We start from the raw sequence: 56275 nt of genomic DNA, 5'->3' as shown, positions 1-56275 counted from the left end.
GCGATTTCGTCGATTATCTCGCCTCGCTCGCCGAGCGCGCCGAACCGGTGACGGCGGAAGCGCCGGCGCCCGGCGAACATGCGGCGACCGTGTCGCTCGCCGCGATCGATTTTTCCGCGGAGCTCTCCACCGTCACCGTGCTGAAGCCGGTGCTCTATGTGCCGCCTTCCATGCCAGCGCTCGATCTCCTCGTGAAGATGCAGGCGACGCGCACGCATCTCGCGCTCGTCATCGACGAATATGGCGGAACGCATGGCCTCGTGACGATGGAGGACATCGTCGAGATGATCGTCGGCGACATAGAAGACGAGCATGACGTCGACGAGGAGCCGCGCATAGAGGCTGTCTCCGATGGAGTCTATCTCATCGACGCCAAGGCCGATCTCGAGGAAGTGTCGCAACGGCTCGGCGTCGATTTCGCGCCGGAGGACGACGGCGCCGAGGTGACGACGCTCGGCGGGCTCGTCGCCTCGCTCGCCGGCCATGTGCCGATGCGCGGCGAGATCGTGCCCGCGCCGGTGGAAGGCTGGGAGTTCGAGATCGTCGAGGCCGATCCGCGCCGCGTCGCGCGGCTGCGGGTTCATGCGCCGAAATAGGCGCCTGTGTCATCGGAAGCTGAACGGCTTTAAAGAGCGAGCCTAAAGGCTCGCTTCTCGACACACATGAATTCAACTGACGCGGACCCTACGACTGACGCTCGCGCGTCATTCTCCCCATGGAGAGAATGACGCGCCAATCACATGTTTCAAACGCGCAGCGACGCGACCTGCCGCCACCCCGCGCCAATGGCCATGCAGACGAGGCCAAAGGCCCAGAGGCCGAAGAAGGCGCAGACGTTGATGGCGAAGATACGCGCGACGCTGGCGAGCGCATAATGCGAGACATCGCCGCCGATGGCGCGAGTGATGGCGAAGAGCGCCCCCTCATAGACGAGAAAGCTCGCTGCGAGCGCGGCGAAAGGCGCGCCGGCGCCGATAGACATGCGCGCGGCGAAACGCGCCGTCTCGCAGCAGACGAGCGCGATGATTCCGAGCGCGCCGCCCCAGGTGAGCGTCTCGAAATCCAATGGATAATGCTGCATGGTGAAGCCGACGAGCTGATTGGCGAGCCAGACCGCCGCCGTCAGCGCCAGCGCATTGCGCCGCGTGCTCGTCAGCGCCGCAATGGCGGCGAAGCCCGCGAGCGGCGCCGCACAAGCGAAAGCCCGCGAGAAGAAGGCGCCGACGACAATGAGCGCGCCGCTCCAGAGTAGATTGCACTCTTCGATGATGGGAAGTGAAAGCCTTGTCATGCGATGCTCCTTATTTATGAGCGGGCCGGACGCCCTGCTCTGCCGAAGATCAATGCGCTGCCCGATCGAGCGGATCGGGCTCGACGAGCCCGAGCCAGCGCGCCCGCAGCGCATCCCACAATGTGAGCCGCGACCAATCGGGCTCACGCAGGATTTTCTCCGTCTCTGGATGCAGAAACGGATTGGGCAAGAGCACGGCGAGTTGCTGCTCATCCGCGCCATTGAACAATTGCAGGCTCCAGGACATTGGAACGCATGTCCCCGAGAAGCGCCGATGCAGCTCCGCGCGCGCCGTGCGCCTGTGCTGCGCGAGAACGGGCGGCGTCGGCCGGCTGCGCGGTCCTTTCGTCTCGCCGATGCAGACGTGAAAATGCGTCTGCCCGAAAGCGATGGTGAGATAGCCATCGAGGAGACCTATGCGCGTCGGCGCATGATCGACATGTATCTCGAAGGCCGCGCCTTGAATGATCGGCCCGAACACGATCTCGCGCCAATGATTTTCGAAGAGATCGCGCAAGAGCGCTTCGAGGCTCTGCGCGTCGGTCGGCAGAGCGAAGACATCGACCGGCGTTCCATCCGGCTCCAGGCGCCGTTGCGGCGTCGCATTCGTCATTGGTTCATTCTCCCTGAAACCTCGTCACCAGCTGAATTTCACGCCGCCATAGAGGGAGCGGCCCGCCGTTCCATAATTGAAGACTTCCTCATAGCGCGCATCATTGACGTTCTCGATCCGCGCGAACACCGACATGCGCTCGTCGATCTTGTAATCGGCGAAGAGATCGAGCTTTGCGTAAGGCGCGAGCGTCACACGCTGCGAGAAAATATAGTCGTAATCGGGGTTCGGCCCGACGAAGGTAAGGCGCGCCTCGAGCTCCAGCCCTGCGATTCCCGTGTAGATGAGGGAGCCCGTCGCCTTGTCGCGCGGCCGCCGGAACAGACTGCGATGCGTCGTCAGATTTTCCGCGGCGAGATGCGTGTAGCTCGCGCGCAAACGCCATTCGCCGGGAACGACAATCGCCTCGCCGGAAAATTCGACGCCTTTCGTGCGCGCGCGGCCGACATTGTAATAGCAACCGAAGGCCTGTGTCGCAGCGCAGCTCGACGCGCGGCCGAATTCGATGAGATCACGAAAGCGGTTTTCGAACAGCGACAGCGATGCGTAGAGACGCTCGCCGAACAAGGATTGATCGACGCCGATATCGTATCCGACGCTCGTCTCCGGCGCGAGAGCCGGATCGCCATATTGGCTGAAGCGCTGATAGAGCGAGGCGACGCGCGCGCCCGTGCCGGCGCTCCCGCGCAATTTGGTTCCTGTCTCCTCGAGACGATAAGCGGCGGTGGCGCGCCATGTCGCGAATGTGCGGTTCTGATCGACAGCGTCGATACGTCCGCCATAGGAGAGATCGACGCGCTCGAACATTGTGAGCTTATGCTGCGCGAAGCCCGAATGCGTCGTCTGCACGGCGTCGATCGGCGTGAATGTGGTCGGCGGAACCGGGTCCTGCGATGTGCGGACGGACTCCGTCTCATTGCGCGCGCCGAAGGTCAGAAGGCCGAGGGCGCCGAGCGAAAGATCGCCTTGATATTCGAAGCCGCGCCGCGCGCCGCGATAGCCACGCCGGCAATTGTAGGAATTATAGCTGGCGTCATAGCAGGAGCGCGCCTGCCACACGTCTCTGCTCGTCGCATTGGCAAAGAGGGTGAAGCGATTGTGCAATGCGCGGTCGAACATGTCGGCGTCGACGCGCGCATACCCTTGCGCGAATGTCGCGTGCTGATGGTTCTGCGGATCGTAGACGTCGATCGCCGAGAAGGAATAGGGATTGTCGAAGCGGATGGCGCTGTCATAGCCGAAGAATGCGGCTTCGACCGCGATATCCTCGTTCACGCGATAGCCGAGGCGCGCGCTGGCGCCGCCTTTTTTGGTCGGGTCATTGGGCGGCAGAGGCGGCAGAAGCGTCTTGCCGTCGCCGATCGTCAGCGGCCGCGTGATGCGATAGCCATAGCGCGGATGACCGTCGATCGTCAGCGCATCGATCGCGAATGCGTACCACAAGCGATCCTCGCTTCCCGAGACGCGCGCGCGCAAATGTCCGGTTCCATAGGAGCCGCCTTCCAGGGAGAGAGACGCGCGCGGCCGCCCCTCGCCTTTGCGCGTGACGATGTGAATGACGCCGCCCATCGCGTCGGAGCCATAGAGCGCCGATTGCGGGCCGCGCAGCACCTCTATGCGTTCTATGTCCGTAGCGACGAGGCCGCCGAGATCGACGGAGCCGTCGGTGGAGGACGGATCGCCGATGCGCACGCCATCGACGAGGACGAGCGTCTGGCCTGGCGTCGCGCCACGCAGAAAGACGGAGGTCTGGGCGCCGGGACCGCCGGTCTCGTAGAGATCGAGGCCCGGTGCGCCGCGCAGCGCCTCGGTGAGGCCGCTCGCGCCGCGCTTCTCGATCTGCGCGGAAGGGATCACGGTGACAGCGGAGGAGGATTTGTCGACGCGCTCTTCGACGCGATCGGCGGAGACGATGGTCGCCGCGCCGATTTCGACCGTGGGCAGCGCCTCTTGCCCAGCGGCGGAAGCGGGCAGGAGAAGCGAGACGAAAACGAGCGCAATATGAGAAACGGCGCCCGCGAGGGCGGCCCGATGGGACAGGGAAGACATTGCTGAGCGACTCGCAGCAGACGTGGGCCGTCACTGCGAAAGGTCGCGGCCCTCTCGCGCTATGCGAAAAGGGTCTCGGCCGCCTCGGTGCACCCCGCCCGACGCTATCGCGCGTGACCACGACTGATGGCAGGTCTCCTGGCTCGCGGGTCAGCGCCTTCGGATCGCCTTCCCGGAGCGCATGGCTCCAGTGGCTCGTTTGATCCTCGGCTCACCGCTCACAGTTGCGGGGGCAGCCGCGGCTTCGCCCCGTCGCCGGCGCTCACCGCATTCCCTTTTGATCCCTCGAGAGGGAACCATCCCTTTCAATAGAGCCGCGCCGCGCCGCCGTGTCAAGCGCCCGCGCGCATGTTCGGAACGAAGCCGCGCGCGGCGCGTTTGGACGACGGTGGGCATCGCCCTCGGGTCTCGCCCCACGGAAAATTCGATTAGAATTTCGGAGAAAACAGATGAGCGCCATTCACCTCGTCGCCACCAATGACCTCCCGCGCGCCAAAGTCGGCGGCGTGGACGATCCGAGCGTGCGCTGGGCGGGCGCCTTCGCCTCCTGCGGCGAGCATGGAGCGACGCAGTCCTCGACCATCGTCTATGAGATCGAGCCCGGCGGACGGCTCGGCTGGCACACCGACGCCACTGAGGAGACGCAATATATCCTCGGCGGCTCCGGCGAATTGCGCGCCGAGGGCGGCGTCACCCATCATGTGCGGCCGGGCGACGTCTTCGTCATTCCGACGCCGCTGCGGCATGATCTCGTCAACACGGGCGAGGAAACGCTACGCGCCGTCGCCTTCTTCGCGGCGCCGATGTTCACGCAGCGTTTCGACAATGTGATGATCGCGCCCGACGTGCATGTGCTGGGCACGCCGAACCGCGCAGGCTGAGCGCCTCACATATTGCCGAGACAGACATATTTGATCTCGAGATAGCTCTCTATGCCGTATTTGGAGCCCTCGCGTCCCATGCCCGACTGCTTCACGCCGCCGAATGGCGCCGCCTCGCTCGACATCAGCGATTCGTTGACGCCGACCATGCCGAATTCGAGCGACTCTGCGACGCGGAACACGCGCGCTATGTCGCGGCTGTAGAAATAAGCGGCGAGGCCGTAATGCGTCGAATTGGCGAGGCGGATCGCCTCCGCTTCATCCTCGAAGGGGGTGACGGCGGCGACAGGGCCGAAAATCTCCTCCTGGAATATTTGCATGTCCTGCCTCGCGTCGACGAGCACGGTCGGCGCATAGAAATTGCCGCCGAGCTCATGGCGTCCGCCGCCGGTCAGCACTTTCGCGCCGCGCGCGCGGGCGTCGGCGACAAGACGCTCGACTTTCTCGACAGCCGCCTCCTCGATCAGCGGACCAATGACGACGCCGGGCTCGACGCCGCGCCCGACCTTCAGCCTGGAGGCCGCCTCGGCGAGCTTGGCGGCGAAGGTCTCGGCGACATCCCTATGCACGAGGAAGCGATTGGCGCAGACGCAGGTCTGGCCGCTGTTGCGATATTTGGTCGCCAGCGCGCCCTTCACCGCGAGATCGACATCGGCGTCGGCGAAGACGATGAAAGGCGCGTTGCCGCCCAGCTCCATCGAGCATTTCTGCACATTCTCCGCCGCCTGGCGCAGAAGAATCTTCCCCACTTCGGTCGAGCCGGTGAAGCTGATCTTGCGCACGGTCGGGTTGGAGGTGAGTTCGGCGCCGACGCTGGCGGGGTCGTTGGTCGTCACCACATTGAGCACGCCGTCCGGCACGCCGGCGCGCTGCGCGATCTCGGCGAGCGCTATGGCCGAAAGCGGCGTCAGCTCGGCCGGCTTCACCACCATCGTGCAGCCGGCGGCGAGCGCCGCGCCGGCCTTGCGCGCGATCATGGCGGAAGGGAAGTTCCAGGGCGTGATCGCGGCGGTGACGCCGATCGCCTGCTTGAACACGAGAATGCGCTTCTCGCGCGCCTGCTGCGGAATTACGTCGCCATAGACGCGGCGACCCTCCTCCGCGAACCAGTCGAAATAGGCCGCGGCATAGGCGATCTCGCCGCGCGCCTCGGCGATCGGCTTGCCCTGCTCTGCGGTGATGATCTGCGCGAGGCGCTCCTGATCGGCGAGCAGCAGATCATGCAGGCGTCGCAATATTTGCGCCCGCTCCTTGGCGAGCTTGCCGCGCCAGCCGGGCAAAGCGCGCTCGGCGGCCTCGATCGCGCGGCGCGTCTCGGCCGCGCCCAGGTCCGGGACCTCGGCCAATACCGCGCCCGTAGCCGGATCGCGAACGGCGAAGGTCGCGCCATTGTCAGCGGCGACGAAGGCGCCGTCGATGAAGGCCTGATGGCGGAACGGGCGGGGCTCTCTGGTCATCTCGGCTGCGCTCCCGACGCGATACGAAAGGGGCCATCGAATACGGCGCCTTGGCCAGCGGACACAACATTTAGCTTCCGCAAATCGCTCGGGGAGAGGCCCGCCCGCGGTTCCGCTGCCCGAAAAGCGGCGCTTTCCGGGCCTATCCGGCGCTCTCCCGCGGAAGGCGGAACCGCTGCCCCGGCTCGCGCGTCATATGGGAGGCGACCGCAATCTCATATGGCTTCATCCTGAAAATCCGACATAATCGCGGGATTCGCGTAAGCTGCCGCGCTCGCGCCAGTCATGACGCCCCGAAAGCGAGATCACCTTGGCTGAAACACGCAATTTTCTTCCCGTGACGCGCCGCCGGGCGCTCGCCGCCATCTCGAGCCTCGCGGGGCTGGCCCTGCCGGGATGGGCTATGCGCCCCGCCCTCGCCGAAGCAGCCCCGGGCGAGACCGAGAGCCATGGGCTCTCCATTTTCGGCGAGCTCGCCGAGCCCGCCGATTTTCCGCATTTCGCCTATGTGAACCCCAATGCGCCCAAGGGCGGAACGCTGGTGATGGAGCCGCCGCCGCCCGAGACGAGCAGCTACGATTCGCTCAACCCCTATATTTTGCGCGGCAATCCGGCTGCGGGCATCGGACTCGTCTACGATACATTGATGGCAGGCAGCCTCGACGAGCGCGACGCGCTCTACGGCCTCGTCGCCAAGCAGGTCCGCATTTCCGCCGATAAGCTCACCTACACTTTTATGCTACGCAGAGAAGCGCGCTTTCATGACGGCTCGCCGCTCACTGCCCATGACGTCGCCTTCTCTCTCGATATTTTGAAGAATGAGGGCCATCCGTCGATCTCGCAATCGCTGCGCGACCTCGTGAGCGCGACGGCGATCGCAGACGACATTCTCGTCGTGAAGCTCGCGCCGAGTCGCACGCGCGACCTGCCGATCGTGGTCGCCAGTCAGCCGATTTTCTCCAAAGCATTTTATACGAAACACAAGTTCAACGAGACGACGATGGAGCCGCCTCTCGGCTCTTCGGCCTATAAGGTCGGGCCCTTCAACCCGGGCCGTTTCATATCCTTCGAGCGCGTGCCGGACTATTGGGCGAAAGACTTGCCGGTCAATGTCGGCCAAGCCAATTTCGACGTGATCCGCTTCGACTATTACGCTGATCGCAACGTCGCCTTCGAGGCGTTCAAAGCCGGCTCCTTCACCGCGCACGAGGAGTTCACTTCCGCGATTTGGGCGACAGGCTACGACTTCCCCGCCTTTCGCGAGGGGCGCGTCAAGCGCGAGGAAATCCCCGACTACAACAATTCCAACTCTCAAGGCTGGTTTTTGAACATTCGCCGGCCGGTTTTTTCCGATCCGCGCGTGCGCAAGGCGCTCGGCTACGCTTTCGACTTCGAGTGGACCAATCACAACCTTATGTATGATTCCTACAAGCGGACGAGCTCCTATTTCGAGAATTCGGACCTCGAGGCGGTAGGTCCGCCGACGCCCGCCGAGCTCGCGTTGCTGGAGCCGTTTCGCGATCAGTTGCCGAAAGAAGTCTTCGATGCGCCCTTCCAGCCGCCCGTGTCCGATGGATCTGGTCAAGACCGCAATCTGCTTCGCAAGGCCATCGATCTGCTGACCGAGGCCGGGTGCACGCGCAGGGACGGCGTGACGCGCCTGCCGAGCGGCAAACCGATCGAAGTCGAATTTCTCTATAATTCGAGCTTCTTCGAACGTCTCACTCAGCCCTTCGTCAAAAATCTGAAGCTTATCGGCGTCAATGCGCGCATCCGGATCGTCGACTCCGCGCAATACAAGGCGCGGCTCGACGATTTCGACTACGACATCATCATGGAGCGCCCGCGCATGGGCTATTCGCCGGGCGAGGAACTGCGCGTCATGTTCGGCTCCCGAGCGGCGGGAACCAAAGGCGAGCGCAATGTGATCGGCGTCGCCGATCCGGTCGTCGACGCCCTCATCGAAAAGGCGCTGCTCGCAAACTCGCGCGCCGAGCTCGTCGCAATCTGCCGCGCTCTCGATCGTGTGCTGATCGCGGGCTATTATTGGATTCCGCATTATTACAAGCCGACGCATTGGATCGCCCATTGGGATGTGTTCGGCCGCCCGGAGCGCTACCCACGCTTCGACCCGGGCATAGCCGCGACATGGTGGTGGGACGACGCCAAAGCGCGCAAGATCAACTACACGGGGCGTTGAACGAATATGGCCGCCTATATTCTGCGACGCCTTTTGCTGATGATCCCGACGATCCTCGGCATCATGCTCATCTCCTTCGCCATTGTGCAATTCGCGCCGGGCGGCCCTGTCGAGCGCGTCATCGCGCAGCTGCAGGGCTATGACATGGGCGCGACCTCGCGCTTTTCCGGCGGCGGCGGCGATGTCGGCCGCGGCGGCGCGGCGACGCCGGGCGCCGGCGCGGAAGGCGCCTCCAAATATCGCGGCGCGCAGGGGCTCGATCCCAAATTCATCGCCGAGCTGGAAAAGCAGTTCGGCTTCGACAAGCCGGCCTGGGAACGCTTCCTGCTGATGGTGAAGAATTACGCCGTCTTCGACTTCGGCCGCAGCTATTTCCGTGACGAGAGCGTGCTGAAGCTCATCGGCGAGAAGCTGCCCGTTTCAATGTCGCTCGGCTTATGGATGACGCTCATCTCCTATTCCGTCTCCATTCCGCTCGGCATCGCCAAGGCGGTGCGCGACGGCGAGCGCTTCGACGCCTGGACCTCCAATCTCGTCATCATCGGCTATGCGATACCGAGCTTTCTCTTCGCAATGCTGCTCATCGTGCTCTTCGCCGGCGGCTCCTTTTGGCAGATTTTCCCATTGCGCGGCCTCGTCTCGGAGAATTTCTCGGAGCTGTCGCTCATCGGCAAGGTGGGCGATTATCTGTGGCACATCTGCCTGCCCGTGCTCGCCATGACGCTCGGCGCCTTCGCGACGCAGACCTTTTTGACGAAGAACTCCTTCCTCGACGAGATCCGCAAGCAATATGTGCAGACGGCGCGGATGAAGGGCCTGACCGAAAACCGCGTGCTCTATGGCCATGTGTTCCGCAACGCCATGCTCATCGTCGTCTCCGGCTTTCCGGGCGCCTTCGTGCATGCCTTTCTCACTGGCTCCGTGCTGATCGAGACCATCTTCTCGCTCGACGGGCTCGGCTATCTCTCCTACGAATCCATCGTCAATCGCGATTATCCGGTGGTGTTCGCCAATCTCTATATTTTCGCGCTGCTGGGCCTCGTGGTGAATCTCCTCTCGGACCTCACCTACACATGGATCGATCCGCGCATCGATTTCGAGACGCGCGAGGTCTGACCGATGAACGAGACCAGCATCCCTGCCCCGACGATGAAACTCGCGCCGGAAATTCCGGGCGGCGGGCTGTTTCACCTGCGGCCGATCGACCGCCGCCGGCTGCAGAATTTCAAGGCCAATTCCAGAGGCTATTGGTCTTTCTTTGTCTTCATGGCGCTCTTTCTGCTGTCGCTGGCGTCCAACTTCCTCGCCAATGACAAGCCCGTGCTCGCCTATTACAAGGGCGAGCTGCTCTTCCCCATCTTCAAGGATTATCCGGAAGAGAAATTCGGCGGCTTTCTCGCGCGCACCGATTACCGCGACCCGACCATCGAGAAAGAGATCGAAGCGAACGGCTGGATGATCTGGCCGCCGATTCACTATTCCTACGACACGCATAATCTCGATCTGCCGACGCCCGCGCCCTCGCCACCGACATGGCTGCTCACCAAGTCGCAATGCGAGTCCGCCGCGGCCAAGAAGCTCGGACCGGAGAAAGCGCATCTCGGCTGCTCGGCGATCGAATGGAACTGGCTCGGCACGGATGACCAAGGCCGCGATGTCGTCGCGCGTCTGCTCTATGGTTTCCGACTATCGGTGCTGTTCGGCCTCATTCTGGCGAGCATCTCCTCCATCGTCGGCGTCGCCGCAGGCGCGGTGCAGGGCTTTTTCGGCGGGTGGATCGATCTCGTCTTCCAGCGCTTCATCGAAGTATGGTCGTCGCTGCCTCAGCTCTATCTGCTGATCATCGTCTCCTCCTTCCTCGCGCCGGGCTTTTTCGTGCTGCTCGGCATATTGCTGCTGTTCTCCTGGGTGTCGCTGGTGCATGTGGTGCGCGCGGAATTTCTGCGCGCGCGCAATTTCGAATATGTGAACGCCGCGCGCGCGCTCGGCCTCTCCAATTTCCGCATCATCACGCGCCATCTCCTGCCCAACGCCACGGTCGCGACCTTGACCTTTCTGCCCTTCGTTCTCAATTCCTCGATCACGACGCTGACCTCGCTGGACTTCTTAGGCTTCGGCCTGCCGCCGGGCTCGCCGTCGCTCGGCGAATTGCTGCTGCAAGGCAAATCCAACCTCCAGGCGCCCTGGCTCGGCCTCACCGGCTTCGTCATCATCGCGCTGATGCTCTCGCTTCTGGTGTTCATCGGCGAAGCGGTGCGCGACGCCTTCGACCCGCGAAAGACCTTCCGGTGAACGATCGCATGGGCTCTTCTCCCCTCCTCGACGTCCGCGATCTCTCCATCGCCTTCTCGCAAGGCGGCAAGGAGACGCTCGCGGTCGATAAAGTCTCCTTCTCGGTCGAACGTGGGCGCACGCTGGCGCTCGTCGGCGAATCCGGCTCCGGGAAATCCATCACCGCGCTCTCCATCGTGCGGCTGCTGCCGCCGGCGGCGATCCACACATCGGGACGCATCGACTTTTCCGGCGAGGATATTCTGAAGGCATCGGACGCCGAGCTGCGCGCCATTCGCGGCGCGAAGATCACAATGGTCTTCCAGGAGCCGATGACCTCGCTCAATCCGCTGCAGACGATCGAGCAGCAGATCGGCGAAATCCTCGAGCTGCATGGCGCGCGCGGCGCGGAAAAAATCCGCGCGCGCGTCGTGGAGCTGCTCGGCGAGGTCGGCATTCCGAATCCCTCCGAACGCCTCACCGCTTTTCCGCATCAATTGTCGGGCGGCCAGCGCCAGCGCGTGATGATCGCCATGGCGCTCGCCAATCGGCCGGACCTGCTCATCGCCGACGAGCCGACCACGGCGCTCGACGTGACCGTGCAGGCGCAGATTCTCGCTCTGCTGGAGCGCGTGCAGAAGACCTATGGCATGGCCATGCTCTTCATCACCCATGATCTCGGCCTGGTGCGGCGCTTCGCCGATGATGTCTGCGTGATGCAGCATGGCCGCATCGTCGAGAAGGGCGATGTCGAGAAAGTCTTCTCCGCGCCGGAGCATCCCTACACCAAGGCGCTGCTCGCGGCGGAGCCCAAGGGCGCGCCGCCGGTGGAGGACGAGAACGAGCCCGTTCTCGTCGCCGCCGATGATCTCAAGGTCTGGTTTCCGATCAAGCGCGGCTTCCTGCGCCGCACGGTCGGCCATATCAAGGCGGTGGACGGCGTCACTCTCGCCGTGCGCCGCGGCTCGACGGTCGGCGTCGTCGGCGAATCGGGCTCCGGCAAGACGACGCTCGGCCTCGCGCTTCTGCGCCTCATCCGCTCCGAGGGGCCGATCCTCTATCTCGGCGAACGCATAGACGCGAAGACCGTGAAAGAAATGCGCCCGTTGCGCCGCGACATGCAGATCGTCTTCCAGGACCCTTACGGCTCGCTGTCGCCGCGCATGTCGGTCGCGGAAATCGTCGCCGAGGGCCTCGGCGTGCAGATGCGCGGCCTCTCCTTCGAGGAGACGCGCGAGATCGTCGCCAAGGCGCTGGCCGAGACGGGGCTCGATCCCGCCATGATGGATCGCTATCCGCATGAATTCTCGGGCGGTCAGCGCCAGCGCATCGCCATCGCCCGCGCCATTGTGCTGAAGCCGAAATTCATCGTGCTCGACGAGCCGACCTCGGCGCTCGACATGTCCGTGCAAGCGCAGATCGTCGATCTGCTGCGCGAGCTGCAGGCCAAGCACAGCCTCGCCTATCTCTTCATCAGCCACGATCTCAAGGTGGTGAAGTCGCTGGCGGCGCATCTCATCGTCATGCGCCACGGCAAGGTGGTGGAGGAAGGCCCGGCGACGGAGGTCTTCGCCGCGCCCAAGAGTGATTATACGCGCGCACTCTTCGCCGCGGCCTTCCGCATAGAGGCCGAGCCGCACCCGGGCGACAAGGCCTGATCGCGGCGAGAGCCGCGCGGGCAAAAATCACGCGCGCCCTTGCGGCGAAGTCTTGGCTTCGTCACACTCGGCGGCGACGATTCGAATTCTTTCGAGGCTATTCATGAGCACGCGCGCAAGGGACGCCGCCGATATCATCGGCGCGCGCAATCCTCTGGGGCCGATCGAAACCGCGGTCGTGCTCGGACGCGAATTTCTCGCCGCCGCCGATATCGGCGAGCAGGCGGTCGCCATTCCCTATTCCGAGCTGCCGGGATTTCCCGAGATCGAGGGCGGCGAGCTTCTGATCGGCCTCGTCGAAGGCGCGCCCATGCTGTTCTTGAAGGGCCGTTCGGAGTTCTACGAGAGCGGCGATCCGAGCCTCATGTCTTCGCCGATCGAGACATTGATGCATTTGAACGTGCGCGCACTTCTCTCCACCGGCCTCGCGGTCTCGACCAATGCGGATTTCCAGCCCTCTTCTATTTTCAGCGTGACCGATCACATTAATTTCAGCGGCTTGAACCCTCTCATCGGCGCCGCAGGGCAGAATTTCGTGAATATGAACGGCGCCTATGACAAAAGGCTGCTGCGACGGCTCAAGCAGGCCAGCGCCGGCGCCGGGGTGACGCTGAACGAAGGCGTGCTCATGTGGTTCTCCGGCCCGAGCTACGAGACCCCGGCCGAAGTGAAAATGGCCCGTATGCTCGGCGCCGATGCGCTCGGCATGTCGATCGCGCCGGAGGCGATCCTGGCCAAGCGCTTCGCCCTGCCCTTCGCGGCCGCCGCCGTCATCACAGACTATGCGGCGGGCTTCGCCGGCGGCAATCCGGCCTATGATCCCAGTCGAACCTCCAGCCTCGTCGCCTTGCGTCGACTGCTGCGCGCCTTTCAGAAATTCAAATAGCGCCGAGGCTCGACGACCGTTACGTCGGATTCGACCGGCGGAAGGCCATCACATTGGCGTCCAGCAGTTGCACCGGCTCATTGCGCTGATTGGAGGTGACGACGCGAATGGCGACCATTCCGCGATCGTCATGGGATTTCGACGCTGTGATGCGCCGGATCGTCACCTCGACGCTCAAGAGATCGCCGGGCCGCACCGGCCGCAGCCATTCGATCTTGCCGCCGACGCCGATCAGCCCGCCGGAGAAAGTCGCGCATTGCGTCAGCAGCCGCATTGTGAGGGAAGCGGTGTGCCAGCCGCTCGCAACCATGGCGCCGAACAGACTGCTCGTCGCCGCCGCCTCGTCGAGATGAAAGGGCTGCGGGTCGAATTTGCTCGCGAAAGCTTTGATCTCTTCGATCGTCACCTCGATCGGCCCGGCGCGAAAGCGCTGATCGACGAAGAGGTCTTCGAGATAGAGCGGCTCGGGCATATCCCTCACTCCAATCCCTTATTCGATGAGGCGCCGTACGCTCGTCACCGCCGAGCCCGAAGCGAGAATCCGCTCGCGCGCCGGCGCGAAGGGCTCGCTCGCGACCTGAAGATGGAAGGCGTTGGCGTGCAGCAGGCGCTCCGCATCCTGCATTATGCCGACATGCCCTTTCCAAAAGACGAGATCGCCGCGCCGCAACGGCTCGCCCTCTGCGAGCGCGCGACCGAGCCCCTTCTCCTGCAAATCCGTGTCGCGCGGCGCCTCTATCCCGGCCATTGCGAGCGAGGTCTGCACCAGCCCCGAGCAATCGACGCCGAGCCAGCTCTTGCCGCCCCAAAGATAGGGAGTGCCGATGAGACTCTCCGCCATGGCGACGAAATCCGCGACGCGCGCCTCGCGCGGCGTCAGATGCGGGCGATAGAGGAAGCCGCCGCCGGCCTCGATCAAAAACTTGTCGCGCTCGCCGACGATCTCGACGTCCGCGCCGAGCGGCAGAGCCAGCAAGGGCGGGTCCTTGATCTCTGGCCGCGGAAAAACAAAGGTGCGGGGAACGCAGACGCGATGCGTCGGCGTCTCGATCCGGCTCCACAGAACATTGGCGGCGATCCAGCCGACATAGGAATCGCGCTCGAGCTGGACCCAGGACCATCCCTCCTCATCGTCATAGACGATGACCGTCTCGCCATAGAGCGCCTGCGTGTCGAGCCGCGCATCCGGCCGAGGCTCGCGCTTCAGATCGGCGACGCCTCCCTTCACCTGCATCCGCCGCCCGTCGACGAAGCGCGCCGCCTCGACCTTGCCCTCGAGATGACGCGCGGCGAGATCGGGCCGCGCCGGCGTCAGCCTTTTGTCGAAGCTCTCGCTCATGCCTTCACGCTCCAACGCGCGGCGCGCTCCTCGATCAATTCGGCGAGGAGGCGCGCCGTTTGAATCTCGCCGCCCTCCGGTCTGCCCGGCTTGGCGGAAGGATTCCAGGCGAAGAGATCGAAATGCGCCCATTTCTCCGGCTTGTTCACGAAACGGCGCAGGAACAGCGCCGCCGTGATAGAGCCCGCATGTGCGCTCGACGACACATTCACGATATTGGACGCTTTGCCTTCGAGCTGCGAATCATAGGGCTCCCACAAAGGAAGCCGCCAGACTGGATCGCCGAGCTTGCGGCCGTAAGTCTCGATCTCCAGCGCCAGAGAATCGTCTCCCGTATAGAAGGCGGGCAGTTCCGGGCCGAGAGCGACGCGCGCGGCGCCGGTGAGCGTCGCGAAATCGATCAGCAGATCGGGTTCCTCCTCGCACGCCAACGCCAGCGCGTCGGCGAGAACGAGACGCCCTTCGGCGTCCGTATTGCCGATTTCGACGGAAAGACCCTTGCGGCTCGGGTAAATGTCGCCCGGCCGCATGGCGTCGGCGGAAATGGCGTTCTCGACGATGGGCAGCAGCACCCGCAGGCGCAGGCGCGCGGAAGAACCCATCAGAATATCGGCCAGAGCCAGCGCCGTGGCGGCGCCGCCCATATCCTTCTTCATCAGCAGCATGGCGCTGCTCGGCTTGATGTCGAGGCCGCCGCTGTCGAAGCAGACGCCCTTGCCGACCAGCGTCACTTTCATCGCCTCTTCCGGCCCGAAGGACATATCGACGAGTCGCGGCGCCTGCGCCGCCGCGCGGCCGACCGCATGGACCAGCGGGAAATTCTCCGACAGCAGCGCATCGCCCACAATGACGCGCGCCTGCGCGCCATGTCGCGCGGCGAGCGCCAGCGCCGCCTCGGCAAGAGCCTCCGGCCCGAGATCATTCGCGGGCGTGTTGACGAGATCGCGCCCGAGAGAGAGAGCGGCCGCGACGCGCTCTATGCGCGCGCGATCGGCGTCTTGCGGCGCGCAGAGGCGCGGGAGCTCCTTTTTCGGCGTGACATAGCGCGAGAAGGAATAGCCGCCGAGCAGAAAGGCCAGCGCCGCCGCATAAGAATCCGAAACGCCTTCGCGCAGACGATAGAGGCCCGGCGGCAATAGAGTCGCGAGCTTGCCGGGAAGGAAAGGATCGCGATGACGCGCCCCCGCCGCCTCCACGCCGAACAGAACCACTGCCGGCGCGCCATCCGGCCCCGGCGCGAGCAGATGCGCGCCGACCTTGCCGTCGAAGCCGCAAGCGCGCGCGAAAGCGGCGAGGGCCGGCGGCAAGGTCTCGGCGACGACCGGCCAGCTCTCTTTGTCGACGAAGTCGATCGGCGTCGCTTGCGCCGTCCAATCCTCCAATCGGCTCATTTCAACCTCTTTTCTTGTTCATTCGCGTCTTTGTGGCTTGTTTACCATCAAGACGCCAAGGACACGAAGACGATATAGGAGCCCGTATGGAAATCGGCCCGCTCTCCCGCTATCGCGCCCAGCTCGCCCTCGGCGCGCGGATCACCATCGCCGCCGTGGCGACGCTCGGAATCGGCCATCTCCTCGGCACACCGATGATTTTATGGGCTGTGCTGACGGCGGTCATCCTCACGCAAATGAGCGTCGGCCGCTCGGTGAAGGCGACGATCGACTATTCCTTCGGCACGCTGGGCGGCGCGATCTACGCCGGGCTCGTCTCCAATTACGTGCCCGGCGCGCATGAGCTCGCGCTGCTCCTGCTGCTCGGCCTCGCCATCGCCCCGCTCGCCCTGCTCTCCGCGCTGACGCCGCGCTTCTCCGTGGCGCCGGCGACCGGCGTCATCGTCGTGCTCGCGCCGACCATCACGCATGTCACGGCCTTTCACTCGGCCTATGATCGCGTGCTCGAGGTGGCGCTCGGCGGCGCGGTGGCGCTGTTTGTGTCGCATCTCGTCTTTCCGGCGCGTGCGCGCATTCTCGCGCTCGAGGCCGGCGCCGACATGCTCGACCTCATGGCCAGGGCGCTGCCTGTGCTGTTTTCGGGCTTTGCGCGCCCGCAGGATCCAGAATCCATTCGCGATTTGCAGCGCGGCGTCGGCGACGCCTTCGCCCGCCTCGACAAAATGGAGCAGGAAGCGCGCCATGAGCGCATCGCCTTCCTCGACGCCGAACCCGATCTCGCGCCGCTGTTGCGCGCCTTGCTGCGAATGCGGCACGACCTCGTGATGATCGGCCGCGCCGCGGTCACTCCTCTGCCCGACGCGCTGCGTCTGCGGCTCGAGGCGCCGCTCGCCGCGATCACGGAAACGGCCGCCGCCCATCTTCACGATTGCGGCGCCGCGCTGACCGCGGCGGGAGCGCCCAACGTCAGCGCCTCGCTGGAAGCGGCGTTCGACGCTTATTCGGGAGAGATCGCCACACTGCGCGAAGAAGGTATTTTGCGCAGCCTGCCGGTCGAACGCGTCGAGCACGTCTTCGCGCTCGGCTTCGCGCTCGAGCAATGGCGCGGCGACCTCGAGGAGCTCGATCGCAGGATCGCCGAACGCGCTCGTTAAGGAAGCGGCAAGGTTAACGATTTATTGCTCGACCCAGACGGTTCAACCGCAAGAGAGGGTCGCCCGATGTTCTCGTCCAATTTCGTCGCGTCGCGCCGCCGCAGCGCGCCGAGCGCGCTCGCGATCTGCGCCCTGCTCGCGCTCTCCGGCTGCGCCCAGCCGTTCTCTGACGTCACCGGATCGATCGGCGCCGGATCGCTCGGCGCGACGCGACGCGCCGAGCTGCCGACCGACGAAGCCCAGCTACGCCGCTTCGCCGAGGAATGGGGCCATCGCTTCGACGCCGACCCGAAGAACAAATCCGTCGCTCTGACATATGCGCGCGCGCTTCACGCGCTCGACCGCAATGTCCAGGCCGTCGCCGTGCTGCAAGGGCTGGCCATTCGCTATCCCGACGATCTCGCCGTTCTCGGCGCCTATGGCAAATCGCTCGCCGACGCGGGGCGCCTGCGCGAAGCGGCCGATGTGCTCTCGCGCGCCCATACTCCCGAACGCCCGGACTGGTCGGTGCTCTCCGCGCAGGGCTCGATCGCCGATCAGCTCGGCCATCATGAAGAAGCGCGCGACTATTATCAGACGGCTCTGAAGATCAAGCCCGACGATCCGAAAGTGCTCTCTAATCTCGGCCTCTCTTACGCGCTCTCCAAGCAGCTGCCGCAGGCCGAGAGCACATTGCTGACGGCCGCCGCGCAGCCCGCCGCCGACATGCGCGTGCGCCAGAATCTCGCGCTCGTGCTCGCGCTGCAAGGCAAGTTCGACGAGGCCGAAAATTGGTCTCGCTATGATCTGTCGCCGATCGACGCTGCGGCCAATGTCGCCTCCATCCGCCAGATGATCGCGCAATCCAACAGCTGGCGCGAGATCCAGATCTACAGCGAGAAGACGAAGCGAAAGAGCGCCGAAACGCCTGCGCCGCGCGGAAAGCTCGGCGCACTCACCAGCTCTGCGACATCACCTGAATGATCGCCGGTGCCATAACGACGACCATCAGCACCGGCAGGAAGAAAATAATCATCGGGACAGTGAGCTTTGGCGGCAGAGCCGCCGCCTTGCGCTCGGCCTCGGCCATGCGCATGTCGCGACTCTCCTGCGCGGTGACGCGAAGCGCGCGACCGAGCGGCGTGCCATATTTCTCGGCCTGAATGAGCACGGTCGAAATCTGCTTCACGCTCTCGAGCCCGGTGCGCGCCGTCAAATTCTGAAACGCCTGCCGACGATCCGGCAGGTAGGAGAGCTCCGCCGTCGCCAGCGCGAACTCTTCCGCCAGCGCGGCCGAACGCACGCCGATCTCCTGTCCCACTTTGCGAAAAGCGTGATCGACCGACATGCCGGATTCGACGCAGATCAGCATAAGATCGAGCGCGTCGGGAAAAGCGATGCGCATGCTCTCCTGCCGCTTGGTGATCGTATTGCTGATGAACAGCTCCGGCGCCTTGACGCCGAGATAGGTCGCGAAGATCACAATTCCCGATTTCGTGAGCAAGGGCCAATCGGAATCGTCGAGCACGACGAGATAGAACACCGCAAAGAGCGCGAAAGCGATCGGCGCCACCAGGCGGAAGAACAGAAACGCCACCTCCGCCTGCGGCCCTCGATAGCCGGCCGAGGCGAGGCGCAGCTTGGCGTCGTCGGTGTTGAGCCATGTCGACAGCGAGAAGCGGTCGACGACATTCTTCATATATTGCTTGGGCTGCTGCCGCAGACCGCCGCCGTCGGCCTTGGCCGCCGCGCGCTCGCGCGCCCTGATGCGCTCGCGCTCATTGGCGACGCTCTTCATGCGCTTCGCCAATGTGTCGCCTTGCAGAAATGTCGCGCCGATCGACCAGATGGTGGCGATGACCGACATTGCGACGAGGACGCTGAAAACCAGCCGCCCATTGGTCGCGAATTCGACGATCTTCTCCATGAACCAGACCTTTCGTTCGACTCGACCGCTCAAATATCGAAGTCGATCATCTTTTGCATGATGAAGACGCCGATCGCCATCCAGAGCAGGCTCGCTCCGATGATGATATTGCCCACCGTCGTATTGAAAAGTACCCCGATATAGGCCGGATTGGTGAACCAGACGACGAGCCCGACGAGAAACGGCAGGCTGCCGATGATGCCGGCGGACGCCTTGGCCTCGGCCGACATGGCTTTCACCTTGGCCTTCATTTTCTTTCGCTCGCGCAGCACGCTGGCGAGATTGGTGAGCGCCTCGGAGAGATTGCCGCCCGCCTTCTGCTGAAGGCTGATCACGATCGAGAAGAACGACGCTTCCGCCACCGGAACGCGCTCTGCGAAGCGTTCCGTCGCCTCGGCGATCGACAGGCCGATCGTCTGCGACTCGACGATCTGACGAAACTCGCTGCGCACAGGCTCCGGCGCCTCGCCCGCGATCATGCGAAAGCAATCGGCGACCGGCAGGCCGGCTTTGACGCCACGAATGATGATGTCGACGGCGCCCGGAAACTCGGCGATGAATTTGGCGATGCGCCGCTTCGCCAGAAAGCCCAGCAGCCAATGCGGCGCGCCGACGCCGGCGACGACGCCCGCGCCCAGCGCGACGAGAAGATCGGAATTGAACACGAAAGCGACGAAAGCAATGACGAAGCCGAAGGCCGCGGAAGCGAGGAGAAAGATCGGAGGCGTCGTCGTGAGCCCCGCTTGCGCGATACGCTGCTCGAGCGTCACTTTCGCCTTTTTCTTGGTCTCGACATCTTTGAGACTATCCTGAATCACCTTGCGACGCTTGGCCGGATCGCCATTGCGCGCATCGCGGCGTCGATCGGCGGACGACATCAGCGCCGCCGTCCGCTTCTGCGCCAGGATCTCGCCGGAGAGATAGGGATAAACGAATGCGTACATCACTCCGCCGACGGAGAGCATGACGAGCGCTGCGGAAAAGAGCGACTGAGGATCCATAGTCTGGTCCCGCGATCAATTTTCGTCGTCGATGACTGAGGCGGCGTCGAGCGCCGCGGCGAGCCGGTTCTCCTCGCCATAGTAGCGCGCGCGCTCCCAGAAGCGCGGCCGGCCGACGCCGGTCGAACGATGGCGGCCGATGATGCGCCCATTGGCGTCCTCGCCGATGATCTCATAGACGAAGAGATCCTGCAGCGTGACGACATCCGCCTCCTGGCCGAGCACCTCGGTGATATGGGTGATGCGACGCGAGCCGTCACGCAGGCGCGCCGCCTGCACGATAATGTCGATCGACGACACGATCATATCGCGGATCGTCTTGGCCGGCAGCGAGAAGCCGCCCATGGTGATCATGGATTCGAGACGGCCGAGCGCCTCGCGCGGCGAGTTGGCGTGCAGCGTGCCCATCGAGCCGTCATGGCCAGTGTTCATCGCCTGCAGAAGGTCGAACGCCTCCGGTCCGCGAACCTCGCCGACGATGATGCGTTCGGGACGCATACGCAGGCAGTTCTTGACGAGATCGCGCATCGTCACGGACCCCTGCCCTTCCAGATTGGGAGGACGCGTCTCCAGGCGCACCACATGCGGTTGCTGCAACTGCAATTCAGCCGCGTCTTCGCAAGTGATCACGCGCTCGTCGGTGTCGATATAATTGGTGAGACAGTTGAGCAGCGTCGTCTTGCCGGAGCCCGTGCCGCCGGAAATCAGCACATTGCAGCGCACGCGGCCGATCACCTTCAACACTTCGCCGCCTTCGGGCGAGATGGAGGCGTAGCGGATGAGCTGATCGAGAGTGAGCTTGTCCTTGCGGAACTTACGAATGGTGAGCGCCGGGCCGTCGATCGCCAGAGGCGGCGCGATGACATTGACGCGCGAGCCGTCGAGCAGGCGCGCGTCACAGATCGGCGAGGATTCGTCGACGCGGCGGCCCACTTGGCTGACAATGCGCTGGCAGATATTCATCAGCTGCGCATTGTCGCGGAAGCGGATGTTAGTGAGCTGGATCTTGCCGCCCACCTCTATGTAGGTCTTGGCGGCGCCATTCACCATGACGTCGGCGATGTCGTCGCGCATGAGCAACGGCTCCAGCGGACCATAGCCGAGCACGTCGTTGCAAATATCCTCGAGCAGTTCCTCCTGCTCGGCGATCGACATGACGACATTCTTGATCGCGACGATCTCATTGACGATGTCTCTGATCTCGTCGCGTGCGCTTTCCGGCTCCAGCTTGGAGAGCTGCGCGAGATCGATCGCCTCGATGAGCGCGCCGAAGATCATGCTTTTGGTGACGTAATATTGCTCCGAGCGCTTTTGCTCGGCGGCAGGCGCCGCCACCGCCATCACCGGCTCCGCGACCGGCGCCGGAGCCTTGCTCACCGGCGCCGGCTGCTGCGCCGGCCGCGCGGCTCCTGTCTGCGCCGCTCCGACATTGGTCCGCTTTCCGAACATGCGATCTCCCCGTAACGCCTATGCGTCGCTCGTCAACCGGCGAGCTTTCGCGACAAACGATCGAGCAGCGGCGCGAGCAATCCGCTCTTGGACTTGCGGCTCACGGCGCGCCCCGTCAGTTCACGGCCGAGCGCGTCGAATTGCTCGATGAGCTTCGAGGAGGGCTCGACCTCGGCGATCATTTGTCCATTGTTCGACGCGGCTCCGAACAGCTTCGGGTCGAAGGGAATGATCGCCGACGGCTCCATCTCTATCGCTTTGGCGAAATCCGCCACCGCGATCTCCGGGCGCTTCGGAACGCCGACGAAATTCAAGACGAGCTTGGGCGGCGCATCGTTCTGACGCGCCGCGCGCAGCTGGTCGATGAGCGTCTTGGCGTTGCGCAGATTGGCGAGGTCGGGCGCCGCGACGATGGCCACCTCGTCGGCGCCGATCAACACGCGCTTCGTCCAGGAGGACCATTGATGCGGAACGTCGAGGACGGTGCAGGGCGCGGTCGCCCGCAGCGTGTCGATGATCGCGTCGAAGGCGGTCTCTGGCAGATCATAGAGGCGATCGACCGTCGCCGGCGCCGCGAGTAGGCTCAGCTGATCGCTGCACTTCGACAGCAGTCGGTCGATGAGATTGGCGTCGACGCGATCCGGCGCGAACACTGCTTCGGCGACGCCCTGTGGCGGGTCCTGATTGAAGTCGAGCCCCGCAGTGCCGAAAGGCAGATCGAGATCGGCGACGACGGTCTGCATCTGCAGCGCACGCGCGATCGACCAAGCGAGGTTATGCGCGATGCAAGAGGCGCCGACGCCGCCCTTGGCGCCGGCGATCGCGACGATGCGCCCGAGCGCCTCGGCGCTGTTGTTGTAGAGATCGGAAATACGGGAGATGAAACCGAGCACATCGATCGGCGCAACGATATAGTCGCTGACGCCTCGCGCTATCAGCGCGCGATAGAGCGAAATGTCGTTGACATGGCCGAGCACGACGACCTTTGTGCCGGAATCGCAGGATTCCGCCAGAGTCTCGAGCTGCGAAATGAGAGCATGACGCTCGCCGACGGCCTCGAGCACGATCAGATTGGGCGTCGGCGCCGATCGAAACGCCTCGATCGCCGCGACGACGCCGCCCATATGGACCTTGACATGCGCCTTGTCCATGCGGCGATCCAAGGCGGCCGAATTCATCACCGCCACGGCTTCCGGCGTCTCGCAGAACGCCTGCACGGAAATGCGCGGTAATGGAGCGATCTGCGCCGCGTCGCTTTCCGCTATTGCCGACTGCTCTTTCATCAACCGCCTCCAACCCCGCTGATATTCGATCCCTTGACGCTCCAATTGGTCGCGGGATCCGCACCTTTGCGCACATTGCCGATCGCACGCATTCGCGATTCGATATCGGCGGGCGTTTCGCCGCGCGGCGCCGCGAGATCGCGAGGATCGTCGATCTGCGCCGCGAATGTCGTCTGGCTCGCACAGCCGAAATTCCAATAGGTCGTATTGTCCCAGCCTTCGAGCGAGCTCGCCGAAGCGAGATCGGCCGGCCATTCGCCGCAGCGTCCGGCGACCTTCGCGCGAACGCCCTGGAATGACAGCCGCACCGGCGCGGCGAGATTGGGATCGCTGACCGGATAAGAGGCGACATAGACGGCGCCCGAGACGCCATTCTCGGCCAATATGCGTCTCACGGCGTCGACGCCGCTGCGCGCCGCGAACTGGTCCTTGGCGCCAGTCGGCGCGAGAAGCGTGATTTGGCCATGGCCGAAGCGACGATATCGCAAAACGAAGTCGCGAATGCGCCCCGTCGTCGCAAAGTCGAGACCCTGCGACGGAAAAACATCGATCGAGACGCTGGCGTCCGCGAGCGCCACGGGATGGCGGTCGCGATAATCTTGCGCGACGGCGCGCGGCGGCAACGTCCTGTTCACGCCGCAGCCGGCGAGCGGCGCCATCGCTGCGAGGCAGGCGAGCCTCACGGCGAAGACTTCGAGTTTCGCGCTGTTCAGTCGGATAGACATATTAGACCGCTCCTCGCCCGCGCTCAGTCTTGAATGAAGCCGATGCGGCCCTTCAGGCGCGGAACCGCTTGCGGATGTTGGGGATTGGCGTAGAGCCGATTGACGCGCCCGAGCAGCCATGCCTGCGGGTCGGAGGCGTCCGCGAAACCGTCGTCCGGCCGCGCCACGTCACGCGCCTGGATCGAACGCGCGATATAGGGCGTGATGACGATGAGCAGCTCGGTCTCGTTGCGGAGATAGTCGCGCGACCGAAACAGTGTCCCGATCACGGGCAGATTGAGCAAGCCGGGCAGACCGTTGACGGCTTGATCCGACTTCTGCTGCAAGAGCCCAGCCGTTGCGATGGAGGCGCCGGAGGGCAGCTCGACGCTCGTCTCGTTCTTGCGGGTCTTGAAGCCCGGAACTGTGACGCCATTGTAGGTTTGCGCGCCTTGGTAGTCGACCTCCGTCACTTCGGTGGCCAGATGCAGAAGAATGCGTCCTTCGGCGAGCACCACCGGCGTAAAGTTCAGCGAGACGCCATATTGCTTGAACACGATGCCGACGGTGCAGAGGATAGAGCTGCTGACGCAATTTCCGTTGCCGGGCACCGCGACTTCGCCTCCGACCGTGAATTTGGCGGATTCTCCCGAGACCGCGGTGACGGTCGGTTCGGCGAGGATGCGCGAGACGCCGTAGCGCTCATAGGCCTGGATCGTCGCTGTCGTGCCGTTCGGTCCGTTGAGGCTCAACGCGCTCGTGGTGAGCGCCCCATTTATCGCAAAGGGGTTTTGCTGAACCAGCTTGCCCCAGCCGCCCGTGAGGATCGTCTCCCCGGCGCTCTGCGCCGAAACGCCGAGCTGCTTGATCACGCGCCGCTGCACTTCGGCGACGGTGACCTTCAGCATCACCTGATCTTGCGTATTGATGGTGAGCGCATTGACGACGAGCCCTTCGCCGCCCGCTCCATTGCCCTGCGACGAAGCCGATCGGGCGGCGAAGCCTTTGGCGATGTCGACGGCGCGCTGCGCCTCGGCCGCCGACTCCACAGTGCCCGTGAGGATGATCGTGTCATTCACCGTGCGCGCCGTAATGTTCGATTTGGGAAGCGCGGCGCGCAGCAGAGGACCGAGCTCGCCGACGTCGCGACCAATGCTGATCTCGAGATTGGCGATCTGCCGCCCGGCGCGATCGATGGCGAAAATCGTGGTTTGACCGGTTTCCGCGCCCATGATGTAGAGCTTGCGCGCCGAACGAACGACCGCGTTGGCGACCTTGGGGTTGCCGATCACGATTTCAGACGCCTCCGCCGGCAGATCGACGATGATCGATTTGCCGACGCCCATGGCGATGCGCCGCGACAACAGCGCGTCCGAGCCCGTTTCGACTCCCGGCCTCTCCAGGGCGAATGCCGGAGCCGCCGCCAACGAGACGCCCGTGAGCGCGAGGATCGCGAGAGCCGCGGCTCCCGACAGACGACACGCCGAGGCGTTCATGCGCTTCGTTCCGCTTTCGATTTTCGCCATAGGGCGCTGTCCTTCGATGAGCAGCATCACGTCACCGCGTGCGCATGGTTGTCGGGACGCCGAAGCGCACGACCGTGAGCGAATCGTCCGCCGCCGACGCCTGCTTGTCGTCGTCATGCGCGTCCGCCATGGAGCGCAGCATGAGCGCCAATTGGCCAGTGCGCTGCGCGAGAATGACGAGCTCGGCCTGGCGCGGCTCGAGATCCAGCGTGGCGGTCGCCCCGGTGACGACGGATTCGCCGTTCTTGGTCTCGACGATCGGCCCGATCGCCATCACGCGCACATTGGTCAAAATGATTTCCGACGAGAGATCGGCGGCGCCTTCGCGGCCGCGATCGGCGTCGCGGAATGTGCGCATCACATCGACATGATCATTGGGAAGTATGAATCCGCCGGCAGTGGTGTTGGGCGAAATGTCGATCGCGACGGCGCGATGTCCGGCCGGAAGCAGCGTCGACATCAGCCCGGCGGTCGGCCCTTTGACGAGTCGCTCGCGCCGCACCGGCTCGCCATTGGAGATCGGATTGCGGACATAGGAGCCGCGCAGCTCCTCTTTGGCGCTCGGCGCCTCGCTCTTGCGCAGCACGCCCTGCGGCACGGCCCCGATCGGCCATTCGATCCAATTTGTGTCCGGCTCCGCGAGCGCCGTGCCGTAAGAGAGATCGCGCGTCGCCACCAAGACATTGTCAGTCTGCGGCTGCGTGGGGATCATTTGAACGATCTTCGGCGCCTCGGGAGCCGATCCGCTCATCATCAGAAAGGCTCCGCCGCCCGCTGCGACAGCGACGCCGAGAACCACGATCTGCGCCTTGTTCATTTGCTTCCAGTCCGATCGCCCCAGCTAGAACGGAGCAGTCAGAATGAAAGCGGAAAAACGTCAAATTATGGTTAATCGCCGGTAAGAGACCGGCTCATTTCCGGATTCGCGGCGGTGCGGCTTTCGCGCTCCGCGCAAATCACGCCGCCGTGAGCAGCGTCCAGAGCTGGGAATTCGGATAGACCGCGATCCCGGCGATCGCCAGCGCGATTCCATATGGGACCCCCTCGGTCGCGTCGCACAAATGAGCGAGCCGGGGCGAATCGACGACGAAGCGCGGCTCGTATCGGCGCAGAGCGAGGATCGCGAGAGTGAGCGCGCCGCCCGCGAGAGACGCCACGAGCGCGTAATCGGCGAGATGCTCGAAGCCGAGCCACAAGGCCGTGGCGGAGGCGAGCTTGGCGTCGCCGCCCCCCATCCAGCCGCGATTGAACATCAAAAACGTCGCCACCAGAACCGCCGCTCCGCAAGCGACATGCGAAAGCACGCTGTCGAGCGGCATTGCGGCCCATGCGGCGAAGACGGCGAAGAAGCCGATGAGCGCCAGCGAGACGCGGTTGGGAATCGTCATAGTGAGAAGATCGGCGAAGGCCGAAAACGCCATGAGCGCCGGAAAGAGAATCAGCGCGGCGGCGGCTGCGATCATGAGCGTCGTTCCTGTCGCCGCGCCTTTTTCGTCTGCGACAAAGGCGCCTCTCGAATTTGCGTTGCGCGCGCCGAAAGCGCGCGCGATTCGCGCGTCGCGCGGCGAGGAGCCGACGCGCGCGCACGAGTCGTGATCGCTCAGCTGAGGTTCTGGGCGATCTTGTTGAAGGTCTGGGACAGATTGCTGCCCACGAGCTTCACGGCCGTGATGATGATAACGGAAATCAGCGCGCCGATCAGGCCATATTCGATAGCCGTGGCGCCGGACTCGTTGTCGAGAAATTTCAAAAACGACGATTTCATCGTCCACTCCCGATATTTGGCGTCGCAATTCGACGCCGGCTGACCGAGCCGGCCGGCCCGTTCGAGCCGGCCTGCGGCGGATTTGCGAGCGCTGACGAGCTCTCGTCGCGGCGGCGACGAGATCGTCCCCCGCCCGACCTCAGCTCAGATTCTGAGCGATCTTGTTGAAGGTCTGGGACAGGTTGCTGCCGACGAGCTTCACCGCGGTGATGATGATGACCGAAATCAGCGCGCCGATCAGGCCGTATTCGATGGCGGTCGCGCCGGACTCGTCCTTTACGAACCGCGAAAACAAGCTCTTCATACTCGTGCTCCTCGCTCTATTGACTGCGTCCCCGCGGCGCGCTCGTCGAACACGCTCGCCGGACCGTTCGAGACCCTACGTAGAACTTCTTGCAAACGCGTTAATCCCATTATCGACCGACGAAATTCGCCGCGCGAAATCGCAGCTCCGTCTCATTTTCAGCAATGATTCACTATTACGTGGTTTTCTCGAGCCGGAGCCTCGCAAAGGCACGGATTGTTTCAGAGGTGCGTGATGCGCTCGACGCGTTTTTCTGGTTATTTGGCGCTGCTGGTCTGCGTGACGGTCTCGGCCGGCGTCGCAGTGGCGCGCGACGGCGAGCGACGCGGCGTCTTCGTCGATATCGATCACGCTCGCGTCGTGCGTATGCCGGAAGGAGCGCAGACGCTGATCGTCGGCAATCCGCTCGTCGCCGATGTGACCATGCTGAAGACAAATCGTCTCATGGTGGTCACGGGAAAAAGCTTCGGGTCGACCAATCTCATTCTGCTCGATCCGACCGGCAATCAGGTCGGCGAGGAAACCATCACCGTGGTTCAGCCTATGAACAAGCTGGTCGTGCTGCGCGGCGCCCGACGCGAATCCTATGCGTGCGCGCCCGATTGCGCGCCGACCGTCGATCTCGGCGACGACAAGGACTATACGGCGCGCGTTCTCGAAGCGGTCAAGCAGCACGAGGCCTCCTCATCGCCCAAGCGCTGACAAAGCTGCGTCACCACGCCCTTTCGGGCCATATGGGTTCGAGATATGAGCGGAGAAGAGAATTCATCGCGACAGGCGATGCACAGCCTCGCGGCGAGCCTCATTCGATTCGGGCGCGATCGCGACGCGGCGCTCGCGGTCGAATTCGCTATGGTGCTCGTCCCGATGCTCGGTCTGCTCGGCGCGATTTTCGAGACCGGCATCGTCTATTTCAAGAGCCAGCAGCTGCAGATCGCCACCCAACGTGCGAGCCGCGCCGTGCTGACGCACAGCCTCGGCAGCATGACCTATCAGAGCTTCATCGATAATTACGTCTGCACATGGCAGTCGACGGGCGCCGTCGCCGCGGGCACGCTGAGCAAATCCTTCGATTGCTCGAAGCTTCTCGTCGATATCGCCGACGTCGGCACTGGAACGGACTGGTCGAGCGCCTCCACCTCCAACGCCTTTTATCTCGCCCCTCCGTCGTCGAGCGCGACGATCACAATGCCGGCCCCCGGACATATCGCCGTGGTGCGCATCGTCTATCCCATGCCGGCGGTGACGGCCATTCTCACCGGCGGAATTTTGACCGGCATAACGCTCGGCAAGACAACCAGCGGCGAGGTCGCTTACAGCAATCGCTGGACGCATCTCTTGTTCGGCGTCGCCGCCTTTCGCGTGGAGCCGACGTGAACCGCCCCTGCGCCGAGCGCCGCGACGCGCGCGCCCTCCTCGCGGAGAATCGCGCCTTCGCCGCGGTCGAATTCGCGCTCATGCTGCCGCTCGTCCTCATCGTCTATCTCGGCCTCGCGGAGCTGGCGCTCGGGCAGCGCGCGAGTCAAAAGGTCGAGCTCGTCGCGCATACGCTCTCGGATCTCGCCGCGCAGCAATTGACCGGCGGCTCGAATCCCGGCCAGGCCGGGATCGACGAGACGACGATTAAAGCGATTTTCTCGGCCGCGACGACGCTGATGGCGCCGCTGCCGAGCTCCAATTTGAAGATGACGATTTCCGAGGTCGCCATCGTCGCCGACGCCACACAGGCGAGCGGCTACAAGGCCACCGTGCAATGGAGCGTCACCAGAAACTCCGGCGCGCTGCGGCCCTGCACGATCGGCGGAGTCGCCAAGCTCAACGCCGCCGATGTGGCGCCCGTCGACCCGAACTCGATGCCGACGAGCTATACGACCGCGAAATCGGTGACGCTGGCCAACGCCGGCGGCGGCTCGACGACGACGAGCGTGACGCCCACCGTCGGATCGATCATCGTCGCCGATGTGATCTACACTTATCAGCCCTCGTTCAGCCGCACGATCACCTGGCTGAAGACCGCGACGCCGCAGATGTCTCGCACCAGCTATTCGCCGGTGCGCAACACCTACAGCCCCAATCACATTCAATATTACATGACGAGCGGAACCAATTGCACGCCCGGCACGCCGTGAGCGATCAGATCGTCTGATTATAGGCGCCGACTTCCGGATTCTCGCGCAGCACGGCGTCGACGGCGTGGAACATCTCGCGCATCCGCGCCTCGGACACCGGGCTCTCGACGACGACGACCAGCTCCGGCTTGTTCGACGAGGCGCGCACCAGGCCCCAGGTGCCGTCGGCGGTCGTCACGCGCACGCCATTCACGGTGACGAGATCGCGAATCTTTTGTCCCGTGAAGGCGACGCCCTCGGCCTCCATCTTCTGGAAGCGCGCAATGACCTTGTCGACGACGCCATATTTCGTCTCGTCCGCGCAATGCGGCGACATGGTGGGCGAGCCCCAGGTCTTGGGCAGAGCGGCGTAGAGGTCGGACATGGACTTGGTCGGATTGCGATCGAGCATCTGCAGCACATGCACCGCCGTCAGAAGGCCGTCGTCATAACCGCGGCCGACCGGCGCGTTGAAGAAGAAGTGCCCGGACTTCTCGAAGCCGGCGAGCGCTTTGAGCTCCGTGACGCGGCGCTTGATGTAGGAATGGCCGGTCTTCCAATAATCGGCCTTCACATTGCGCGAGAGCAGCTCTGGATCGGTCGCGAACAATCCCGTCGATTTCACATCGACGACGAAGGTCGCGCCGGGATGCAGCTTGGAAAGATCGCGCGCCAGCATAACGCCGATCTTATCGGCGAAAATCTCCTCGCCCTTATTGTCGACGACGCCGCAGCGATCGCCGTCGCCGTCGAAGCCGAGCCCGACATCGGCGCCGCTCTCGCGCACCTTGTCGGCCATGGCGTGCAGCATATGCAGGTCTTCGGGGTTCGGATTGTAATGCGGGAAATTATAGTCGAGCTCGGTGTCGAGCGGCACGACCTCGCAGCCGATGCGCTCCAGCAGCTGGGGCGCGAAGGCGCCGGCCGTGCCATTGCCGCAGGCGGCAACCACTTTCAGCTTGCGGGAGAGTTTCACGCCCGAGGCGAGATCGTCGAGATAGCGCGCGCCGAAATTATCGACATAGCGATAGGAGCCGCCCTCGGCGAAACGGAAAGCGCCGGCGAGCACGATCTCCTTGAGACGCGTCATCTCCACGGGGCCGAAGGTGACGGGACGCTGCGCGCCCATCTTCACGCCGGTCCAGCCATTGTCATTGTGCGAGGCGGTGACCATGGCCACGGCCGGGACATCCAAGGCGAATTGCGCGAAATAGGCCATGGGCGAGAGCGCGAGGCCGATGTCGTGCACGCGCACGCCCGCGGCCATCAGGCCGGAAATCAGCGCGAGCTTGATGGAGGCCGAATAGGCGCGATAGTCGTGGCCCGTCGCCAGCTCGAGCGGCACGCCCATCTCATGCAGCAGCGTGCCCAATCCGAGACCGAGCGCCTGCACCCCCATGAGGTTGAGCTCTTTCTCGAACAGCCAGCGCGCGTCATATTCGCGAAAGCCCGTCGGCTTCACGAGCGGCGTCGTCTCATAGGCGTAAGTGTTCGGGGCGAGATCGGAAACGGGGGTCGGAAACATCGCATCTCCTGAAGGGCGAAGGGCGTTGGGCAAGGACATAAGGGAAAAGCGCCGCTCCGCATACCAAGGCGCGGCACCCTTCCACAATCCTCCGCTCGTCGCGGCGGAGGCCGTCTGGACATAGAGCGGGACTCCCGCCCTCTGGCCTTATAACCTTTTTTTTATGATCGAATTGTGCCGCTCTCGCCTCATGCTTTCCGCGCCGCTCGATCGCGCGTTCGGAAACAATGGACGATCTCGAAAGGAGCCTCTCATGTTCGCCCCACCGCTCTACTCGCCGCTCGCCAAAGCGCTGCATTGGATCATCGCGGCTCTATTGCTGTTTTTGCTGCCGATCGGCGTCGTCATGGCCGATCTCGACAAAGGGCCGTTGCAGGATGATTTGTTCGTGCTGCACGAATCGGCGGGCCTCCTCGTGCTGGCGCTGATGGTTCCGCGCCTCTCCGCGCGGCTGCGCCGCCGGGCGGAAGCGGGCCGGAATATCGCTCCGGCCGAGCGCCTCGTCTCGAACGCCACGCATCTGACGTTATATCTGCTGATGTTCGCGGCGCCGCTCGTCGGCTGGCTGGCGCTGTCGGCCTATGGGCTCCGGCCGAGCTTCTTCTGGCTCGGCCATCTTCCGGCGCTCGCGCCCAAGGACGAGCCCTTGTCGAAGCAGCTGTTCTCGTTCCATGAAATCATGGGCTGGGTCATTGTGGCGCTGATCGTTCTGCACATCGCCGGCGCGGTCCGCCACCGCCTGGCGGGCGACGATGTGATCTGGCGAATGCTTCCCGATTCGTGGCGCAAATAGCGAAAGCGGCGGGGCGACGGCGCTCGTTCGCCCCGCCCCGTCGGCGTCAGGCGTGGCCTTGGGTCGGGAAATACAGCCGATACACATTCTGTCCCGGCGCGACGACCGAGGCCTCCCGGCGCACGACGATTTTGGTGTCGGCGTCGGGACCGATGGTGTCGCCGTCGCCCAACACATCCCCGGACTCGATCAGAAAAGCCGCGAGATCGATCAAAAAGCCGTTGAGCTCGCGCGGATCGTCGCGATAGCCGCGGGTCTCGATCTCCATCAGGCCGAAAGCGTTCAGCCCTTTGGTGATCGCCGAAACGCCGCCCTCGGGATCGCGGCCGAGCGCCACCGCCACGCAGAAGGGAACCGGCGGCTCGTCGCCGCTCTTCGACACCGCCTCCGCAACGAGCGCGGCCGGCCAAAGCGCGTCGGAGCCGGCGAAATGCACCGCGCAGGCGGAGGGCGTCGCCTCGATCACCGCCGCGACGGCGCGACCGAGCAGGCGCGCGCGCGCTTTGGCGTCGGCGCCGCCGGTCGCGGCCACCACCACATGGCCGGCATGGCCTTCGATCGCCGGCCAGACGTCCTGCCAATGCCAGGCATAGGCGACGCAGGGGTCGTCCTTGGCGATGGGCGCCGGCTCTGTGACGCCGCCGATCGCCGCTATCGCGCCATCGACGAGAAACACGCTCGTGTCGCCGGGCACGTCTTTTTCGGGAGTCTGCGCCTGCGGCAGATGGCGGCGGATCGCGGAGCCGAGCGCCTCCCCCTCGGGAAGCCGCCCGTCCTTCGAGAGAACGAGCGCGAGCATTGTGTCATTGGGGGCGGCCATTGCCGGGCTCCGGGTGAAAGGTGACAGGTCTTGCGAGAGGCCGGAAGCGGCCGTCTGGAACAGCGAATTTCTAGCACAGATGGCGCCATCCTGGAGCGCAGGCTCCAGAGGTTCCGACCGACGGCTTCATCCGCCCTTCGGCCGCGCGAACATGTCCGAATGGCCGATTTCGCATTCCGCCGCTTTTCGGCGAGCCCGGCGCCAATCCTCGATCGTTTCCGCTGAAACCTCGCCGGTCTCGGCGACGGCCGCCGCCGAACCTTCTGCCAGAGCCGCGATCAGCGCCGCCTCCGCCGCGCCGAGACGCCAGGGGCTCGGCGCGGTCTCGACCTCATAACCCCGACGCTCCAGCGCTTTCGCCAAAAGCCCCGCCGCGCGAGGCCCGCCGCCCGATGGCGATGGAAAGCAGCCAACATCCGCGCATCGGCGGCGTGGGGCGGCGTCCAGCGCTCTTCGCCGGAATAGCTCAATATCGCATAGAGCGGCAGCCGGCGCGCCGCGATCTGCTCTGCAAATCTGTCGAGCCATTGCGGCGAGACGAGATCGAGAAAGGCCGCCGAGGTCACGAGGTCGGCTTCCCCCGCCAGCGCCGCTCCCGCGCCGCAGGAAAGATCCGCGACCCGAAATTCTGCCTCGAGACGCCGAGCGCCTTTGGCGAGACACAGAATGTCTCCCCCCTCGGCCACATCCGCCCAGGCGGCGAGGCGCGCGCGGGCGGCGGCCAGCAGCGCCGGATCGTGATCGACGAGGAGCCATTTCTGCCGCGCCGGCAAATGTTCCGCGAGACCGCGCAGATTGGAGCCGGCGCCACATGCGAGATCGACGATGGTCAAAGATTCGCGATCCGCGAAGGCGCGGGCGACGCTCTCGCGCAGAGCGGGATTGCGCGCAGCGTGATCGGCGCCCTCGCGCAGATCGAGCCATTCGGCCGAAAAGCCGCTCATGCGATCCCCTTTATGACAGAGGCGACGATGCGCGCCGTCTCGTCCCAGCGCGGCAACGCCTGTCCGGCCCGCCAGGACGCCTCGCCGAGACGCGCCCGCAAGGCCGGATCGGAGACGATCGCGCGCAGCGCCTCGCGCAGCGCGGCCACATCGCCCGGCGGAATTTTCAGCGCGGCGGAATCGGCGATGGTTTCTCCCGCCGCTCCGCCGGTCGCGGCGACGATCGGCAATCCGCGCGCCAGCGCTTCGGCGAGCGCCATACCGTAACCCTCATGCAGCGAGGAGGAGACGAAGACATCCGCGCCGCGATAGGCCGCCTCCAGCGCCTCCCCCGAGAGCTCGCCGACGAGCGCGACCCTCGTGTAGAGCCCTTTCGCCTCTATGAGCCGCGCGAGATCGGCCGCCGTCTGCGGCGAATGGCCGGCGCCTCCGACAATGGCGAGACGCCAGTCGAGATCGGCAAGGCCGCTCAACGCCTCGACCAAGACATCGAAACCCTTGCGCGGAATGAGCGAGCCGACGGCGAGCAGCGCCGGCGCGCCGCCCGAGCCCCTTGCGCGCGCGGCCGGATCTGTTCCCGGCCGAGCGATGGTCAGCCTGCGCTCCGACGCGCCGAAATCGCGGATCAGCGTCTCGCCCGTGTGCGGACTCGTGGCGATCACACGGGCGGCGAGCGCCAGCGCCCGGCGCTCGCTCTCGCCCAATGCGGCGGCGCGGGCGGGAGAGAGCCCCGATTCGAGGCAGAGCGGATGATGGCAGAGCGCGACGATCGGCGCGGCGATGGCCGCGATCGCCGTCTCGGAGAGCGCGCCATAGGCGAGGCCGTCGATGAGCGCGACGTCGTCGACGGTGAGCTCTCGCTCGAAAATCTCGGCGACGGCGGCCTCCTCCGCCGCTGTCGGATGCGGAAAACCGCCCGGCAGCGCGAGATGGACGGCCGCGACGCCTCGGCGCGCAAACTCCGCCAGCAGGCGGCGGTCATAGCCATAGCCGCCGGTTCTGGCGCGCAAGTCTCCGGGAATGGCGAAGACGATTCGCCTCACACGGGCCCCTCGAACCAGGCGCGGGCGACATGGGATTCGTGCAAGGTCACGCGAATGCGCGAAATCCCCTCGCCGCCCGGCCCCAGCGCGCCCGAGCGAGCGGCGGCGGCCATGGCGTCGAAAATATGCCGCGAGAGAAATTCAGTCGTCGTCTGCCGGCCCTCGAACTGCTCGATCTCGTCGAGATTCCGATAGTTCAGCGGCGCCAGCGTCGCCTTCAGCGCGTCATGGGCGCGGCCTATGTCGACGACCACTTCGTCGGCGGTCAGCGTCTCGCGGAAAAAGGCGACGTCGACGACGAAGGTCGCGCCGTGCAGACGCTGCGCCGGGCCGAACAGTTCGCCCTTGAAACTATGGGCGATCATAATGTGGTCGCGGACTTCGACTGCGTACATTTTCTTCTCCGTTCAATAGCGAAACAAGGTTGCGAGGCCGCTCGCCCCGGGCGCGAGGACACGCGCGATCTCGCGCGGCGCGTCGGCGAAGGCGATTTCCTCGGCGATGAGCGCGTCGAGGCGCGGATCGGCGAGCAGCTCCAGCGCTTTGTCGAGTCGGCGGGCATAGGTCCAGCGCGGCCGCCGCGAGGGCGCGACCTGCCCCACCTGGGACGAGACGAGCCGCAGCCGGTTGGCGTGAAAAGCGCCGCCGAGCGGCGCGGCCACCTGACCCTCGCCATACCAGCTCAATTCGATGATCGTCGCTTCCAGTCCGGCCGCGGCGAGCGACAGCGCCAGCCCCTCCGGCGAGGCGCTGGCGTGGAACACGACATCGGCCCCCTGCCCCTCCAGAGCCTCGGCGCCGACGAAGCGCGCGCCCAGACTCTCCAAAATCTGCGCGCGGGACGGCTCGCGGTCATACGCCAGAACCTCGGCGCCCGGCAGGCGCGCGGCCAGAGCGGCGACGAGCATCCCAACGACCCCGGCGCCGATGACGACGATGCGGTCGCCGGGCCCCGCGCCCGCATCCCACAGAGCGTTCAACGCCGTCTCCATATTGGCGGCCAGCGTGGCGCGCCGCGCCGGCGTCGCCTCGGGAACCGGCCGCAACATGGCGATGGGCGCGACGAATCGGTCCTGATGCGGATAGAGGCAGAAGACGATGCGGCCCAAAAGCTCGGCCGGCCCCGCCGCCACGCGACCGACGGCGCAATAGCCATATTTCACCGGGAAGGAGAAAGCGCCCTCCTGAAACGGCGCGCGCATCCGCTCCCATTCCGAACGCGGCGCCCGCCCTTCGAAGACGAGCCGCTCGGTGCCGCGGCTGACGGCGCTCCACAGCGTTTCGACCAGCGCCTCGTCCTGCCCCGGCGGCGCCAGCGGAACGGCGCGAAGGCGCGCCTCGCGCGGCGCCTCGATCCACAGAGCGCGGGCATCATTCCCACCATTTAGATAGGATTTTTGTGAATCGCCCAATTTACAAACCTCATGCTGCGCCGCTATTGCTAGAGCACGGCGGCCCGACGCGCCAGCCGATTTTCCATCCGATTTTCCTGCGCTCGCATAGGAAACGACGACGAGAATGTCCGCCGCCGCCCCCGCCGGCCTTCAGAGCCGCGCCCAACTCTTCCGACGCCGCCTGATCGTCGCCGCGATCAACGCCACCGTCTATCTCGCTCTGCTGATCTGGCTCGCCGATATTCTCGGACAAGGCGGCTGGAGCCTCATCGAGGCGGCGCTCTTCCTCGCCTTCGCCATCGCCGCGCCGTGGAGCGTGCTCGGCGTCTGCAACGCCGTTCTCGGCTTCTGGCTGCTGCATTTTCGTCTGCATCCGCTCGACAGCGTCGCGCCTTTCGCCCGCGCCGGGGAGACGCGGCGCCGGCTCCGCACGCGCGCCGCGATCACGCTGACGATCCGCAATGAGGACGCAGCGCGCGCGCTGACGCGCCTCGCCGCCATGAAGGCCGATCTCGATGCGACCGGCGAAGGCGCGCGCTTCGATTGGTTCGTGCTGAGCGACACCACCGATGCGCGCATCGCCGCGCAGGAGGAGACCGAATTCGCCCGCTGGCGCGATAGGGAAGGCGCCGAGGCGCCGAAGCTGCTTTATCGCCGGCGCGCCGACAATATCGGCTACAAGGCCGGCAATATCCGCGACTTTTGCGAGCGCTTCGGCGGCGCTTACGAATTCATGATCCCGCTCGACGCCGACAGCCTCATGGACGGCGCGACGATTTTGCGGCTCATGCGGATCGGCGAGGCCTATCCGCGCATCGGAATCATTCAGAGCCTCGTCGTCGGCGCGCCGTCGCGCTCGGCCTTCGCGCGCATCTTTCAATTCGGGATGCGCGCCGGAATGCGGACCTATACGATGGGCGCGGCCTGGTGGGGCGCCGATTGCGGCCCCTTCTGGGGCCATAATGCGCTGGTGCGCATCGCGCCTTTCACAGCCTATTGCGCCCTGCCGCTCCTCTCCGGCGGAGGCCATATTCTCTCGCATGATCAAATCGAGGCGGCGCTGATGCGGCGCGCCGGCTATGAGGTGCGCGTGCTGCCGGCGGAGAGCGGCAGCTATGAGGAAAATCCGCCGACACTGCTCGAATTCCTGCGCCGCGATCTGCGCTGGTGCCGGGGCAATATGCAATATATCGAGCTGCTCGCTCTGCCCGGGCTCCTTCCGATGAGCCGCTTTCAGCTCGTCTGGGCGATCGCCATGTTCATCGGCGCGCCGGCCTGGACGGCGATCATTCTGCTCGGCGCGCTGCTGCCGCTCGTTCAGGACGTCTCGAATTTTCCTTCGCAGTCGGCGGCGACGCTCTATCTTCTCTTTCTCCTGCTCTATCTCGCGCCCAAGCTCGCCGGCTACGCCGATATAGCAATGACGCCGGGCGGCGCGCGACGCTACGGCGGCGCGGCCCTCCTGGCGCTCGGCGCGGGGCTGGAGATCGCCGCCTCCTTCGTCATCGGCGCTGTCACGAGCTTCAGCGTCACTCTGCTGCTGGCGCGCATGATTCTGCGCGGCGGCTCGGCCGGTTGGGACGCGCAAACACGCGACGCGCATGGTCTGGACGCAGGAGAGACGGCGCGCGCGCTGCGCCCTGCATTCCTGTTCGGCGCGCTGGTTCTCTCGCTCGCCGCCGTTTCGGCGCCGGCGCTGGCGCTCTGGTCGGCGCCCTCGACCTTCGGATATATCGTCGCAATTCCCTTTGCGCTGGCCAGCGCTTCGCCTAATCTCGGAGCTTGGTTCGCCCGCATGGGACTCTGCGGCGTCCCGGAAGAATTCGCGCCTCCCGCGATCTTCGGCCGGCTGCAGCGCCGACCCGAGCGAAAAGAGGAGGCGGAAGCGGTTGCGACGCCCGCGGCGTTCGATCGCTAATTCTGCATGAGGGCCGATGGAAGCAGACGCTCGAGCAAAAGACGAAGCGCTCAGAAAAGAGCTCCGCGCCTCGCTGCGCGTGCTGCGCTCGAAGGGCGCGGACGGCCGGCCTCTCCCCCCGCGCATTGCACCGCGCCTCGTCGTCGTGGCGCCGCAGCCGGCCGCAGACGAACCTCTGCCCACGGCGCTCCGCATTCTCGTATCGGCCTCGCTCGCCGCCGTTCTGCTATTGGGCGTCTCGGCGCTTTCCGACGCCGCGGCGCACGCCATGAATGCGATGGAGCGACGCTCCATCGCCTCGCTGGATACCAGCCGCTCTCACTTCGGCTTCGGCCAATAGCCCTGCGGAGCGCCCGGCGCCCCCACTTGCGTCGTCTCCACCGGCCCTTCGCCGGAGATCTGAATGACGACCTCCTCCTCGCCCGCGCCATCCCAATGCACGCCGCCGGCCGGATGCAGCACATAGGAGCCCGCCGTCACCGGCCGCGCCTTTTTGAAATCCAGTTCCTCGCCGACGCCGTTCCACCATGTGCCCTTCACCACCACGGCGTAACGATCGCGCGAATGGAAGTGCGGGTTGGAATGATGGCCGGGCGGAAAACGCACGCGCACCACATAGAGGCCGGGCTTGGACGGATCGCCGGCGAGCACCGCCTGCGCGGGTCCGAGGCCGAGCGGGCTCTTGAACGGGACCTCGTCGGCGGGCGTATAGACGAAACTCTTTTCCGGCTCGGCGCCAATGTGTGACGATTGCGCAAGGAGGGTCGCCGCTGCGGCGCCCGCCAGGAGAAATCTGAGCTTGCTCATAGTCTGCTCTGTCGACGCCGTAGGAAATCGCATAGCGCGGCCGCGCCTCACCGCCCAAGGCTGGAGCATAATCACTAAAATCTATAAGATAAATATTATTTTATCCACGGAAGACGCGCTTTCCGGCGCCGCAATGCGCTCGCCTCGCTGCGACGCCGAGACGCAGTCGCCGGACGGATTTGGCGCTCTTTCGCGACTGCGGCCTTTTCCTGGCGCTATTGCGAAACCCTGTCGCAAACTCTAGTGTCGGCGCCGGTTCGACACCGGGCGCCCATGAATGGCGGATGCGGGAAAAGACGAGCGCCCGCGGCCTTCGCCCTGCCGGGCCGCGAGGAGGAAACCAGAGGGAAATGAACAACAAGAACAACAAGGTCATTACCGCCGACGAAGCAATTGCGCTCATCAGCGAAAATGACGTTCTGACCACGACCGGCTTTGTTCAGAGCTGCATTCCGGAGGCGCTGCACGCCGCGCTGGAGAAGCGCTTCGTCGAGACCGGCGGGCCGCGCGGCCTCACGCTCATCATGACCGCCGGCGCCGGCGACAGCAAAGGGCTCGGCACTGGCCGCCTGCACCACGAGGGCCTGCTGCGCCGGGTCATCGCCGGCAATTTCGGCCGTATGCCCAAGGTCGCACAGGCCGCCGCCGAGAACAAGATTCTCGGCTACAACCTGCCGCAGGGCGTCATTTCCCAGCTCTATCGCGCCTGCGCCGCGGGCCAGCCCGGCCTCTTCTCCAAGGTCGGCCTCTATACTTATGTCGATCCGCGCTTCGGCGGCGGCCGCGTCAACGAAGTGACGACGGAAGAGATCGTCAAGCATGTCGTCATCGACGAAGAAGAATGGCTCTTCTACACGGCGACCAAGATCGACGTGGCCTTCATCCGCGGCACCAGCGCCGACCCTTCCGGCAATATCAGCATGGAGAAGGAGGCGCTGACGCTGGACGTGCTCGCCCAGGCCATGGCCGCGCATAATAATGGCGGCATCGTCATCGCCCAGGTCGAGCGCATCGTCGAGGCCGGCTCCATCCGCCCGAAGGATGTGAAGGTTCCGGGCATTCTGGTCGATTGCGTGGTCGTCGCCGATCAGCCCGAGCTGCACCGGATGAATTACGGCGTCATGTACAATCCGGCGCTGGCCGGAGAGATCCGCGTCCCGGTCGAGAGCATGGCGAAAATGCCGCTCGACGCGCGCAAGATCATCGCACGCCGCGCCGCCTTCGAGCTGCCGCCCAATGGCGTCGTCAATCTCGGCGTCGGCGCGCCGGAGGGCATAGCCGCAGTCGCCAATGAAGAGAAGCTCACGCCCTTCATCACTCTGACGACGGAAGCCGGCGCCATTGGCGGCGTGCTCGCCTCGGGCTCCTCCTTCGGCTCGGCCACCAACGCCGATTCGATCATCGATCAGAACACGCAATTCGACTTCTATGACGGCGGCGGCCTCGACATGACCTGCCTCGGCATGGCCGAATGCGACGAGCAGGGCAATGTGAACACCAGCCGCTTCGGCGGACGCCTCAACGGCTGCGGCGGCTTCATCAACATCAGCCAGAACGCGCGCAGCGTCGTTTTCGCCGGCACTTTCACGGCCGGCGGGCTCGAGATCGCGATTCAGGACGGCGAGGTGAAAATCCTCAAGGAAGGCCGCGCGCGCAAATTCCTGAAATTCGTCGAGCAGGTGACGTTCAGCGGCAAATATGCGCAGAAGCGCGAGCAGCCGGTGATCTATGTCACCGAGCGCTGCGTCTTCCAGCTGAAGAAGGAAGGCCTAGAGCTGATCGAGGTCGCACCGGGCATAGACATAGAGCGGGACATTCTCCCGCATATGGACTTCAAGCCCATCGTCAAGCATCCGATCCCGATGGACAGGCGCATCTTCATCGACGAGCCGATGGGGCTGATCTCCGATCTGCTCAATCTCGATCTGCAGGATCGCGTGAGTTATGACGCCGATCGCAATATTCAGTTCCTCAATCTCGAGGGCTGGAGCGCGCGCTCCAAGCGCGATATCGACGATCTGCGCAAAATGCTGATCGATGCCTGCCAGAAGATCGACAAGCGTGTCAATCAGGTCGTCAATCTCGACAATTTCCGCATCAGCGAGCATCTCTACGATTACTATGCGGAGATGATCCAATATATGCTGGAGAACTATTATCTGACGACGACGCGCTATACGACCAGCGCCTTCCTGCGCTTGAAGCTCAAGGAAGCGCTGAGCAAGCGCGGCATCGCTCCGCATGTCTTCGAGCGCAAGGAGGATGCGCACAGCTTCCTCGAGGTGATCGGCGAGGGCTGACGACGCCGAAGACGCGGCGGGGCCTATCCACCCTCCCCTTCGGAGGGTCGGCCAGCGATAGCTGGACGGGGCGGGGTTCAACGACGAAGACGAGGGGGCCGAGCGCATTCGCGCTCGATCTCCGCTCACCTGGAGTGGAACGCTCTCGATTCCGGCGCGCATTGCGCTACAATCTGCGAAATGTCGCGCCCTTCACACGCAGATTACGCCATCACGCCGCAGATCCTGCTGCGCGCCTATTCGATCGGCCTTTTCCCTATGGCGGAAAGCGCCGACGAAGAGCAGCTTTTCTGGGTCGACCCCCAGGAGCGCGCCATTTTCCCGCTGGATGCGTTCAAGGTCTCGCGTTCGCTCGCCAAAACCATTCGCTCGGACCATTTCGAGGTCCGGGTCGATACGGATTTCGACGCCGTGATAGCGGCTTGCGCCGCCTCCGCGCCCAAGCGCGAGAACACTTGGATCAATTCTGAGATCAAGCGGCTCTATCGCAAGCTGTTCGACATGGGCTTCGCCCATACGGTCGAGTGCTGGCGGGAGGGGCGGCTGGTCGGCGGCCTCTATGGCGTCTCCATGCGCGCCGCTTTTTTCGGCGAGAGCATGTTCCACGTCGAGACCGACGCCTCCAAGGTGGCGCTGGCGCATCTCGTCGCGCGGCTGGTCAAAGGCGGCTTCCGCCTGCTCGACACGCAATTCATAACCACGCATCTGGCCTCGCTCGGGGCGATCGAGATAGGCCGCGACGCCTATCATGGGCTTTTGGAAGAGGCTTTGTCGGCTCCGGCCCGCTTCGCCGCCTGGCCGGACGATTCGCCCGTGCCCGGACGCGAGATCGTCGCCATATTGCGGCGGGAGCCGGAGATCAGAACGGAAAAGGCGATGGAGCCGTAGCGGGCGCCGGAGCCTGCTGAGCCGACGGCTTCTTTTTCTTCTTCTTGGGCTTTTCGGCCGGCGCCGCGGCCGCGGGCTCGGCGCTCTCCGGGGCCTTCGCGCCCTCTGGCGGAACCGAATCGCGCGGCCCGATCGGCGCCGCCTCGACCGGAACGGGGGCGATTGGCTCCACCTTGCGCGAGCGGGAGCGCTTCTTCTCCTGCGGAGCGGCCGGGGCGGCGGGCTCGCTCGCGGGAGCCTGAACCGTCTCCTTGCCGCCGCGGCAATCGACCAGCCAGACGTCATAGACGGGATGCTCGACGCCATGCAGGCCGGGGCTCGCGGCGAACATCCAGCCGGAGAAAATCCGCTTGGCCTCGTTCTTCCCCGTATCCTGCTCGTCGACCTCGACGAATCCCGTTGTCTGAGGGGCTTCGGTCTGGGGACGCGTGTTGCAGACGCGGGGCGTCACCTGCAGCGAGCCGAATTGCACGGTCTCGTCTATAGCGACGTCGAAATTGATGATTCGGCCGGTCGTCTTGTCGAGCCCGGCGAATATAGCGGTCGGATTGCGGATCGGATCGGCGGCCGCCGCGCCGAGGCCAATGAGCAAGGCGGCCCCGGACAGAGCGAAACGCAGGCGGAAGCAGCGGGAGATCATAATCGGGTCTCGTTTCCGATCTCTGGCTCGGGCCGGCCGCCCGCGCCTCATGCGCCGTCGTTGAATAGGAAGAGCGTGGCGGATCGATGGTCGCGGGCGAAGCCGCGACCGTCTCGCCTCAAGCCTCGGGGGTCCAGGCCTGATAGTCGCCGCCGGCGGGAGCGCGGCGGCCCTCCGCCAGGATCGAACCAGGCGGATGATAAGCGGCAGAAGTGCCGGTCAGATTGGGGCGATAGGGAAGCTCCCATTCCTTCGGCGCGTATTTCTCCTGGGTGGGCGGCGTGTCGACCGTGTGGTGCAGCCAGCCATACCAGCCGGGCGGCGTCGCCGAGCCCTCGGCATAGCCCTTATAGATGACCCAGCGGCGCTCGAAGCCGAGCGCCTTGTCCTTCTTGCCGCCGCGGCGGCGGTAATAGACGTTGCCGAACTCATCCGTCCCGACGCGCTCACCATAGAGCAGCGTCCACAGGCCCGTGCTGAGCGTCGCCCGGTTCCACCAGGTGAAGAAGCGAATGATGTAGGACATGTCGGAAGCGTCCAAGAATGTTTGCGTGGCTCCTTATTGCGTCAAGACGGCGCAATGTCCAGTCGGGCGCGCCACTTCCGCGTCGTGAGCTTTGCTTTTGGCGCGAAGTCGTGGAAAAGGAGGCGTGTGACAGAAAGACGACAGCCGCCGCGCCGCCAAGGCGCGCCGCAGAGAGCTGAAACCATTGACTTCCAGCTCTCGCGGACAAGAGCCTCGCGTCGAAATTCCAAGGGACGGCCGCATGATTTCCAAGGCTTCGAGGCTCATTGTTCACGCCGCGCTAGCGGCAATCCTTTCCATGGGGAGCGCGCGCGCCCTCGATATTTCCGGCGCCGGCGCGACTTTTCCCCTGCCCGTCTACGCCAAATGGGCGCAGAGCTATTCGAAGGAAACCGGCAATCGCGTCAATTATCAATCGATCGGCTCGGGCGGCGGCATACGGCAGATCAAGGCGCGCACCGTCACTTTCGGCGCCTCCGACCAGCCGCTGACGGCGAAGGAACTCGACGCCGCCGGGCTCATCCAATGGCCGCAAGTGGTGGGCGGCGTCACCCCCGTCGTCAATTTGGATGGGATCGGAGCCAATGAACTCGTCCTCGACGGGCCGCTCCTCGCCCGCATCTACCTCGGCGAGATCAAGCTTTGGGACGATCCGGCGATCCGCGCCCGCAATCCGAAGCTCACTCTGCCGGCGAAGCCGATCGTCGTCGTGCATCGCTCCGACGGCTCCGGCACCACTTTCTGCTTCACCGATTATCTCTCCCGCGTCTCCGCCGATTGGAAGGAGAAGGTCGGCGAGAACGTCGCCGTGGAATGGCCGCTCGGCCTCGGCGCCAAGGGAAATGAAGGCGTCGCCAATAATGTCGCCACGACGAAGGGCGCCATCGGCTATGTGGAATTCGCCTACGCCAGGCAGAACCAGCTCACCACCGTCAGCCTGGTGAACAGCGACGGCAAGATCGTCGCGCCGGGCAAGGAGAGCTTCGAGGCCGCCGCCGCCAACGCCGATTGGGCGAGCGCGCCGGGCTTTTTCCGCCTGCTCACCGGGCAGCCGGGCGCCGCCTCCTGGCCGATCGCGGCGGCGACCTTCATTCTGCTGCCCAAGCAGCCGCAGGATTCGGCGGCGGCGCTGGAGGCCCTGAAATTCTTCGACTGGGCCTTCGCCAAAGGCGCAGCGGCGGCCGAAGAGCTCGATTTCGAGCCCATGCCGCCCTCCGTTGTGACTCTCATCCGCAAGAGCTGGGCGGCCAATGTGAAGGATGCGAATGGAAAACCGCTGCTGAACTGACCATAAAGGCGAAGGGGCCCGCTGGCGGCCTTCGATTCAGGGAGCGGCCGATGGCGACGATTTCCGCGAAATGCTGTGTCGTCGGCGGCGGCCCGGCGGGGCTGATGGCGGGTTTTCTGCTCGCCCGCGCCGGCGTCGAGACGATCGTCCTCGAAAAGCACGCGGATTTCCTGCGTGATTTTCGCGGCGACACGATCCACCCCTCGACGCTTCAACTCGTCTTCGAGCTCGGCCTGCTGCAAGAGTTTCTGAAGCTGCCGCATCGCAAGGCGTTTCAGCTCTCGGCCTTTCTGGGGGACCGCAAATTCGTCATCGCCGATTTCCGCGGCCTGCCGACCTTGTGCAAATTCGTCGCCTTCATGCCGCAGTGGGATTTTCTGGACTTCATCGCCGGCGAGGCGAAGAAGCTGCAAAATTTCCGCTTGCTGATGCAGACTGCCGCCGAGGGCCTCGTCGAGGAGGACGGCCGCATCGTCGGCGTGCGCGCCACGGGGCCGGAGGGGCCGCTCGAGATCCGAGCCGATCTCACCATCGCCGCGGATGGGCGGACGTCGCGAATGCGCGAATCGGCAGGCCTCGAGGTCGAGGATTTCGGCGCGCCGATGGATGTGCTGTGGTTCAAGCTGCGGCGCGAGGCGGACGACCCGGAGGAGACATTCGGCCGCGTCGCGCCCGGGCGCATGGTGGCGATGATCGAGCGCGGCGCCTATTGGCAGATCGGCTATGTGATCCCCAAGGGCCGAGCGCAGGCGCTGCGCGGCCGCCGGATCGACGAATTTCGTCACGCCATCGCCGATTGCGTTCCCTTTCTCGCCGATCGCGTCGAGGATTTGCGCGATTGGGAGGATGTGAATCTGCTGACCGTGCAGGTCGATCGCTTGAAGAATTGGAGCCGGCCGGGCCTGCTCTGCATCGGCGACGCCGCCCATGCGATGTCGCCTGTCGGCGGCGTGGGCGTCAATCTGGCGATTCAGGACGCCGTGGCGACCGCCAATCTGCTCGCCGAAAAGCTGCGCGATGGAACGCTGACCGACGCGGATGTCGGCGCCGTGCAGAAGCGCCGGGAATTTCCGGCGCGGATGACGCAGCGGCTGCAGCTCTTCATTCAAAATCGCGTGATCAGCAATGTGCTCGCCGCGGACAAGCCTTTCGACCCGCCATTGGCGCTGCGGCTTCTGGACGTCTTCCCGGTCCTACGGCAAATTCCGGCGCGGCTGGTCGGCCTCGGCGTGCGGCCGGAGCATGTCAATTCGTCGCGCGGATGAAAGCCCCGAAGGCGCGCGGGCCGTCGCCGGTCTTGGCCTTGGCGACCACTTTCAGGCTGTCGGCGGCGATCGACCAGAACTCATTGGTGAACCAGTTGGCGACATAGATGGTCTTGCCGTCCCGGCTCGCGCCGATGCCCTCTGGATATTCGCCGACCTTCACCTGCGCCACCGGCGCGAAGGTCGAAAGATCGAAGACGCTGACCGATTCCGCATATTGGTCGGTGACGAAGCCCCTGCCCTGCGCCAGCGCCACGCAATAGGGCCGCTTGCCGACCTTCACCCTGGCGATGACGCGCCGGCTCGAAAGATCGATGATGCTGACATCGTCCGATTCGACATTGGCGGAATAGGCGCGCTTTCCGTCCGCGTCGATGGTGACGCCGAAAGGATGGCGGCCGACCTCGAGCTCGCCGAGCTTTTGAAAGGACGCCGCATCGACAAAGGCGATTTTATTGGCGTCGCGAATCGCGACGAGGATCGTCTTTCCGTCCGGCGTCACCGCGACGCCCGAGGGCGTGACGCCGACTTGCGCCGTGGCGACGACGCCCGACTCTGGATCGACCGAAAAGAGCCGCTGCTCGTACATATCGGCGACATAGACGCGCTTGCCGTCCGGCGCGACGGCGAGGCCGAGCGGACCGCCCTCGAGCGGGATCTTGCGCAGGACGCGCCGCTCGCGCGTGTCGACGACGGAGAGATATTTGCCTTCCGGGCTGGTCACATAGGCGCGCGCGCCATCCGCCGAGACGGCGACGCCGGCCGGCTTGCCGCCGATCGGCAGGGTCGCGACGGGCGCCATGGTCGAAAGATCGACGATGGTGAGATCGCCGCTGCCCTGATTGGTGACGAAAGCCTCGTCCGCTCCCGCGGGCGAAGCGAGAACGAGCCCGAGAAGGGCGGCGCGCGCCGCCCTGCCCCAGGATTTGACGATCACTTGCCTTCGACCTTGGCCTTCAGCGAGGCGAGGCCGGCCTTGTAGAGATCGGTCACGGCCTTCAGAGCCGCCTCGTCCGAGAGTTCCGGCGGCGGGTCGTTGTTGGGGAAGCCGCGGTAGAAGGCGCCGCGCCATTCGACGACGCTCTTGTCGCCCTGCGGCTTCACCGTGATCGTCGAGGAGTAATTGTTCACCGGCAGGATCTTCACATCGACCTTCTCGATGCGATAGGCGAGCGAGAAGTCCTTTTCGTCATATTTGGTGAGCAACTCGTCGATCTCGCCGCCATTCTTCAGCGTGAGATGGCGCGTCGCCTTGTCGGGCGTGTTGCCGCCCTGCCCTTCTGTCTTGGCGACGGGCGGGAGCCAGCTCAGATCCTGGAAATTGCCGACGATGGCCCAGACCTTCTCGGCCGGAGCGGCGATCTCGATCGTCTCCGTCACCTTCTGGCGCGAGGGGCCGTGAGCGAGCGCGGCCGACGAGGCCAGAGCTGCTAGCGACAAGGCGGCCAGGAACCCCCGGCGCGCGACGACGAATGACATGACTAACCTCCTGAAGGCCTTTCTGGCGCCTATTGCCCCGGCGCCGCCAGCGCGCAACTAACTCCTCCGCGCCCCGCCACGTCAAGACGAGGAAAATCGAATGGGAGAATCATCCCGATCGGGCCGCCTTGCCGAAAATGGCGCGCGCGTCGACTCTCACAGCCACGCCCGAGTCGGCTTCTCCCCATAATCCACGACTTTCTGCAACATGTTGTCACCAAATTAATTAGTCACACCATATCTTGACGCCGTCCCCGGACTGACGCACTGTCGGAGTGTCACCTATGACGCAGCGACGGAAGATCGAAGAGGCCCGGCAGCGCGCCCCGAACGGGCGGCGCTCGCCTCGATGCTCGCCCGCGCTGCGCGCCTCGTCGCGACGGCGGCCCTTTTATCGCGGCGAGGCGTCGGTATCTGCGTTTCCCCACGTAGAGTCCCACAAAATCGACGCTTCCACACGGCCGACGCCAGCGGCCGCGCGCGGTTTCGCGCGCATATTTTTCGAGGAATAGGACGAGATGAAGATCGACCGACGCCACACCAGAGCCGGACAGTCCCCTTATGCGGATATCGAGTTTCGCGCGGCGCGTAGCGAGATCCGCAATCCTGACGGCTCGGTGGTGTTCTCGCTCGAGAACATCGACGCGCCGGCCGATTGGAGCCAGGTCGCCGTCGACGTGCTGGCGCAGAAATATTTCCGCAAGGCCGGCGTGCCGGCGCGGCTGAAGCGCGTCGAGGAGCACGAGGTTCCGAGCTTCCTGTGGCGCTCCATTCCCGATTCGGAGGCGCTCGCCCTTCTGCCCAAGGCGGAGCGCTATTCCTCCGAGACCTCGGCGCGCGAGGTGTTCGACCGTCTCGCCGGCGCCTGGGCCTATTGGGGCTGGAAGGGCGGCTATTTCGACACGGAGGAGGACGCCTCCGCCTTTCAGGACGAATTGCGCTACATGCTGGCCCGCCAGATGGCGGCGCCCAATTCGCCGCAATGGTTCAACACCGGCCTGCATTGGGCCTATGGCGTCGACGGCCCCAGCCAGGGCCACTTCTATGTCGATTATCAAACCGGCAAGCTGACCAAGTCCAAGACCGCCTATGAGCATCCGCAGCCGCACGCCTGCTTCATCCAGTCGGTGGAGGACGATCTCGTCAATGACGGCGGCATAATGGATCTTTGGGTGCGCGAGGCGCGCCTGTTCAAATATGGCTCCGGCACCGGCTCCAATTTTTCCAAGCTCCGCGGCGAGAAGGAAAAGCTCTCGGGCGGCGGCTCCTCCTCCGGCCTCATGTCCTTCCTGAAGATCGGCGACCGCGCGGCGGGCGCGATCAAATCCGGCGGCACGACGCGCCGCGCCGCCAAAATGGTAGTGGTCGACGTCGACCATCCCGATATCGAGGCCTTCATCGATTGGAAGGTGAAGGAGGAGGAGAAGGTCGCCTCGCTCGTCGCCGGCTCCAAGATCGTCAAGAAGCATCTGAAAGCCGTGCTGCGCGCCTGCGTCAATTGCGAGGGGCCGGGCTTCGACTGCTTCGACCCGGAGAAGAACCCTGCGCTGAAGCGCGAGATCAGAGCCGCACGCCGCGCCGAGGTGCCGGACAATTACATCAAGCGTGTCATTCAATTCGCGCGTCAGGGCTATAAGGACATTTCCTTCGACACCTATGACACGGATTGGGACAGCGAGGCCTATCTCACCGTCTCCGGCCAGAACTCCAACAACACCGTGCGCGTCACCGACGAATTCCTTAAGTCGGTGGAGACCGACGGCGATTGGACGCTGACGCGCCGTCTCGACGGCAAGCCGTCCAAGACGCTGAAGGCTCGCGAATTGTGGGAGAAGATCGGCTACGCCGCCTGGGCCTCGGCCGATCCCGGCATTCAGTTCCACACGACGATCAACGATTGGCACACCTGCCCGGCCGGCGGCGCCATACGCGCCTCCAATCCGTGCTCGGAATATATGTTCCTCGACGACACGGCCTGCAATCTCGCCTCGCTGAACCTGCTGCAGTTCCGCGATCCGCAGACGAAGCGCATCGACGTCGATTCCTACGAGCACGCCGTGCGGCTGTGGACCATCGTGCTGGAAATCTCCGTGCTGATGGCGCAATTCCCTTCGCGGGAGATCGCGCAACTTTCTTACGAATATCGCACGCTCGGCCTCGGCTACGCCAATGTCGGCGGCCTGCTGATGTCCTCCGGCATCGCCTATGACAGCGAGGCCGGCCGTGCGCTCTGCGGCGCGCTCTCGGCGATCATGACCGGCGTCGCCTATCGCGCCTCGGCGGAAATGGCCAAGGAGCGCGGCCCCTTCTCGGGCTTCGAGGCCAATCGCGAAGCCATGCTGCGCGTCATTCGCAATCACCGCCGCGCCGCCCATGGCCAGCGCGCCGGCTATGAGGGCCTCGCGACCGCGCCCGTGCCGCTCGACCACGCCGCCTGCCCCGATGCGGCGCTCATCGCCCGCGCGACGCGCGCCTGGGACGAGGCGCTCGCGCTCGGCGAGGAGCATGGCTATCGCAATGCGCAAGTCTCCGTCGTCGCGCCGACCGGCACGATCGGCCTCGTCATGGATTGCGACACCACCGGCATAGAGCCGGATTTCGCTCTGGTGAAATTCAAGAAGCTCGCCGGCGGCGGCTATTTGAAGATCGTCAATCGCGCCGCGCCGGAAGCGCTGCGCGCCCTCGGCTATAGAGAGTCCGAGATCGCAGAGATCGAGGCTTACGCCGTCGGCCACGCCTCGCTCTCCAACGCCCCGGCGATCAACACGACCTCACTGCGCGCGCGCGGCTTCACCGACGAGAAGATCGAGACGGTGGAAAAGGCGCTGGCCTCCGCCTTCGACATCAAATTCGTCTTCAACAAATGGACGCTCGGCGCGGATTTCCTCACCGGCGCGCTGAAGGTTCCGGCGGCGGCGCTGGAAGATGCGAGCTTCGATCTGCTCACCCATCTCGGCTTCTCGCGCCAGGACATCGAGGCCGCCAATGTCCACATTTGCGGCGCCATGACTCTGGAGGGCGCGCCGCATTTGAAGACGGAGCACTATCCCGTGTTCGATTGCGCCAATCCCTGCGGGCGCACGGGAAAGCGCTATCTCTCGGTCGAGAGCCACATTCGCATGATGGCGGCGGCGCAGCCCTTCATCTCGGGCGCGATCTCCAAGACGATCAACATGCCCAATGACGCCACGATCGAGGATTGCGAGGCGGCTTATCTCCTGTCCTGGAAGCTGGCGCTGAAAGCCAACGCTCTCTATCGCGACGGCTCCAAGCTGTCGCAGCCGCTCTCCTCGCAGCTCGTCTCCGACGCGGACGACGAGGCGGAGGAAGTCGCCGAGGAGATCATCTCCGCCAATGCGCCGGCGCGCGCGGCGGCCATCGCCGAGCGCATCGTCGAGCGCGTGGTGCATCAAGTGGTGCGCGAGCGCGAGAAGCTGCCCGATCGCCGCAAAGGCTATACGCAGAAGGCGGCCGTCGGCGGCCATAAGGTCTATCTGCGCACGGGCGAATATGTGGACGGGCGCCTCGGCGAGATTTTCATCGACATGCACAAGGAAGGCGCGGCCTTCCGCAGCTTGATGAATAATTTCGCCATCGCCATCTCGCTCGGCCTGCAATATGGCGTGCCGCTCGAGGAATATGTCGACGCCTTCACCTTCACGCGCTTCGAGCCTGCGGGCTTCGTGCAGGGCAATGACGCGATCAAGAACGCCACCTCCATTCTGGACTATGTGTTCCGCGAGCTGGCGATCTCCTATCTCGGCCGCAACGACCTCGCCCATGTGTCGCCAGAGGATATCGGCCATGACGTGCTCGGCAAGGGCGAGCATGAGGGCAAGGCGCCGGAGAGCGCTTCGTCCATCGTCTCGAAAGGCCTGCTGCGCTCCAAGACGGATCGGCTGATGCTGGTGCGCGGCGGCGCGACGGCGCTGCGCGAGAGCCCCGCCGAGGAAGTGGAGCAGCCCTTGTCCGAGCTCGGCTGGACGGCGCCGACGCGCCCGGTGGAGAGCGTCGCCGACAAGCGCGCCGAAGCGCGGATGAAAGGCTATGTCGGCGAAGCCTGCCCCGAATGCGCGAATTTCACGCTCGTGCGCAATGGAACATGCCTGAAATGCGAGACCTGCGGCAGCACCACAGGCTGCAGCTGAGCGTAACGGCGACCGCCTGACGGGAACGAAAAGATTCCGGCAGCGGCATGAAATCCTCCGGTAAACCGAACACAAATTTACCAGCAAACGCCTTGACGGCGATCGAGTCTCGTTCGCTGTCAAGGAGCTAAGTGAGCAAAGCAGGAGTTGGTCGGCAAGGGCGGAGTTTCAAACGCCGGTAGCGCTAACCTTCCATCCCGCTCGATGTTCTGCTGCGCACTTCGAATCTGTTCGACCTCGGCCTTTAGCCGACCGCCTTTTTATTGACCTTTAAAATCCGGTAGGGATTGCTGGCGAAGCCATTTGGGGTCGCCCAGCACTCCGGCGTCAGTGACCGAGCCAGCTCGGCTGGAGATGCGATGTCCGAGGATCTTACAAATTTCCGAGATTCCCTGAGGAAAGGCTCGGGACGGGCCGCACTCATACTGGCCTCCAACCCGTCGAACGAGGAGTTGCAGGCGGCGCTTCTCGCGGCTTGCAAGACGGTCCAGATCTATGATCCGCAATGCGAGGAAGGGAGAGCGCCGTATCTTAATCGACTGATCGCCATGACCGGGCGAAGCCCGCTTTACTGGACGAACCTGCTGCCTTGTCTGGACGATTTCAAGCCGGAAAACGACGACCGGGACATCGTGCAGATCTTCGGCGTCCTCTGCCTTCTCGCGACCGCACGGACCGGTGCCGAACGTCGCCGCCTGCGGGATTTCGTCGAAAGCAACGCCGTCAGAAACGCCCATTTCCCGCGTATGGCGCAGCCATGCGGCGAAGAACTGATACGCCTCGAAGGGCTGGAAGTCTTCCTTCTCCTGATCCGACTGTATCACTCTGAACTACTGCAAAACTTCCTTGAAGAGGATGGCTGGGCCTACCGCTCGTGGGTCGACGCTCTGAGCGACAAGGACGGAGCCGTGGCGACCGCCGCCGCATTGGAAAAGGCGCGATCGATTTCCGCCGAACTCGACCGGTTGATGTCACTCGCGGCTGGAGATCAGCGGTCCGACCAGCCCGTCGCCCAAGGGGACCAAGACAAGGACATCCCAAGCTATTTGACGGTGAAGGCAACGCTCGATCCGAAGAAGGGGTTTCCGCGCTCTTGGATCAAGTCCGCCGCCGCCGACGACCTGATTGCGGCAGCGCGGGATCTCTTGGTCACGAGAGACGATGTGAGGATTCGCGCCTATCTCAGGATATTCACCATGCGCGACTATCCCTTGGATCCCGAGACGCTATTCCCGTTGGTCAATGGCGAGAACAGACGAATCTCTTGGCAGGCGGTCAGGGTGCTGCAAAGGCTGAACGACGCCAAGGTCAGAGATCTCGCTTTCTGGTTCCTCCAGAAAGAGGCGACGCTCGCCGCAGCCATTCGGCTGCTTTGCGGGAGCTATCAACCCGGTGATTTCAGCGCAATCGAAAGCGCGGTGCGAAACATCCAACTCGATGAGGATGGATGGCACGGGGTTGGCGCATCGATTCTCAGCCTGCTTGACGATGTCACCGTCCCGCCGGACGAGAGCCGCGAAGTGCTGCTCCACCTGTACGAGAAAACCCCGTGCTCGCTCTGTCGCGAGTCGGTCGTAGAGAAACTGCACGAACACGGGCTCGTGCCGAATTGGATGGCGAGGGAGTGCGCGTTCGATGCCGAACCGGAGACGGCGGCTGTTTTTCAGGGAGACGAATTGATGGGCTTGCGGCCATAACGAGCCGCGTCATTGACTCATCCCTGACTATTGCCGGAAAATTTGCGTTCGTTTTGCGGGGAATTCTCGTTCCGTCATCGCCTCGAAATCAATGGCTCGTGGCGCGATTTACCGACAAATTTCCATTCTGGTCAGGGACCGGCGCGACGACGCTGATTTTCAAAATGCGTCTCGGCGACGAATCTTCGCGTTCGCCGCCGAGACCAAGAAGACCGCGCGCCTCTCACAAAGGCGCGTCGGGCACGCCATGCACATGGACGTCGCGGCCAGAGTGCTTGTTGAGAATATCGACGGCGCTTTTCTCATGCGCGGCGTCGCGCGTGCGCACCCATAGCAATATGCCGCCGCGATCCAGCTGCTCTTGCAGATATTGCGCGTGATGCTCGCCGATCAGCCTGGCGAAGAGTGCTCCAACCAGCCCGCCGCCGCCGCCGGCGATGGCCGCCGCCGCGAGCGCGGCCGCCATGGTTCCGCCGCTCGCGAAGATCAGCCCCGCCGCGCCGATCGCGCCTATATAGCCGAGGCCGCCGACCAGCGCGCCTTGCGCCTCGCCGATCGACTCGGGCGAGATATAGGCGCCGCGCGGAACATCGGGGTCGTCTGCGACATCCTCGGCTTTCTCATATGCGTGACCGAGCTTTTGCTGCACCGTCAGCTCGCCGGCCATCAGGCTGATGTCGGCGCGATCGAAGCCGGAGGTCTGCAATTCGTCGACCGCCTCTTGCAGCGCATCGGCCGCGTCGAACACGCCGACAGCTTCGCGAACTCCATTGGTCTCGTCGCCGGACGCCATGCGATCGTCTCCTTCGAATGTCAGATCGAGCGATACATATAGTCGCGCGTGAGCGGCGCCGCGTCGATGCGCTTGGCCAGCTGAATGTGGAAGTCGACGAGGCCGGAATGTCGAAATCCCGCTTCGCAGCTCGCGAGATAGAAATCCCACATTCGGCAGAACCGATCGTCGTATATTTCGGCGACGCGCGACCAATTGTTCTTGAATCGCCGCCGCCACATTCTCAACGTCTCGGCATAGTGGAGGCGGAGAATTTCAATGTCGGTCGCAAAGAGCCCGGCGCGCTCGATCGCCGACGCGATCTCCGAGAGAGCGGGCACATGGCCGCCGGGGAAGATATATTTTTCGATCCATGGGCTGCCGGCGCCGGGCCCCGCGGCGCTGCCGGTCGTGTCCATCAAGGCGACGCCGTCGTCGACCAGAAGATCGCGCAACTTGCCGAAAAATTCGCAATAGCGGCCGTATCCCACATGCTCGAACATGCCGACCGATATGATGCGATCATAGCAGGCCGTCTCCTCGCGATAATCGCGCAGGACAAAGCGAACGCGATTGTCGAGCCCCGTCTCCCGCGCGCGCCGTCGCGCATGGTCGCATTGCGCCTGCGACAAGGTGAGGCCCGTCACCTCGACATCGGCGACGCGCGCGAGATAGAGCGCGAGGCCGCCCCAGCCGCATCCGATGTCGAGCACGCGCTGTCCGCGCCGCAGCATCAGCTTGGCGGCGAGATGCGCGAGCTTTTGCTCCTGCGCCCGCTCGAGCGTATCCTCCTGCGTGAGATAATAGGCGCAGGAATATTGACGCTCGGAATCGAGAAACAGCGAATAGAGCTCGTCCGAGAGATCGTAATGCGAGCGGATTTCGTCTGGCGCGGCGCTCAGCGAATTGCTGCGCCCGATGCGCTTTTGCAGGCGCCGCGCCATGGCGCCGGCGCGCCACAGCCAATGGCCGTAGCCGCGGCCGAAATTGGCGAAGCACAGATCGAAAAAATCATAGACGTCGCCGCTGGCGACGGTGAAAGAGCCGTCCATATAGGCTTCGCCCAGCGCGATATCGGGCGCCAGCATCAGCTTTTGCGCGAGATTGCGATCCTTTATCTCGATCGTCACCTCCGGCGCGCCACGCCCGAAACGGCGCACGCCGGCGTCCGGCCCGACGAGCGTCAGCGACCCCGCAGCGATATGTCTCGTCAAGAGTCGATCGAGCGAAAACAATGCCGTCATTCGTGACGCCCGACTGTGCCTCGGTGAATGGCCGAGCTGTCAAATATCGCCGCGCGCCGGGGCTTCAATAAGCAGCGCCGCAATGAGGCTCGGCGCCGCCTCGACCATGCGCAGACGGACGCCGCCGAAAATAGCGGCAGCTACGCCGGCGAAAGAGGCTATCGGCCCTGTGCGTTCGCGCACATCTTCCCCGATGGGCTCGGGCCATTCTCGGCGGGTGGTCAATTCCACCCTCCTCCCGACTCTTCTGCGCCGCCCGAAGCGCGCCGGCGAGCGTCGCTCCGTTTCTTGCATGAGCCGTCCGACGCCAGAGGCGCCGGCGGAAAACGCTCCAGAGGAGATCACATTGCCCGACGAACCGACATTCACCAGAGAACGCCCGAAGACGGTCGGCGAGTTGATCGAAGCCTTGCAGAAGCTGCCGCCAGCGGCGCGCGTCATGGTCCATGGCGAGGACGACAGTCTCTATGATTGCGGCTCGCCGCTGATCGAACTGGTGATGCTCAATCGATATCCCGACAGCAAGGACCATCTCGGCCCGCATCGATTGTCGAGCGGCATGGACGCCGACAAGGCCGTCGGCGTCGTGATCATCAAGGATGCGATCCGGGAGTATTGACGGCGACGAAGCGGGCGAATCGCGGCTCCTCGCCGAAACGCGCCCTCCCCCGCCTCTCGAACGATGATTGCCGCGTCAATAGGCGCGAGAATCGTGGAGCACCATCTTCAGCGTTCGAAATATGATGCCGATGTCCAGCATCAACGTCCAATTGTCGATATAATAGAGGTCGCAATCCACCCGGTTGCGAAGCTTGTCGAGCGTGTCCAGCTCGCCACGAAATCCCTCGACTTGCGCCCAGCCGGTCATGCCCGGCTTCACCCTGTGGCGCACCGCATAATAGTCGACGAGCTCCTCGAGATTGCGCCCGTCTGTCTTGGTCGACAACGCATGAGGCCGCGGGCCGACGATCGACATATCCCCCACGATCACATTCAATAACTGCGGCAATTCGTCGATGCTCGAGCGGCGAATCAGACGACCGACGCGCGTGACCCGCGGATCGTCGCGGCTCGTCTGAACGGCGGCGTGCGGGTCTGTCTGCTCCACGAACATGGAACGGAACTTCCACAGTTGGAAAATGCGGCCATTGAATCCGACGCGCTTTTGACGAAAAAAGACAGGGCCCGGAGAGTCGAGCTTGATCGCGAGGGCTGTCGCGGCCATCAAGGGCGCGAGCGCGACGAGGGCGCAACTGGCGATAGCAATGTCTTCGAGCCGCTTGAACCACAAGCTCCAGCCGTGGATCGGCTCCTCCATGCCGCAAAAGGAGATGCGGTCGCCGAATTTCGCGACGCCGCACATATCCGCGAGAACGCGCCGATCGGCCGGCAGAACGAACACGCGGGTCGACAAATGTCGCAGCAGATCGAGATTGCGGAGAACGAGCGGGATCTTGTCCCATGGCGCCGCGAGATAGACGTGATCGATCTCGTCCTGGACGATGCGATCCGACAAATCCGCGAGCTCGGCGAGATCGTTATATTTGG

At 64.4% G+C, this 56275-nt stretch carries 53 protein-coding genes and 1 riboswitch (2 of these 54 cut by a window edge); of the genes, 22 read left to right on the top strand and 31 right to left on the bottom strand.

The annotated features are described in order from the left end of the window. A protein-coding gene (locus tag C5689_RS06975; protein WP_108916538.1) for a hemolysin family protein crosses the window boundary here: on the top strand, positions 1-596 show its 3' portion. The gene continues 358 nt to the left of window position 1, outside the view; 596 of the gene's 954 nt are visible here — the last part of the coding sequence; its start codon lies beyond the left edge, outside the window; it ends in the stop codon at positions 594-596. Between the two features lie 149 nt (positions 597-745). Here C5689_RS06975 and C5689_RS06970 read toward each other — a convergent pair whose 3' ends face one another. From C5689_RS06970 to C5689_RS06960, 3 genes are read right to left on the bottom strand one after another with little or no spacing between them, the layout of a single operon-like run. Further along, on the bottom strand, positions 746-1291 hold the full coding sequence (locus C5689_RS06970; protein WP_108916537.1) for a hypothetical protein: 546 nt from the start codon (positions 1289-1291) through the stop codon (positions 746-748). Between the two features lie 49 nt (positions 1292-1340). Continuing rightward, positions 1341-1904: a DUF7676 family protein gene (locus C5689_RS06965; RefSeq protein ID WP_108916536.1), complete on the bottom strand. Its 564-nt coding sequence runs from the start codon at positions 1902-1904 to the stop codon at positions 1341-1343. Between the two features lie 24 nt (positions 1905-1928). Beyond that, entirely contained in the window at positions 1929-3953 is a 2025-nt protein-coding gene (locus tag C5689_RS06960) for a TonB-dependent receptor plug domain-containing protein (protein WP_108916535.1), read from the bottom strand. Positions 3954-4064: 111 nt separating this feature from the next. Next, a riboswitch (cobalamin riboswitch) is annotated at positions 4065-4267 on the bottom strand. Positions 4268-4402: 135 nt separating this feature from the next. On the opposite strand from C5689_RS06960, the gene C5689_RS06955 reads away from it, so the two are divergent. Beyond that, complete coding sequence (locus C5689_RS06955; protein ID WP_024879797.1) at positions 4403-4834, top strand: cupin domain-containing protein; 432 nt, start codon at positions 4403-4405, stop codon at positions 4832-4834. A gap of 5 nt (positions 4835-4839) precedes the next feature. Here C5689_RS06955 and C5689_RS06950 read toward each other — a convergent pair whose 3' ends face one another. Continuing rightward, positions 4840-6291, bottom strand: coding sequence for an NAD-dependent succinate-semialdehyde dehydrogenase (locus C5689_RS06950; protein WP_108916534.1), 1452 nt, complete (start codon positions 6289-6291; stop codon positions 4840-4842). Between the two features lie 310 nt (positions 6292-6601). Here C5689_RS06950 and C5689_RS06945 point away from each other — a divergent pair, with 310 nt between their 5' ends. From C5689_RS06945 to C5689_RS06925, 5 genes are all read left to right on the top strand, one after another. Continuing rightward, positions 6602-8491, top strand: a complete 1890-nt coding sequence (locus C5689_RS06945; protein WP_207783457.1) for an extracellular solute-binding protein — start codon at positions 6602-6604, stop codon at positions 8489-8491. Between the two features lie 6 nt (positions 8492-8497). Continuing rightward, on the top strand, positions 8498-9607 hold the full coding sequence (locus C5689_RS06940) for a microcin C ABC transporter permease YejB (RefSeq protein WP_108916533.1): 1110 nt from the start codon (positions 8498-8500) through the stop codon (positions 9605-9607). A 33-nt stretch (positions 9608-9640) separates the two neighbouring features. Further along, positions 9641-10783, top strand: a complete 1143-nt coding sequence (locus tag C5689_RS06935) for an ABC transporter permease (protein WP_425293394.1) — start codon at positions 9641-9643, stop codon at positions 10781-10783. Between the two features lie 8 nt (positions 10784-10791). Next, positions 10792-12420 (top strand): ABC transporter ATP-binding protein, encoded by a 1629-nt coding sequence (locus C5689_RS06930; RefSeq protein ID WP_174800267.1) that lies wholly within the window; start codon positions 10792-10794, stop codon positions 12418-12420. A 103-nt stretch (positions 12421-12523) separates the two neighbouring features. Continuing rightward, positions 12524-13306: a phosphorylase family protein gene (locus C5689_RS06925; RefSeq protein WP_108916530.1), complete on the top strand. Its 783-nt coding sequence runs from the start codon at positions 12524-12526 to the stop codon at positions 13304-13306. A 19-nt stretch (positions 13307-13325) separates the two neighbouring features. On the opposite strand, the gene C5689_RS06920 is transcribed toward C5689_RS06925, so the two are convergent. From C5689_RS06920 to C5689_RS06910, 3 genes are read right to left on the bottom strand one after another with little or no spacing between them, the layout of a single operon-like run. Further along, on the bottom strand, positions 13326-13778 hold the full coding sequence (locus C5689_RS06920) for a MaoC family dehydratase (RefSeq protein WP_108916529.1): 453 nt from the start codon (positions 13776-13778) through the stop codon (positions 13326-13328). Between the two features lie 18 nt (positions 13779-13796). Continuing rightward, positions 13797-14645 (bottom strand): C40 family peptidase, encoded by an 849-nt coding sequence (locus C5689_RS06915; RefSeq protein ID WP_108916528.1) that lies wholly within the window; start codon positions 14643-14645, stop codon positions 13797-13799. Next, complete coding sequence (locus tag C5689_RS06910; protein ID WP_108916527.1) at positions 14642-16036, bottom strand: leucyl aminopeptidase family protein; 1395 nt, start codon at positions 16034-16036, stop codon at positions 14642-14644. The genes C5689_RS06915 and C5689_RS06910 overlap by 4 nt, the downstream gene beginning before the upstream one ends. Before the next feature lie 86 nt (positions 16037-16122). On the opposite strand from C5689_RS06910, the gene C5689_RS06905 reads away from it, so the two are divergent. Continuing rightward, positions 16123-17190, top strand: coding sequence for an FUSC family protein (locus C5689_RS06905; RefSeq protein ID WP_108916526.1), 1068 nt, complete (start codon positions 16123-16125; stop codon positions 17188-17190). Positions 17191-17256: 66 nt separating this feature from the next. Then, complete coding sequence (locus C5689_RS06900; protein WP_108916525.1) at positions 17257-18153, top strand: tetratricopeptide repeat protein; 897 nt, start codon at positions 17257-17259, stop codon at positions 18151-18153. On the opposite strand, the gene C5689_RS06895 is transcribed toward C5689_RS06900, so the two are convergent. From C5689_RS06895 to C5689_RS06850, 10 genes are all read right to left on the bottom strand, one after another. Continuing rightward, entirely contained in the window at positions 18125-19096 is a 972-nt protein-coding gene (locus C5689_RS06895) for a type II secretion system F family protein (RefSeq protein WP_108916524.1), read from the bottom strand. The genes C5689_RS06900 and C5689_RS06895 overlap by 29 nt on opposite strands. 29 nt (positions 19097-19125) lie before the next feature. Beyond that, entirely contained in the window at positions 19126-20097 is a 972-nt protein-coding gene (locus tag C5689_RS06890) for a type II secretion system F family protein (RefSeq protein ID WP_108916523.1), read from the bottom strand. A 15-nt stretch (positions 20098-20112) separates the two neighbouring features. Further along, the gene (locus C5689_RS06885; RefSeq protein WP_108916522.1) at positions 20113-21546 is read right to left on the bottom strand and encodes a TadA family conjugal transfer-associated ATPase; all 1434 of its coding nucleotides are present in this window, start codon (positions 21544-21546) and stop codon (positions 20113-20115) included. Positions 21547-21578: 32 nt separating this feature from the next. Then, entirely contained in the window at positions 21579-22829 is a 1251-nt protein-coding gene (locus C5689_RS06880) for a CpaE/TadZ family protein (RefSeq protein WP_108916521.1), read from the bottom strand. Then, complete coding sequence (locus C5689_RS06875; RefSeq protein ID WP_108916520.1) at positions 22829-23554, bottom strand: CpaD family pilus assembly protein; 726 nt, start codon at positions 23552-23554, stop codon at positions 22829-22831. The genes C5689_RS06880 and C5689_RS06875 overlap by 1 nt, the downstream gene beginning before the upstream one ends. A gap of 23 nt (positions 23555-23577) precedes the next feature. Beyond that, positions 23578-25059, bottom strand: a complete 1482-nt coding sequence (locus tag C5689_RS06870) for a type II and III secretion system protein family protein (RefSeq protein WP_244594613.1) — start codon at positions 25057-25059, stop codon at positions 23578-23580. 31 nt (positions 25060-25090) lie between these two features. Then, positions 25091-25876: a Flp pilus assembly protein CpaB gene (gene cpaB, locus C5689_RS06865; RefSeq protein ID WP_108916518.1), complete on the bottom strand. Its 786-nt coding sequence runs from the start codon at positions 25874-25876 to the stop codon at positions 25091-25093. Positions 25877-26015: 139 nt separating this feature from the next. Continuing rightward, positions 26016-26522: an A24 family peptidase gene (locus tag C5689_RS06860; protein ID WP_108916517.1), complete on the bottom strand. Its 507-nt coding sequence runs from the start codon at positions 26520-26522 to the stop codon at positions 26016-26018. A 137-nt stretch (positions 26523-26659) separates the two neighbouring features. Beyond that, positions 26660-26824, bottom strand: coding sequence for a Flp family type IVb pilin (locus tag C5689_RS06855; RefSeq protein WP_108916516.1), 165 nt, complete (start codon positions 26822-26824; stop codon positions 26660-26662). A 139-nt stretch (positions 26825-26963) separates the two neighbouring features. Further along, on the bottom strand, positions 26964-27128 hold the full coding sequence (locus tag C5689_RS06850; protein WP_018265749.1) for a Flp family type IVb pilin: 165 nt from the start codon (positions 27126-27128) through the stop codon (positions 26964-26966). A 234-nt stretch (positions 27129-27362) separates the two neighbouring features. Here C5689_RS06850 and C5689_RS06845 point away from each other — a divergent pair, with 234 nt between their 5' ends. Genes C5689_RS06845 through C5689_RS06835 form a run of 3 tightly spaced genes read left to right on the top strand, consistent with a single transcriptional unit; the run spans position 27363 to position 29257 of the window. After that, on the top strand, positions 27363-27830 hold the full coding sequence (locus C5689_RS06845; RefSeq protein WP_108916515.1) for a pilus assembly protein N-terminal domain-containing protein: 468 nt from the start codon (positions 27363-27365) through the stop codon (positions 27828-27830). Between the two features lie 45 nt (positions 27831-27875). Then, positions 27876-28505 (top strand): TadE/TadG family type IV pilus assembly protein, encoded by a 630-nt coding sequence (locus tag C5689_RS06840; protein ID WP_108916514.1) that lies wholly within the window; start codon positions 27876-27878, stop codon positions 28503-28505. Next, the gene (locus tag C5689_RS06835; protein WP_108916513.1) at positions 28502-29257 is read left to right on the top strand and encodes a TadE/TadG family type IV pilus assembly protein; all 756 of its coding nucleotides are present in this window, start codon (positions 28502-28504) and stop codon (positions 29255-29257) included. The genes C5689_RS06840 and C5689_RS06835 overlap by 4 nt, the downstream gene beginning before the upstream one ends. Before the next feature lie 4 nt (positions 29258-29261). On the opposite strand, the gene C5689_RS06830 is transcribed toward C5689_RS06835, so the two are convergent. Continuing rightward, positions 29262-30761 carry a phosphomannomutase/phosphoglucomutase gene (locus C5689_RS06830; protein ID WP_108916512.1) on the bottom strand — a complete coding sequence of 500 codons (1500 nt, stop codon included), beginning with the start codon at positions 30759-30761 and terminating at the stop codon, positions 29262-29264. 253 nt (positions 30762-31014) lie between these two features. On the opposite strand from C5689_RS06830, the gene C5689_RS06825 reads away from it, so the two are divergent. Further along, positions 31015-31554: a cytochrome b gene (locus tag C5689_RS06825; protein ID WP_158271780.1), complete on the top strand. Its 540-nt coding sequence runs from the start codon at positions 31015-31017 to the stop codon at positions 31552-31554. 46 nt (positions 31555-31600) lie between these two features. Here C5689_RS06825 and C5689_RS06820 read toward each other — a convergent pair whose 3' ends face one another. The 5 genes from C5689_RS06820 to C5689_RS06800 form a co-directional block, all read right to left on the bottom strand. Beyond that, the gene (locus tag C5689_RS06820; RefSeq protein ID WP_108916510.1) at positions 31601-32374 is read right to left on the bottom strand and encodes a DUF4261 domain-containing protein; all 774 of its coding nucleotides are present in this window, start codon (positions 32372-32374) and stop codon (positions 31601-31603) included. A gap of 278 nt (positions 32375-32652) precedes the next feature. After that, a complete protein-coding gene (locus C5689_RS06815) occupies positions 32653-33318 on the bottom strand; it encodes a methyltransferase domain-containing protein (protein WP_244594612.1) in 666 nt (221 codons plus the stop codon). Beyond that, a complete protein-coding gene (locus tag C5689_RS06810; RefSeq protein ID WP_108916509.1) occupies positions 33315-34361 on the bottom strand; it encodes a glycosyltransferase family 4 protein in 1047 nt (348 codons plus the stop codon). The genes C5689_RS06815 and C5689_RS06810 overlap by 4 nt, the downstream gene beginning before the upstream one ends. Continuing rightward, the gene (locus C5689_RS06805; protein WP_108916508.1) at positions 34358-34756 is read right to left on the bottom strand and encodes a 6-pyruvoyl trahydropterin synthase family protein; all 399 of its coding nucleotides are present in this window, start codon (positions 34754-34756) and stop codon (positions 34358-34360) included. The genes C5689_RS06810 and C5689_RS06805 overlap by 4 nt, the downstream gene beginning before the upstream one ends. Positions 34757-34768: 12 nt before the next feature. Continuing rightward, positions 34769-35773 (bottom strand): zinc-dependent alcohol dehydrogenase, encoded by a 1005-nt coding sequence (locus C5689_RS06800; RefSeq protein WP_174800265.1) that lies wholly within the window; start codon positions 35771-35773, stop codon positions 34769-34771. 106 nt (positions 35774-35879) lie between these two features. On the opposite strand from C5689_RS06800, the gene mdoH reads away from it, so the two are divergent. Together mdoH and C5689_RS06790 are read left to right on the top strand one after the other, a co-directional pair. Further along, positions 35880-37673, top strand: a complete 1794-nt coding sequence (gene mdoH / locus C5689_RS06795) for a glucans biosynthesis glucosyltransferase MdoH (protein WP_108916507.1) — start codon at positions 35880-35882, stop codon at positions 37671-37673. Positions 37674-37689: 16 nt separating this feature from the next. Next, positions 37690-38013 carry a hypothetical protein gene (locus C5689_RS06790; RefSeq protein WP_108916506.1) on the top strand — a complete coding sequence of 108 codons (324 nt, stop codon included), beginning with the start codon at positions 37690-37692 and terminating at the stop codon, positions 38011-38013. Here C5689_RS06790 and C5689_RS06785 read toward each other — a convergent pair. After that, positions 37992-38480 carry a cupin domain-containing protein gene (locus C5689_RS06785; RefSeq protein ID WP_108916505.1) on the bottom strand — a complete coding sequence of 163 codons (489 nt, stop codon included), beginning with the start codon at positions 38478-38480 and terminating at the stop codon, positions 37992-37994. The genes C5689_RS06790 and C5689_RS06785 overlap by 22 nt on opposite strands. 350 nt (positions 38481-38830) lie before the next feature. On the opposite strand from C5689_RS06785, the gene C5689_RS06780 reads away from it, so the two are divergent. Next, positions 38831-40780 (top strand): acyl CoA:acetate/3-ketoacid CoA transferase, encoded by a 1950-nt coding sequence (locus C5689_RS06780; protein ID WP_108916504.1) that lies wholly within the window; start codon positions 38831-38833, stop codon positions 40778-40780. 180 nt (positions 40781-40960) lie between these two features. Then, complete coding sequence (gene aat, locus C5689_RS06775; protein WP_108916503.1) at positions 40961-41668, top strand: leucyl/phenylalanyl-tRNA--protein transferase; 708 nt, start codon at positions 40961-40963, stop codon at positions 41666-41668. On the opposite strand, the gene C5689_RS06770 is transcribed toward aat, so the two are convergent. Together C5689_RS06770 and C5689_RS06765 are read right to left on the bottom strand one after the other, a co-directional pair. Then, positions 41640-42308, bottom strand: a complete 669-nt coding sequence (locus tag C5689_RS06770) for a DUF2155 domain-containing protein (RefSeq protein ID WP_108916502.1) — start codon at positions 42306-42308, stop codon at positions 41640-41642. The genes aat and C5689_RS06770 overlap by 29 nt on opposite strands. A 118-nt stretch (positions 42309-42426) precedes the next feature. Next, positions 42427-42834, bottom strand: a complete 408-nt coding sequence (locus C5689_RS06765; RefSeq protein WP_108916561.1) for an NADH:ubiquinone oxidoreductase subunit NDUFA12 — start codon at positions 42832-42834, stop codon at positions 42427-42429. A gap of 241 nt (positions 42835-43075) precedes the next feature. Between C5689_RS06765 and pstS the strand changes: the two genes are divergently transcribed. Together pstS and C5689_RS06755 are read left to right on the top strand one after the other, a co-directional pair. After that, positions 43076-44122: a phosphate ABC transporter substrate-binding protein PstS gene (gene pstS / locus C5689_RS06760; RefSeq protein ID WP_108916501.1), complete on the top strand. Its 1047-nt coding sequence runs from the start codon at positions 43076-43078 to the stop codon at positions 44120-44122. Positions 44123-44172: 50 nt separating this feature from the next. After that, on the top strand, positions 44173-45387 hold the full coding sequence (locus C5689_RS06755) for an FAD-dependent oxidoreductase (protein ID WP_108916500.1): 1215 nt from the start codon (positions 44173-44175) through the stop codon (positions 45385-45387). Here the strand turns inward: C5689_RS06755 and C5689_RS06750 are convergent. Next, complete coding sequence (locus tag C5689_RS06750; RefSeq protein ID WP_108916499.1) at positions 45368-46324, bottom strand: beta-propeller fold lactonase family protein; 957 nt, start codon at positions 46322-46324, stop codon at positions 45368-45370. The two genes, C5689_RS06755 and C5689_RS06750, sit on opposite strands and share 20 nt — an antisense overlap. Beyond that, on the bottom strand, positions 46321-46866 hold the full coding sequence (locus C5689_RS06745; protein WP_108916498.1) for an SRPBCC family protein: 546 nt from the start codon (positions 46864-46866) through the stop codon (positions 46321-46323). Before C5689_RS06745 ends, C5689_RS06750 begins: the two co-directional genes overlap by 4 nt. A 518-nt stretch (positions 46867-47384) precedes the next feature. Here C5689_RS06745 and C5689_RS06740 point away from each other — a divergent pair. Both C5689_RS06740 and C5689_RS06735 read left to right on the top strand, forming a co-directional pair. After that, a complete protein-coding gene (locus C5689_RS06740) occupies positions 47385-51014 on the top strand; it encodes a vitamin B12-dependent ribonucleotide reductase (RefSeq protein ID WP_108916497.1) in 3630 nt (1209 codons plus the stop codon). A 359-nt stretch (positions 51015-51373) separates the two neighbouring features. Further along, entirely contained in the window at positions 51374-52711 is a 1338-nt protein-coding gene (locus C5689_RS06735) for a hypothetical protein (protein ID WP_146188350.1), read from the top strand. Positions 52712-52934: 223 nt separating this feature from the next. Here the strand turns inward: C5689_RS06735 and C5689_RS06730 are convergent, their stop codons facing one another. After that, positions 52935-53504 carry a hypothetical protein gene (locus C5689_RS06730; protein ID WP_108916495.1) on the bottom strand — a complete coding sequence of 190 codons (570 nt, stop codon included), beginning with the start codon at positions 53502-53504 and terminating at the stop codon, positions 52935-52937. Between the two features lie 20 nt (positions 53505-53524). Beyond that, positions 53525-54697: an SAM-dependent methyltransferase gene (locus tag C5689_RS06725; RefSeq protein WP_244594610.1), complete on the bottom strand. Its 1173-nt coding sequence runs from the start codon at positions 54695-54697 to the stop codon at positions 53525-53527. A 376-nt stretch (positions 54698-55073) separates the two neighbouring features. Between C5689_RS06725 and C5689_RS06715 the strand changes: the two genes are divergently transcribed. Continuing rightward, positions 55074-55346: a hypothetical protein gene (locus C5689_RS06715; RefSeq protein WP_108916560.1), complete on the top strand. Its 273-nt coding sequence runs from the start codon at positions 55074-55076 to the stop codon at positions 55344-55346. 75 nt (positions 55347-55421) lie between these two features. Here the strand turns inward: C5689_RS06715 and C5689_RS06710 are convergent, their stop codons facing one another. Further along, a protein-coding gene (locus C5689_RS06710; protein ID WP_244594609.1) for an exopolysaccharide biosynthesis polyprenyl glycosylphosphotransferase crosses the window boundary here: on the bottom strand, positions 55422-56275 show its 3' portion. Its footprint extends 472 nt past the window's final position; only the last 854 of its 1326 coding nucleotides appear in the window; its start codon lies beyond the right edge, outside the window — the gene reads right to left on this strand; it ends in the stop codon at positions 55422-55424.

Origin of the sequence: Methylosinus sporium, from assembly GCF_003113265.1 — a bacterium.
Lineage (GTDB): Bacteria > Pseudomonadota > Alphaproteobacteria > Rhizobiales > Beijerinckiaceae > Methylosinus > Methylosinus sporium.
The sequence above is the reverse complement of the archived record's forward strand: the minus strand, read 5'-3'. Positions and strand labels throughout refer to the sequence as shown.

Excerpts from the sequence above, each read along its gene's own strand:
- C5689_RS06970 (WP_108916537.1), bottom strand. The coding sequence starts at position 1,291 with ATGACAAGGCTTTCACTTCCCATCATCGAAGAGTGCAATCTACTCTGG.
- C5689_RS06965 (WP_108916536.1), bottom strand. The coding sequence starts at position 1,904 with ATGACGAATGCGACGCCGCAACGGCGCCTGGAGCCGGATGGAACGCCG.
- C5689_RS06960 (WP_108916535.1), bottom strand. The coding sequence starts at position 3,953 with ATGTCTTCCCTGTCCCATCGGGCCGCCCTCGCGGGCGCCGTTTCTCAT.
- C5689_RS06955 (WP_024879797.1), top strand. The coding sequence starts at position 4,403 with ATGAGCGCCATTCACCTCGTCGCCACCAATGACCTCCCGCGCGCCAAA.
- C5689_RS06950 (WP_108916534.1), bottom strand. The coding sequence starts at position 6,291 with ATGACCAGAGAGCCCCGCCCGTTCCGCCATCAGGCCTTCATCGACGGC.
- C5689_RS06940 (WP_108916533.1), top strand. The coding sequence starts at position 8,498 with ATGGCCGCCTATATTCTGCGACGCCTTTTGCTGATGATCCCGACGATC.
- C5689_RS06935 (WP_425293394.1), top strand. The coding sequence starts at position 9,641 with ATGAAACTCGCGCCGGAAATTCCGGGCGGCGGGCTGTTTCACCTGCGG.
- C5689_RS06930 (WP_174800267.1), top strand. The coding sequence starts at position 10,792 with ATGGGCTCTTCTCCCCTCCTCGACGTCCGCGATCTCTCCATCGCCTTC.
- C5689_RS06925 (WP_108916530.1), top strand. The coding sequence starts at position 12,524 with ATGAGCACGCGCGCAAGGGACGCCGCCGATATCATCGGCGCGCGCAAT.
- C5689_RS06920 (WP_108916529.1), bottom strand. The coding sequence starts at position 13,778 with ATGCCCGAGCCGCTCTATCTCGAAGACCTCTTCGTCGATCAGCGCTTT.
- C5689_RS06915 (WP_108916528.1), bottom strand. The coding sequence starts at position 14,645 with ATGAGCGAGAGCTTCGACAAAAGGCTGACGCCGGCGCGGCCCGATCTC.
- C5689_RS06910 (WP_108916527.1), bottom strand. The coding sequence starts at position 16,036 with ATGAGCCGATTGGAGGATTGGACGGCGCAAGCGACGCCGATCGACTTC.
- C5689_RS06905 (WP_108916526.1), top strand. The coding sequence starts at position 16,123 with ATGGAAATCGGCCCGCTCTCCCGCTATCGCGCCCAGCTCGCCCTCGGC.
- C5689_RS06900 (WP_108916525.1), top strand. The coding sequence starts at position 17,257 with ATGTTCTCGTCCAATTTCGTCGCGTCGCGCCGCCGCAGCGCGCCGAGC.
- C5689_RS06895 (WP_108916524.1), bottom strand. The coding sequence starts at position 19,096 with ATGGAGAAGATCGTCGAATTCGCGACCAATGGGCGGCTGGTTTTCAGC.
- C5689_RS06890 (WP_108916523.1), bottom strand. The coding sequence starts at position 20,097 with ATGGATCCTCAGTCGCTCTTTTCCGCAGCGCTCGTCATGCTCTCCGTC.
- C5689_RS06885 (WP_108916522.1), bottom strand. The coding sequence starts at position 21,546 with ATGTTCGGAAAGCGGACCAATGTCGGAGCGGCGCAGACAGGAGCCGCG.
- C5689_RS06880 (WP_108916521.1), bottom strand. The coding sequence starts at position 22,829 with ATGAAAGAGCAGTCGGCAATAGCGGAAAGCGACGCGGCGCAGATCGCT.
- C5689_RS06875 (WP_108916520.1), bottom strand. The coding sequence starts at position 23,554 with ATGTCTATCCGACTGAACAGCGCGAAACTCGAAGTCTTCGCCGTGAGG.
- C5689_RS06870 (WP_244594613.1), bottom strand. The coding sequence starts at position 25,059 with ATGGCGAAAATCGAAAGCGGAACGAAGCGCATGAACGCCTCGGCGTGT.
- cpaB (WP_108916518.1), bottom strand. The coding sequence starts at position 25,876 with ATGAACAAGGCGCAGATCGTGGTTCTCGGCGTCGCTGTCGCAGCGGGC.
- C5689_RS06860 (WP_108916517.1), bottom strand. The coding sequence starts at position 26,522 with ATGATCGCAGCCGCCGCCGCGCTGATTCTCTTTCCGGCGCTCATGGCG.
- C5689_RS06855 (WP_108916516.1), bottom strand. The coding sequence starts at position 26,824 with ATGAAATCGTCGTTTTTGAAATTTCTCGACAACGAGTCCGGCGCCACG.
- C5689_RS06850 (WP_018265749.1), bottom strand. The coding sequence starts at position 27,128 with ATGAAGAGCTTGTTTTCGCGGTTCGTAAAGGACGAGTCCGGCGCGACC.
- C5689_RS06845 (WP_108916515.1), top strand. The coding sequence starts at position 27,363 with ATGCGCTCGACGCGTTTTTCTGGTTATTTGGCGCTGCTGGTCTGCGTG.
- C5689_RS06840 (WP_108916514.1), top strand. The coding sequence starts at position 27,876 with ATGAGCGGAGAAGAGAATTCATCGCGACAGGCGATGCACAGCCTCGCG.
- C5689_RS06830 (WP_108916512.1), bottom strand. The coding sequence starts at position 30,761 with ATGTTTCCGACCCCCGTTTCCGATCTCGCCCCGAACACTTACGCCTAT.
- C5689_RS06825 (WP_158271780.1), top strand. The coding sequence starts at position 31,015 with ATGTTCGCCCCACCGCTCTACTCGCCGCTCGCCAAAGCGCTGCATTGG.
- C5689_RS06820 (WP_108916510.1), bottom strand. The coding sequence starts at position 32,374 with ATGGCCGCCCCCAATGACACAATGCTCGCGCTCGTTCTCTCGAAGGAC.
- C5689_RS06815 (WP_244594612.1), bottom strand. The coding sequence starts at position 33,318 with ATGAGCGGCTTTTCGGCCGAATGGCTCGATCTGCGCGAGGGCGCCGAT.
- C5689_RS06805 (WP_108916508.1), bottom strand. The coding sequence starts at position 34,756 with ATGTACGCAGTCGAAGTCCGCGACCACATTATGATCGCCCATAGTTTC.
- mdoH (WP_108916507.1), top strand. The coding sequence starts at position 35,880 with ATGTCCGCCGCCGCCCCCGCCGGCCTTCAGAGCCGCGCCCAACTCTTC.
- C5689_RS06790 (WP_108916506.1), top strand. The coding sequence starts at position 37,690 with ATGGAAGCAGACGCTCGAGCAAAAGACGAAGCGCTCAGAAAAGAGCTC.
- C5689_RS06785 (WP_108916505.1), bottom strand. The coding sequence starts at position 38,480 with ATGAGCAAGCTCAGATTTCTCCTGGCGGGCGCCGCAGCGGCGACCCTC.
- C5689_RS06780 (WP_108916504.1), top strand. The coding sequence starts at position 38,831 with ATGAACAACAAGAACAACAAGGTCATTACCGCCGACGAAGCAATTGCG.
- aat (WP_108916503.1), top strand. The coding sequence starts at position 40,961 with ATGTCGCGCCCTTCACACGCAGATTACGCCATCACGCCGCAGATCCTG.
- C5689_RS06770 (WP_108916502.1), bottom strand. The coding sequence starts at position 42,308 with ATGATCTCCCGCTGCTTCCGCCTGCGTTTCGCTCTGTCCGGGGCCGCC.
- C5689_RS06765 (WP_108916561.1), bottom strand. The coding sequence starts at position 42,834 with ATGTCCTACATCATTCGCTTCTTCACCTGGTGGAACCGGGCGACGCTC.
- pstS (WP_108916501.1), top strand. The coding sequence starts at position 43,076 with ATGATTTCCAAGGCTTCGAGGCTCATTGTTCACGCCGCGCTAGCGGCA.
- C5689_RS06755 (WP_108916500.1), top strand. The coding sequence starts at position 44,173 with ATGGCGACGATTTCCGCGAAATGCTGTGTCGTCGGCGGCGGCCCGGCG.
- C5689_RS06745 (WP_108916498.1), bottom strand. The coding sequence starts at position 46,866 with ATGTCATTCGTCGTCGCGCGCCGGGGGTTCCTGGCCGCCTTGTCGCTA.
- C5689_RS06740 (WP_108916497.1), top strand. The coding sequence starts at position 47,385 with ATGAAGATCGACCGACGCCACACCAGAGCCGGACAGTCCCCTTATGCG.
- C5689_RS06735 (WP_146188350.1), top strand. The coding sequence starts at position 51,374 with ATGTCCGAGGATCTTACAAATTTCCGAGATTCCCTGAGGAAAGGCTCG.
- C5689_RS06730 (WP_108916495.1), bottom strand. The coding sequence starts at position 53,504 with ATGGCGTCCGGCGACGAGACCAATGGAGTTCGCGAAGCTGTCGGCGTG.